The sequence below is a fragment of the Pseudomonas sp. St316 genome (genome assembly GCF_018325905.1).
GTDB lineage: Bacteria > Pseudomonadota > Gammaproteobacteria > Pseudomonadales > Pseudomonadaceae > Aquipseudomonas.
Window position 1 is genome coordinate 975,735 of the sequence record NZ_AP021901.1, and the last position, 56,479, is coordinate 1,032,213.

The 56,479-nt window shown below is 60.5% G+C and carries 50 protein-coding genes, 6 tRNA genes, 1 rRNA gene and 2 pseudogenes (1 of these 59 running past the window's edge); 30 read left to right on the top strand and 29 right to left on the bottom strand.

What is annotated here, in order from left to right:
* From clpB to KI237_RS30880, 7 genes and pseudogenes are all read left to right on the top strand, one after another.
* On the top strand, nt 1–846 hold the 3' end of the coding sequence (gene clpB / locus KI237_RS04250; protein ID WP_212798932.1) for an ATP-dependent chaperone ClpB. Its footprint begins 1,719 nt before the window's first position; only the last 846 of its 2,565 coding nucleotides appear in the window; the start codon falls outside the window, past its left edge; it ends in the stop codon at nt 844–846.
* A 299-nt stretch (nt 847–1,145) separates the two neighbouring features.
* Nucleotides 1,146–1,221 (top strand) — tRNA-Asn (locus KI237_RS04255).
* A 7-nt stretch (nt 1,222–1,228) separates the two neighbouring features.
* A tRNA-Pro gene (locus tag KI237_RS04260) sits at nt 1,229–1,305 on the top strand.
* Nucleotides 1,306–1,310: 5 nt separating this feature from the next.
* Nucleotides 1,311–1,386: transfer RNA gene (locus tag KI237_RS04265), tRNA-Lys, on the top strand.
* 93 nt (nt 1,387–1,479) lie between these two features.
* A tRNA-Pro gene (locus KI237_RS04270) sits at nt 1,480–1,556 on the top strand.
* A 145-nt stretch (nt 1,557–1,701) separates the two neighbouring features.
* Nucleotides 1,702–2,472 (top strand): annotated as a pseudogene (locus tag KI237_RS30875) (MCP four helix bundle domain-containing protein); the annotation flags it as partial.
* Nucleotides 2,464–3,327 (top strand): methyl-accepting chemotaxis protein, encoded by an 864-nt coding sequence (locus KI237_RS30880; protein ID WP_502937106.1) that lies wholly within the window; start codon nt 2,464–2,466, stop codon nt 3,325–3,327. The pseudogene KI237_RS30875 and the gene KI237_RS30880, both read left to right, overlap by 9 nt.
* 198 nt (nt 3,328–3,525) lie before the next feature.
* Here the strand turns inward: KI237_RS30880 and KI237_RS04280 are convergent, their stop codons facing one another.
* The 5 genes from KI237_RS04280 to KI237_RS04300 all read right to left on the bottom strand — a co-directional run bounded on the left by KI237_RS04280 (nt 3,526) and on the right by KI237_RS04300 (nt 7,220).
* Nucleotides 3,526–4,824 (bottom strand): NAD(P)/FAD-dependent oxidoreductase, encoded by a 1,299-nt coding sequence (locus KI237_RS04280; RefSeq protein WP_212798934.1) that lies wholly within the window; start codon nt 4,822–4,824, stop codon nt 3,526–3,528.
* 57 nt (nt 4,825–4,881) lie between these two features.
* Nucleotides 4,882–5,055, bottom strand: coding sequence for a DUF3094 domain-containing protein (locus KI237_RS04285; protein WP_003205686.1), 174 nt, complete (start codon nt 5,053–5,055; stop codon nt 4,882–4,884).
* A gap of 52 nt (nt 5,056–5,107) precedes the next feature.
* Nucleotides 5,108–5,635 carry an MOSC domain-containing protein gene (locus KI237_RS04290; RefSeq protein ID WP_212798935.1) on the bottom strand — a complete coding sequence of 176 codons (528 nt, stop codon included), beginning with the start codon at nt 5,633–5,635 and terminating at the stop codon, nt 5,108–5,110.
* A complete protein-coding gene (locus KI237_RS04295) occupies nt 5,632–6,258 on the bottom strand; it encodes a DUF1780 domain-containing protein (RefSeq protein ID WP_003205682.1) in 627 nt (208 codons plus the stop codon). Before KI237_RS04295 ends, KI237_RS04290 begins: the two co-directional genes overlap by 4 nt.
* 68 nt (nt 6,259–6,326) lie before the next feature.
* A complete protein-coding gene (locus tag KI237_RS04300; protein ID WP_212798936.1) occupies nt 6,327–7,220 on the bottom strand; it encodes a LysR substrate-binding domain-containing protein in 894 nt (297 codons plus the stop codon).
* Between the two features lie 152 nt (nt 7,221–7,372).
* Between KI237_RS04300 and KI237_RS04305 the strand changes: the two genes are divergently transcribed.
* The 3 genes from KI237_RS04305 to KI237_RS04315 all read left to right on the top strand — a co-directional run bounded on the left by KI237_RS04305 (nt 7,373) and on the right by KI237_RS04315 (nt 8,789).
* Nucleotides 7,373–7,786, top strand: a complete 414-nt coding sequence (locus tag KI237_RS04305; RefSeq protein WP_212798937.1) for a tautomerase family protein — start codon at nt 7,373–7,375, stop codon at nt 7,784–7,786.
* Between the two features lie 37 nt (nt 7,787–7,823).
* Nucleotides 7,824–8,510 (top strand): energy-coupling factor ABC transporter permease, encoded by a 687-nt coding sequence (locus KI237_RS04310; protein WP_212798938.1) that lies wholly within the window; start codon nt 7,824–7,826, stop codon nt 8,508–8,510.
* A 63-nt stretch (nt 8,511–8,573) separates the two neighbouring features.
* Nucleotides 8,574–8,789, top strand: coding sequence for a hypothetical protein (locus KI237_RS04315; RefSeq protein WP_013694234.1), 216 nt, complete (start codon nt 8,574–8,576; stop codon nt 8,787–8,789).
* Here the strand turns inward: KI237_RS04315 and yacG are convergent.
* From yacG to pilB, 5 genes and pseudogenes are all read right to left on the bottom strand, one after another.
* On the bottom strand, nt 8,786–8,992 hold the full coding sequence (gene yacG, locus KI237_RS04320; RefSeq protein ID WP_212798939.1) for a DNA gyrase inhibitor YacG: 207 nt from the start codon (nt 8,990–8,992) through the stop codon (nt 8,786–8,788). The two genes, KI237_RS04315 and yacG, sit on opposite strands and share 4 nt — an antisense overlap.
* Nucleotides 8,989–9,612 carry a dephospho-CoA kinase gene (gene coaE / locus KI237_RS04325; RefSeq protein ID WP_212798940.1) on the bottom strand — a complete coding sequence of 208 codons (624 nt, stop codon included), beginning with the start codon at nt 9,610–9,612 and terminating at the stop codon, nt 8,989–8,991. Before coaE ends, yacG begins: the two co-directional genes overlap by 4 nt.
* Nucleotides 9,612–10,481, bottom strand: coding sequence for a prepilin peptidase (locus tag KI237_RS04330; protein ID WP_212798941.1), 870 nt, complete (start codon nt 10,479–10,481; stop codon nt 9,612–9,614). Before KI237_RS04330 ends, coaE begins: the two co-directional genes overlap by 1 nt.
* Before the next feature lies 1 nt (nt 10,482).
* Nucleotides 10,483–11,699 (bottom strand): annotated as a pseudogene (locus KI237_RS04335) (type II secretion system F family protein).
* Between the two features lie 2 nt (nt 11,700–11,701).
* Nucleotides 11,702–13,402, bottom strand: coding sequence for a type IV-A pilus assembly ATPase PilB (gene pilB / locus KI237_RS04340; RefSeq protein ID WP_212798942.1), 1,701 nt, complete (start codon nt 13,400–13,402; stop codon nt 11,702–11,704).
* A 224-nt stretch (nt 13,403–13,626) separates the two neighbouring features.
* Between pilB and KI237_RS04345 the strand changes: the two genes are divergently transcribed.
* On the top strand, nt 13,627–14,034 hold the full coding sequence (locus KI237_RS04345) for a pilin (protein ID WP_212798943.1): 408 nt from the start codon (nt 13,627–13,629) through the stop codon (nt 14,032–14,034).
* A gap of 267 nt (nt 14,035–14,301) precedes the next feature.
* Nucleotides 14,302–14,655 carry a BON domain-containing protein gene (locus KI237_RS04350; RefSeq protein ID WP_212798944.1) on the top strand — a complete coding sequence of 118 codons (354 nt, stop codon included), beginning with the start codon at nt 14,302–14,304 and terminating at the stop codon, nt 14,653–14,655.
* A 285-nt stretch (nt 14,656–14,940) separates the two neighbouring features.
* Here the strand turns inward: KI237_RS04350 and KI237_RS04355 are convergent, their stop codons facing one another.
* The 14 genes from KI237_RS04355 to dksA all read right to left on the bottom strand — a co-directional run bounded on the left by KI237_RS04355 (nt 14,941) and on the right by dksA (nt 34,447).
* On the bottom strand, nt 14,941–15,237 hold the full coding sequence (locus KI237_RS04355; protein WP_212798945.1) for a DUF2845 domain-containing protein: 297 nt from the start codon (nt 15,235–15,237) through the stop codon (nt 14,941–14,943).
* Nucleotide 15,238: 1 nt separating this feature from the next.
* Entirely contained in the window at nt 15,239–18,172 is a 2,934-nt protein-coding gene (locus KI237_RS04360; RefSeq protein ID WP_212798946.1) for a DUF748 domain-containing protein, read from the bottom strand.
* A 121-nt stretch (nt 18,173–18,293) separates the two neighbouring features.
* Complete coding sequence (locus tag KI237_RS04365; RefSeq protein ID WP_212798947.1) at nt 18,294–19,310, bottom strand: class I SAM-dependent rRNA methyltransferase; 1,017 nt, start codon at nt 19,308–19,310, stop codon at nt 18,294–18,296.
* A gap of 140 nt (nt 19,311–19,450) precedes the next feature.
* Nucleotides 19,451–21,388: an acetate--CoA ligase gene (gene acs / locus KI237_RS04370; RefSeq protein ID WP_212798948.1), complete on the bottom strand. Its 1,938-nt coding sequence runs from the start codon at nt 21,386–21,388 to the stop codon at nt 19,451–19,453.
* Nucleotides 21,389–21,592: 204 nt separating this feature from the next.
* Complete coding sequence (pgi, locus tag KI237_RS04375) at nt 21,593–23,257, bottom strand: glucose-6-phosphate isomerase (protein ID WP_212798949.1); 1,665 nt, start codon at nt 23,255–23,257, stop codon at nt 21,593–21,595.
* A gap of 368 nt (nt 23,258–23,625) precedes the next feature.
* On the bottom strand, nt 23,626–24,486 hold the full coding sequence (gene panC / locus KI237_RS04380; protein ID WP_212798950.1) for a pantoate--beta-alanine ligase: 861 nt from the start codon (nt 24,484–24,486) through the stop codon (nt 23,626–23,628).
* Nucleotides 24,483–25,283 carry a 3-methyl-2-oxobutanoate hydroxymethyltransferase gene (panB, locus tag KI237_RS04385; protein WP_212798951.1) on the bottom strand — a complete coding sequence of 267 codons (801 nt, stop codon included), beginning with the start codon at nt 25,281–25,283 and terminating at the stop codon, nt 24,483–24,485. The genes panC and panB overlap by 4 nt, the downstream gene beginning before the upstream one ends.
* Before the next feature lie 364 nt (nt 25,284–25,647).
* Nucleotides 25,648–26,130, bottom strand: coding sequence for a 2-amino-4-hydroxy-6-hydroxymethyldihydropteridine diphosphokinase (gene folK, locus KI237_RS04390; protein ID WP_212798952.1), 483 nt, complete (start codon nt 26,128–26,130; stop codon nt 25,648–25,650).
* A 3-nt stretch (nt 26,131–26,133) separates the two neighbouring features.
* The gene (locus KI237_RS04395; protein ID WP_212798953.1) at nt 26,134–27,531 is read right to left on the bottom strand and encodes a polynucleotide adenylyltransferase PcnB; all 1,398 of its coding nucleotides are present in this window, start codon (nt 27,529–27,531) and stop codon (nt 26,134–26,136) included.
* A 714-nt stretch (nt 27,532–28,245) separates the two neighbouring features.
* Entirely contained in the window at nt 28,246–29,679 is a 1,434-nt protein-coding gene (locus KI237_RS04400; protein ID WP_212798954.1) for a sigma-54-dependent transcriptional regulator, read from the bottom strand.
* A gap of 22 nt (nt 29,680–29,701) precedes the next feature.
* Nucleotides 29,702–32,656 carry a sensor histidine kinase gene (locus tag KI237_RS04405; protein WP_212798955.1) on the bottom strand — a complete coding sequence of 985 codons (2,955 nt, stop codon included), beginning with the start codon at nt 32,654–32,656 and terminating at the stop codon, nt 29,702–29,704.
* Nucleotides 32,640–32,816, bottom strand: a complete 177-nt coding sequence (locus KI237_RS04410) for a hypothetical protein (RefSeq protein WP_003176118.1) — start codon at nt 32,814–32,816, stop codon at nt 32,640–32,642. Before KI237_RS04410 ends, KI237_RS04405 begins: the two co-directional genes overlap by 17 nt.
* Before the next feature lie 77 nt (nt 32,817–32,893).
* Entirely contained in the window at nt 32,894–33,784 is an 891-nt protein-coding gene (gene gluQRS, locus KI237_RS04415; protein WP_212798956.1) for a tRNA glutamyl-Q(34) synthetase GluQRS, read from the bottom strand.
* 219 nt (nt 33,785–34,003) lie between these two features.
* Nucleotides 34,004–34,447 carry an RNA polymerase-binding protein DksA gene (gene dksA, locus KI237_RS04420; protein WP_212798957.1) on the bottom strand — a complete coding sequence of 148 codons (444 nt, stop codon included), beginning with the start codon at nt 34,445–34,447 and terminating at the stop codon, nt 34,004–34,006.
* 339 nt (nt 34,448–34,786) lie between these two features.
* Between dksA and KI237_RS04425 the strand changes: the two genes are divergently transcribed.
* Complete coding sequence (locus KI237_RS04425) at nt 34,787–35,959, top strand: pyridoxal phosphate-dependent aminotransferase (RefSeq protein WP_212798958.1); 1,173 nt, start codon at nt 34,787–34,789, stop codon at nt 35,957–35,959.
* Nucleotides 35,959–36,705 carry a DNA/RNA nuclease SfsA gene (gene sfsA, locus KI237_RS04430; protein ID WP_212798959.1) on the top strand — a complete coding sequence of 249 codons (747 nt, stop codon included), beginning with the start codon at nt 35,959–35,961 and terminating at the stop codon, nt 36,703–36,705. The genes KI237_RS04425 and sfsA overlap by 1 nt, the downstream gene beginning before the upstream one ends.
* Here the strand turns inward: sfsA and KI237_RS04435 are convergent.
* Nucleotides 36,661–36,978 carry a Rieske (2Fe-2S) protein gene (locus KI237_RS04435; protein ID WP_212798960.1) on the bottom strand — a complete coding sequence of 106 codons (318 nt, stop codon included), beginning with the start codon at nt 36,976–36,978 and terminating at the stop codon, nt 36,661–36,663. The genes sfsA and KI237_RS04435 overlap by 45 nt on opposite strands.
* A 253-nt stretch (nt 36,979–37,231) precedes the next feature.
* Here KI237_RS04435 and KI237_RS04440 point away from each other — a divergent pair, with 253 nt between their 5' ends.
* From KI237_RS04440 to KI237_RS04455, 4 genes are read left to right on the top strand one after another with little or no spacing between them, the layout of a single operon-like run.
* Nucleotides 37,232–38,110 carry a heme/hemin ABC transporter substrate-binding protein gene (locus tag KI237_RS04440; RefSeq protein WP_212798961.1) on the top strand — a complete coding sequence of 293 codons (879 nt, stop codon included), beginning with the start codon at nt 37,232–37,234 and terminating at the stop codon, nt 38,108–38,110.
* The gene (locus tag KI237_RS04445) at nt 38,107–39,144 is read left to right on the top strand and encodes a FecCD family ABC transporter permease (RefSeq protein ID WP_212798962.1); all 1,038 of its coding nucleotides are present in this window, start codon (nt 38,107–38,109) and stop codon (nt 39,142–39,144) included. The genes KI237_RS04440 and KI237_RS04445 overlap by 4 nt, the downstream gene beginning before the upstream one ends.
* Nucleotides 39,144–39,911: a heme ABC transporter ATP-binding protein gene (locus tag KI237_RS04450; RefSeq protein WP_212798963.1), complete on the top strand. Its 768-nt coding sequence runs from the start codon at nt 39,144–39,146 to the stop codon at nt 39,909–39,911. The genes KI237_RS04445 and KI237_RS04450 overlap by 1 nt, the downstream gene beginning before the upstream one ends.
* Before the next feature lie 22 nt (nt 39,912–39,933).
* On the top strand, nt 39,934–40,785 hold the full coding sequence (locus tag KI237_RS04455; RefSeq protein WP_502937076.1) for a ChaN family lipoprotein: 852 nt from the start codon (nt 39,934–39,936) through the stop codon (nt 40,783–40,785).
* 347 nt (nt 40,786–41,132) lie between these two features.
* Here the strand turns inward: KI237_RS04455 and KI237_RS04460 are convergent, their stop codons facing one another.
* From KI237_RS04460 to KI237_RS04470, 3 genes are all read right to left on the bottom strand, one after another.
* Nucleotides 41,133–41,405 (bottom strand): TfoX/Sxy family protein, encoded by a 273-nt coding sequence (locus tag KI237_RS04460; protein ID WP_003205623.1) that lies wholly within the window; start codon nt 41,403–41,405, stop codon nt 41,133–41,135.
* Nucleotides 41,406–41,636: 231 nt separating this feature from the next.
* Complete coding sequence (locus KI237_RS04465) at nt 41,637–41,978, bottom strand: pentapeptide repeat-containing protein (protein WP_212798964.1); 342 nt, start codon at nt 41,976–41,978, stop codon at nt 41,637–41,639.
* Nucleotides 41,979–42,065: 87 nt separating this feature from the next.
* On the bottom strand, nt 42,066–43,622 hold the full coding sequence (locus KI237_RS04470; protein ID WP_212798965.1) for a bifunctional aminoglycoside phosphotransferase/ATP-binding protein: 1,557 nt from the start codon (nt 43,620–43,622) through the stop codon (nt 42,066–42,068).
* Between the two features lie 128 nt (nt 43,623–43,750).
* Between KI237_RS04470 and mrcB the strand changes: the two genes are divergently transcribed.
* Genes mrcB through KI237_RS04485 form a run of 3 tightly spaced genes read left to right on the top strand, consistent with a single transcriptional unit; the run spans nt 43,751 to nt 47,134 of the window.
* Complete coding sequence (gene mrcB, locus KI237_RS04475; protein WP_212798966.1) at nt 43,751–46,069, top strand: penicillin-binding protein 1B; 2,319 nt, start codon at nt 43,751–43,753, stop codon at nt 46,067–46,069.
* Nucleotides 46,070–46,085: 16 nt separating this feature from the next.
* Nucleotides 46,086–46,805, top strand: coding sequence for a tetratricopeptide repeat protein (locus KI237_RS04480; RefSeq protein ID WP_212798967.1), 720 nt, complete (start codon nt 46,086–46,088; stop codon nt 46,803–46,805).
* Complete coding sequence (locus KI237_RS04485) at nt 46,805–47,134, top strand: YqcC family protein (protein ID WP_003205615.1); 330 nt, start codon at nt 46,805–46,807, stop codon at nt 47,132–47,134. The genes KI237_RS04480 and KI237_RS04485 overlap by 1 nt, the downstream gene beginning before the upstream one ends.
* Before the next feature lie 6 nt (nt 47,135–47,140).
* On the opposite strand, the gene KI237_RS04490 is transcribed toward KI237_RS04485, so the two are convergent.
* The gene (locus KI237_RS04490) at nt 47,141–47,563 is read right to left on the bottom strand and encodes a DUF4124 domain-containing protein (protein WP_212798968.1); all 423 of its coding nucleotides are present in this window, start codon (nt 47,561–47,563) and stop codon (nt 47,141–47,143) included.
* A gap of 401 nt (nt 47,564–47,964) precedes the next feature.
* Here KI237_RS04490 and KI237_RS04495 point away from each other — a divergent pair, with 401 nt between their 5' ends.
* The 9 genes from KI237_RS04495 (at nt 47,965) to KI237_RS04535 (ending at nt 56,322) form a co-directional block, all read left to right on the top strand.
* Entirely contained in the window at nt 47,965–49,689 is a 1,725-nt protein-coding gene (locus KI237_RS04495; RefSeq protein WP_212798969.1) for an acetolactate synthase 3 large subunit, read from the top strand.
* Nucleotides 49,690–49,691: 2 nt separating this feature from the next.
* Nucleotides 49,692–50,183, top strand: coding sequence for an acetolactate synthase small subunit (ilvN, locus tag KI237_RS04500; RefSeq protein ID WP_003205610.1), 492 nt, complete (start codon nt 49,692–49,694; stop codon nt 50,181–50,183).
* Nucleotides 50,184–50,228: 45 nt separating this feature from the next.
* Nucleotides 50,229–51,245 carry a ketol-acid reductoisomerase gene (gene ilvC, locus KI237_RS04505; protein WP_003185459.1) on the top strand — a complete coding sequence of 339 codons (1,017 nt, stop codon included), beginning with the start codon at nt 50,229–50,231 and terminating at the stop codon, nt 51,243–51,245.
* A 146-nt stretch (nt 51,246–51,391) separates the two neighbouring features.
* The gene (gene pssA / locus KI237_RS04510; protein ID WP_212798970.1) at nt 51,392–52,237 is read left to right on the top strand and encodes a CDP-diacylglycerol--serine O-phosphatidyltransferase; all 846 of its coding nucleotides are present in this window, start codon (nt 51,392–51,394) and stop codon (nt 52,235–52,237) included.
* Nucleotides 52,238–52,312: 75 nt separating this feature from the next.
* Nucleotides 52,313–53,326: a protein-methionine-sulfoxide reductase catalytic subunit MsrP gene (gene msrP / locus KI237_RS04515; protein WP_212798971.1), complete on the top strand. Its 1,014-nt coding sequence runs from the start codon at nt 52,313–52,315 to the stop codon at nt 53,324–53,326.
* Nucleotides 53,326–53,946 (top strand): protein-methionine-sulfoxide reductase heme-binding subunit MsrQ, encoded by a 621-nt coding sequence (gene msrQ, locus KI237_RS04520; protein ID WP_212798972.1) that lies wholly within the window; start codon nt 53,326–53,328, stop codon nt 53,944–53,946. Before msrP ends, msrQ begins: the two co-directional genes overlap by 1 nt.
* Before the next feature lie 553 nt (nt 53,947–54,499).
* Nucleotides 54,500–56,036, top strand: a 16S ribosomal RNA gene (locus KI237_RS04525).
* A 123-nt stretch (nt 56,037–56,159) separates the two neighbouring features.
* Nucleotides 56,160–56,236 (top strand) — tRNA-Ile (locus tag KI237_RS04530).
* 10 nt (nt 56,237–56,246) lie between these two features.
* Nucleotides 56,247–56,322, top strand: a tRNA-Ala gene (locus KI237_RS04535).
* Nucleotides 56,323–56,479: the final 157 nt, after the last annotated feature.

A 56,479-nucleotide genomic window follows, 5' to 3' on the forward strand; every position in this document is an offset into this window, starting at 1 on the left:
GAAGAGGCGGTGGTGGCGGTGTCCAACGCCGTGCGCCGTTCCCGTGCCGGGCTGTCGGACCCGAATCGGCCGAGCGGCTCGTTCATGTTCCTTGGCCCTACCGGGGTCGGTAAAACCGAACTGTGCAAGGCGCTGGCCGAGTTCCTCTTCGACACCGAAGAGGCCATGGTGCGCATCGACATGTCCGAATTCATGGAGAAGCATTCCGTGGCACGGCTCATCGGTGCGCCACCAGGTTATGTCGGTTATGAAGAGGGCGGTTACCTGACGGAAGCTGTACGTCGCAAGCCGTACTCGGTGATCCTGCTCGACGAGGTCGAGAAGGCGCACCCGGATGTGTTCAATATCCTGCTGCAGGTGCTGGAGGATGGTCGCCTGACCGACAGCCACGGGCGCACGGTGGACTTTCGCAATACGGTGATCGTGATGACCTCCAACCTGGGCTCGACGCAGATCCAGGAACTGGTGGGCGATCGCGAGGCGCAGCGCGCGGCGGTCATGGACGCGATCTCTACTCACTTCCGGCCGGAGTTCATCAACCGGGTCGACGAAGTGGTGATCTTCGAGCCGTTGGCCCGTAATCAGATTGCCGGCATTACCGAGATCCAGTTGGGTCGCCTGCGCAGTCGCCTCACCGAACGTGAGCTGAAACTGCAGTTGAGCGACGAGGCGTTGGACAAGCTGATTGCGGTGGGTTACGACCCGGTTTATGGCGCACGGCCGCTGAAGCGGGCGATCCAGCGCTGGATCGAAAACCCGCTGGCGCAGTTGATCTTGTCCGGTCGCTTCATGCCGGGTGAAACCGTGACCGGTACGGTGGAGAACGACGAAATCGTCTTCAACTGAAAGCCGGCATCGCCTGCAATGGAAATGGCCTCGCTTTGCGAGGCCATTTTTTTCATCAGGCCGTTGAACTCAAAGGAAAAGGCTTGTAAAGTGCGCCCCGCAGTACGTCACCCCCGCGGCGACTTCCCACTGGGAAGCAAGCGAAAATAAGTTGCAAATCATTGTCTTGAAAGCAATTTAAGGGGTTGACAGAGGTTTTGAAGATTGTAGAATAGCGCGCCTCAGACACACGAACGCAGCGATGCGTAAGGGTAGAAGAGGTTGAAGCTAGCTTCAACGTTGTAACTTGAAATATCAGTTCCGTGATAGCTCAGTCGGTAGAGCAAATGACTGTTAATCATTGGGTCCCAGGTTCGAGTCCTGGTCACGGAGCCATTTCAATCGGGGTATAGCGCAGTCCGGTAGCGCGCCTGCTTTGGGAGCAGGATGTCAGGAGTTCGAATCCCCTTACCCCGACCATATTTGGGTCGTTAGCTCAGTTGGTAGAGCAGTTGGCTTTTAACCAATTGGTCGTAGGTTCGAATCCCACACGACCCACCATTTTTGAAACCAGTTCGCTGGAATCGAATCTTAAGATCAGAGGCCAAAAGCGCTGATCGAGAAGGCGACTTGCAAAGGTCGCCTTTTTTTTACCGGGGTATAGCGCAGTCCGGTAGCGCGCCTGCTTTGGGAGCAGGATGTCAGGAGTTCGAATCCCCTTACCCCGACCATATTGAAAATCCTCGTATCGAAAGATACGGGGATTTTTTTTGCCCGCGATAAAGCGGAATGTCTTAAGTCGTCGTACAACTTGCCGATAACCCACCTACAGGGGCATGGCCCCACTTCAGGCCAACAATAATAAAGGCGCTCCGTATGGTTCTTCGTCAACTGAATATCGCCCCCCGTGCCGCGTTGGGTTTTGCTTTGATTGCCGTGCTGGTGGCGTTGCTTGGGGTGTTCGCGCTGGGACAGATGTCGAGCATTCGTGACAGTGAAGTCGCGGTGGAAACCCAATGGCTGCCCAGCATTCGCGGCGGTGACGAGATTCGCGAATGGATGCTACGGATCCGCACCATTTCCCTGCGCATGGCCCTGGACCAGGACCCGAAGAACATTGCGGTGTATCGCGGGCAGATGGACACGCGCGACAAGGAACTGAGCGAAAAAATCGCGGCCTACGAAAAGCTCGTCGTGACGCCTGAAGGCAAAGCCCTCTACGACCAGTTCAAGCAGACCTTTGCCGCTTACCGTACAGGTATCGCGCAATCCTTCACCCTGGCGGAGCAGGGGCGTAGGGACGAACTGATCAAGCTGCTGCTGGTGGACATGAAGACCGTGGTGGACGGTTCCGGCAAGCAGCTTAACGACCTGGCGGAGCTGTTCTCCAAGCAGGTTTCCATCGAGAGCCAGAAGTCCCAGGAGCATTACGCCAATTCCCGCATGATCGTCAGCCTGTTCGTTGTGCTCGCCGCGCTGGCCACGGTGGCCCTGGCCATGCTGCTCACGCGCAGTATCGTCAAGCCCTTGAGTGAGGCGCTGAACGCTGCGGAGAGCGTCGCGAGGGGGGACCTGACCCGGTCAATCGAGACCCATGGCAACGACGAAGTGAGCCGATTGCTCAAGGCGTTGGCGGCCATGCAGCAAAATCTGCGTGAGACGTTGCAGGGCATCAGCGGTTCGGCCGCGCAACTGGCCACCGCAGCCGATGAGCTGAACGCTGTCACGCTCGACAGCACCCACAGCCTGCAACAACAGAACAATGAAATTGAACAGGCTGCCACCGCCGTCACCGAAATGACCACCGCCGTGGAAGAGGTCGCGCGCAATGCGGTTTCCACCTCCGATGCCACGCGGCAGTCCAGTGAGTCGGCGTCCCTTGGGCAGCAGCGGGTCAGCGATACGGTCGACGCCATCAGCGCCCTCGCCAGTGATGTGCAGGTGACCGGTGGCCTGGTGCAATCCCTGGCCAACCAATCGCAGGATATCGGCAAGGTGCTGGACGTGATCCGCGCCATCGCCGAGCAGACCAACCTGCTGGCCCTTAACGCGGCCATCGAAGCGGCCCGGGCGGGTGAGAGCGGACGTGGGTTTGCGGTGGTGGCCGATGAAGTGCGGGCGCTGGCTTATCGCACGCAGCAATCGACCCAGGAAATCGAGCAGATGGTCCAGGGCATGCGCAGTGGTGCCACCCAGGCCCTTGACTCCATGCAGGCCAGCTCCAGTCGCGCCGCCAGTACCCTGGCCATGGCGGAACGGGCAGGGGACGCGCTGCAGACCATCACGGCGTCGGTCAATGAAATCCACGAACGCAACCTGGTGATCGCCAGCGCCGCCGAAGAACAGGCACAAGTGGCCCGCGAGGTGGATCGCAACCTGGTGAACATTCGTGATTTGTCGGTGCGCTCGGCTTCCGGCGCGGACCAGACCAGCGCGTCCAGCCATGAGTTGTCGCAGCTGGCGAATTCGCTGCGCACGATGGTGCAGCGGTTTCAGGTTTGATTGATGGATAGCTCGGACAGGGCGCCTGCCCGAGCTTGAGTATTGACGGTGCCGCCCTCATCGTCGGAACGCCGCCCGGAGCAAGCTCGCTCCCACAGTTGATCGCGGTCATCCTGTGGGAGCGAGCTTGCTCGCGATTGCGGTGGATCATTCAGCATCATTGTTGCTGATCCAGCGCAATCGTCAGCGGTTCGCCCCTCAGTGCAACTTGAGCCGAGGCTCGGTCCCGCGCCCGATCTTGCTGCCCAGCATCAGCATGGCCGTGCGGAACATGCCGTACAGCGCCATCTGGTGCATGCGGTACAGCGACACGTAGAACATCCGCGCCAGCCAGCCTTCGAGCATCACGCTGCCGGTCAGGTTACCCATCAGGTTGCCCACCGCCGAGAATCGCGACAGCGAGATCAGCGAGCCGTAGTCGGTGTATTTGTATTCGGGCAGGGCCTTGCCCTCGATCCGCAGTTTCAAGGACTTGGCCAGCAGCGAGGCCTGCTGGTGCGCGGCCTGGGCGCGGGGCGGGACGTTGCGCTCGCTACCGGGTTGCGGGCAGGCGGCGCAGTCACCGAAGGCGAAGATGTTCTCGTCGCGGCTGGTCTGCAAAGTGGGCAGCACGTGCAGCTGGTTGATCCGGTTGGTCTCCAGCCCGTCGATGTCCTTGAGGAAATCCGGGGCGCGAATCCCGGCGGCCCAGACTTTCAGGCTCGCGTCGATCACTTTGCCGTCCGCGGTAACCAGGCTGTCGGCGGTCACCTGACTGACGGAGGCGTTGGTCATGACGTTGACGCCGAGTTTTTCCAGGGTCTTGTGCACCGGTGCGCCGATACGCTCCGGCAGGGCTGGCAGGACGCGTGGGCCCGCCTCGATCAGGGTGATGTGCATGTTCTCCGGTTTGATCCGGTCCAGGCCATAGGCGTGCAGTTCGTGGGCGGCATTGTGCAGCTCGGCCGCCAGTTCAACCCCGGTCGCACCGGCGCCGACGATGGCGACGCTGATGCGCTCGACGATATCGGTCTGCCCGGCGTGGGCGCGCAGATAGTGGTGCAGCAATTGCTGGTGGAAGCGCTCGGCCTGTTTGCGGGTGTCGAGGAACAGGCAATGCTGCGCTGCGCCTTCGGTGCCGAAGTCGTTGGTGGTGCTGCCAACGGCAATCACCAGCGTGTCGTAACCCAGTTCCCGGGCCGGCAATAGCTCGACGCCCCCCTCATCATAGGTGGCGGCCAGTTGGATTCTCTTGCGCTCGCGATCCAGGCCACTCATGCGCCCCAGCTGGAACTCGAAGTGGTTCCATTTTGCCTGGGCGACATAGTTGAGTTCGTCTTCGGAGGAGTTCAAGGAGCCGGCGGCCACTTCGTGCAGCAGCGGTTTCCAGATGTGGGTGAGGTTCGCGTCGACCAGCATCACACTGGCCGTGCCGCGCTTGCCCAGAGTCTTACCCAGACGGGTAGCCAACTCCAGGCCGCCGGCGCCGCCGCCAACGATGACAATACGATGAGTCATGGGGATATCTCGCAAGGCTAAAGGAAATCGGTGCCATTACCCGCGCGAGTCTAAGGCTCATAGCGTCAGGTAACTGATCAGTCGGCTCAACAGGCCCAGGCCAATGGTCACGGCCAGTACCACCACCAGGAGCATCCACGGCCGGAAAGGCCGGCGCTCGACTCGGTGCTGGGACAGTTGCAGGTACTCTTCGACATGCTTCTGGTCTTCTGGGTTCAGGCGGCTGGTCATAAAGGCCTCGTCAGGTAGACGTTGCGGAATGTGAAGACGCTACAGCGTCCGGCTAGCCGGCATTGAAAGTCGCGTAGCCGCTCGCCGGAACGGGTTCGACAGTCAGGCTGTCGTCCAGGCGAATGATTCCACTTTTTAACACCCGGGCAGTGATTCCGCCATGGCCGCGTACGGCCTGGAACGTACCTTCGCCGAGGTTTCGCTCCAGTCGTGCGCAAGGCTGGCACCAGCCGGTGGTTTCAAAAATGGCTTGGCCAATGCGAAAGCGCCGGCCCTTGAGGCTGAACAGGTTGATGCCGCTGACCACAATATTGCGTCGCAGCTCCTCTGGCAGCACGGGCCGGTTCTCGGGACGGCCCATCAGCGAGCCGATCACGGCCAGGTGTTCCCATTGGATCAACGTCACTTGCCGCGCATTGCGTACACCGGGGCGGGCATGATCGCCGGTCAGCCCGGCCTCCAGGCGGGCCTCCACGGCGTCCAGTTCGATCATGGGCGCATGGCCCTGGGGTCGTACGCCAATCCAGCGTACGCGGCCTTGCTGGGGCACGGCGGCAATCAGTTCCTGCAGCGGGCTCACAGGCTGATCCCGACATCGAACACAATGCTGCGGCCCAGGTTGCTGCGCAGGAAATCCGGCGCATCGGGGTGGGCGAACAGCACCCGGGCGAACGTCGGCCCCACCAGTGACAGCGAGCGCCAGCCCTGGCGCAGGTATTCGGTCGGCGGTGGGAAGTGACTGTTGAGGTCCAGCACTTCGCGCTTGAGACTGGCGAAGGCGATGATGTCCAGGTCGCCCAGGTCCATGCCGCGCTCGGTGTAGTTATGGGCTTTCTTGCGCAGGGTCGGGGCCAGCCTCATCAGGAACTCATTGGCCGGGATCCGCCGCGGCTTGGCCTCGCGCCGCACCAGCTGGCTCAGGGAGAAGGCACTGCGGCGGCGTTGCAGTTCATCGCGCCATTCGTCATTGAGGCGGCGACCTTCGTCGAGCACGAAAAACACCTCGAAATTGGCATCGCGAAACAACACGTCCGGCGGTTCGCCTGCCGGCGCGAACTCATCGGCGCGATAAGGCACGTTCAGCCCTTGCAGCAGGCGCTGGCAGACCCAACGCTCACGCTCCCATTTGCGGGCATTGGAGAGAAAGGCGTTGGCTTGCTCGGCCGCGATGGTCAGCAGGCGTAAGTAATCGGAGTCATCCATGAGCCCAAGCTTAGCGTTCAAATGTGATCAAAAAAAATAAAGCGTGCTGTGAAGGGGCAGATTTTCGCTCAGGCTGGGCCCGGCAGGCCATCCTGTTCAGCCTGACGGGTCAGCCAGGCGCAGAAAAGATCCAATTTCTTGCTGTGTTGTGCGCTTCGCTTCGCGATGTAGCTGTAGCGGCTCGGATGAAACCCAAACGGTGCCACCAGGCGGCCAAGGCGAATGTCGTCGGCCACCAGGTGCCACGGAGCAACACAAATCCCCAGGCCGGCAATCGCCGCCTCCAACGTAAAGTAATAGTGCTCGTATTCCAGTCCGGCTGGCGCAGTGGCCTGGTGTCCAATCGCATCCCCCCAGTTTGTCCAGGCATCCGGACGGGTTTTGGTATGCAGCAGGGGATGGCTGAAAATCGAACCCAAGTCGGTTAATTGAATACGCGCGGACAAGGTGGGCGACAACACGACACCCAATCGTTCAGGAAACAGCCGGACGGTGTTCTTTGGTTCACCCACGATGCCCTGTTCAGCCGTGATCATCACGTCATAGCGATCTCGGCCCGGATCGGTTCCGTGAACCGGTGAGCTCAGGCGAATCTTGATCTCTGGGTACGTCGTATTGAAGTCGAAAAGACGCGGTATCAGCCACTTGAGCGTAAATGTGCTGAAGCAGGACACGTCCAGGGTGCCTGTCGCCGTGTCTCGGACCCTGCTCACCGCGGCCTCGATCTGATCCAGTGCGGCCGTCAGTTCCGGCAGCAGTTCTCTTGCGGCAGCGGTGAGCTGCGGTTTGTTTTTTGGGCCTTCGAACAAGTCCACGCCAAGACTCAGTTCCAGCTGGCGTACCTGGCGGCTCACAGCGCCAGGCGTGACAGACAGTTCCTCGGCGGCCGTGATCATTTTGCCCAATCGGGCAGCGGCCTCGAAGGTGTGCAGTGCATTCAATGGGGGAAGGCGACGTTTCATGAAGTGACTTTAACTCAATTACATCGGGCGTATAAATCGATATCAGGCGCTGTGCGGATTTTGCAGAATCTCCAGGTTCTCCAAGTAACTGACGACCATCGCGAGTGGCCAGGATCGAGGGGGTATTGCAAATCAAATTGAGAGCAGATCACATGCCATTCGTTCGTACAGCCATCATCAAGGGCACCAGCCAGCAGCAGCGTCAGCGCATCGTCGATGGCATACACCAAGCGCTGGTCGAGAGCATTGGTATGCCCGAGGATGAACTGTTCAACCTGGTCACGGACTATGACCCTGAACAGTTTTTCTACAGCCGCACGTTTAACGGTGTGGCTCGTTCAGACCATTTGATCGTGATTGAGATTACGATGCGCAGGGGGCGCAGTGATGCGATGAAGCGCGAGCTCTACAAAAAAATCGCGGACAATCTCGGGGTTCAAGCCGAGGTTCGTCCGCAAGACGTTTTCATATTCATGCACGAGAATGACTATTCGGATTGGTCGGTAGGCTTTGGTAAGTTTGCAATGGCCCTGGTACAACAGCCAGGAAGTGTCGCTACTGAGTAGCGCACGGACGGCGTTCAAGTTCTCGCAGGAGTAGCCCATGATCGGTGCCGAACTGCTTTCACCGCAGACCCTGGTGGCCGGTTGGCTGATGTATGTGCCGGTGTTGGTCTGGGCCGTGGTGCGGGCGCCGTGGGTCGAGCTGTTCACCGACAGCCGTCGCCAGCATCTGTTGTTCGGCACGGTGCTGGCGTTGTTCATGTTGTGGCTGGTGCGCCGGGATTTCGATACGGGCGTTTCGTATCACTTCATCGGCATGACTGCCGTGACGCTGTTGCTGGACTGGCCGTTGGCGATCCTCGGTGGCCTGTGCGCGCAGCTCGCGCTGGTGCTGCTGGGCCGTCAGGACATGGCGGCGGTAGGGGTCAACGGTGCGCTGCTGATCCTGTTGCCGGTGCTGGTCACCGAGTGTTGCGCGATCCTGGTGGAGCGCGCCCAGCCGCGCAATCTGTTCGTGTATATCTTCTGTTCGGGGTTTCTCGCGGCCGCGCTTTCGGCGTTGGCGTGCCTGCTGCTGGGGCTTGGCCTGCTGTGGTACGACGGTATATTCGCCATGCCTTACTGGCTGGAAGATTTTGTCGGCTACCTCTGGCTGATCATCTTTCCCGAGGCCTTCATCAACGGCATGGTGATCAGTGCGTTGGTGGTGTTCAGTCCCGAATGGCTGGAGACCTTCAACCGCACGCGCTACCTGTCGGCGCCGTGGAACGATGATGACAAGCCTTGATTCACGTCAAGGCTGCACCGCCACACGCCCTTCATGCTTTGGAAAATTTCCAGGAGCACAACCATGAGTGTTTATGAGTGGGCCAGACAAGAGATCAGGCGTAGTCACGATGCCGCAATGGAGATCGGCTTCGACCCGGGCTTGAGCCTGCGCGCCTTGCTCAGTGCGATCGTGCAACAGAGCAAGACCGTGCGCAGCCCTGAAGACCTGGCCGATGAGTTGAGTTTCCTCGCGGAAAACCTCGACGATGAACAGGACTACGGTTTCATGCGGCCTTAATGGTGTGAGCGCGGTTCGAAATCTTCGCTGAAGAGTTCGTCCTCGGCGTCGGGGCTGAGCGGAATCTTGTGTTCTTCCGACGCCCAGGCGCCGAGGTCGATCAGTTTGCAGCGATCAGAACAGAACGGCCGGAATTTGCTCTCCGGGCTCCATTCCACAGGGGCGCCACAGGTTGGGCAATCAACGGTTGGGGTCTGGCTCATGCTTGGCCTCCACGCAAAGTAAGATAAAAGTGATGCAGGCGCTCGACCTCGCTGTGCAGCCAGGCGAGGTCGCGATCGTTGACCACTGCGTCGTCGGCATGGCTCAGGCGATCCTGGCGGCTGGACTGGGCCTTGAGAATTGCCTGGACCTGCTGCTCGTTGGTCTGGTCGCGCTGCAACGTACGTTCGATCTGCAGTTGTTCTGGTGCATCGATCACCAGGACCCGCTGGGTCATGGCGTACTGTCCTGACTCGATCAGCAGCGGCGATACGAGGATCGCATAGGGCGATTGTGCCTGGGCCAGGTGATGGGCGATTTCCTCGGCGATCAGCGGATGCAGCAACGCCTCGAGCCAGCGGCGTTCATCGGCATTCTCGAAGATCAGCTTGCGCAGCGCCGCCCGGTCCAGGGCGCCGTCGGCCTGCAATACGCCGGGGCCGAAGTGCTCGGCTATTTTCGCCAGCGCCGGGCGCCCGGGCTCGACCACCCAGCGCGCCGCATGATCGGCGTCGATGACGTGCACGCCCAGGTCGATGAAATGCTGGGCCGCCGCGCTCTTGCCGCTGCCGATGCCACCGGTCAGGCCGAGAATCCAGGGTTTTTTCACTGAGGTATTCATTAAAAACCGACAGACTGCCAATAGAAGTCGGTTATTTGACCACCCCAGAGCAAGGCAATCCAGCCGGCAATGGCCAGATAAGGTCCAAAGGGGATCTGTGTCGACCCGGGAGCATCACGCAAACGCAGCACAATCACCCCGACGACGGCACCCACCAGTGACGACAGCAGCAGCGTCAACGGCAGGATCTGCCAGCCACCCCAGGCGCCGAGCATCGCCAGCAGCTTGAAATCCCCGTAGCCCATGCCTTCCTTGCCGGTGATCAGCTTGAACACCCAGAACACCGACCACAGTGCCAGATAGCCGGCCACCGCGCCCCACATCGCTTGGTTCAAGGACACGAAGAGTCCGAAGCTGTTGATGATCAAGCCCAGCCACAACAACGGCAGCACCAGGGTATCGGGCAGCAATTGATGCTCGGCGTCGATCAGGCTCATGCCCAGCAGGCCCCAGGTCAATACCATCACCATCGCGGCGTGCCAGCCAAAGCCGAAATGCCAGGCGACGAACGCCGACAACGCACCGCAGGCCAGTTCGGTCAGGGGATAACGCCTGCCGATGGGCGCGGCGCAGCTCGAACAGCGGCCGCGCAGCATCAGGTAGCTGAGCAGCGGAATGTTTTCCCAGGCGCGGATGCGATGGCCGCAGTGCGGGCATTGGGAATGGGGCAGCATCAGGTTGTAGACCGGGCCCGGGGTTTCGGCCGGCAGGCCCAGCAGTTCATGGGCTTGCACGCGCCACTCGCGGTCGAGCATCTTCGGCAGACGCCACACCAGCACGTTGAGGAAACTGCCGATGATCAGGCCGAGCAACGCCGCAACGAGCACGAAAGCCAGGGGGTACAGCACGAAGAATTCGCTCAGGGGCATGTCAGATCGCAGAGCCGAGTTGAAAGATGGGCAAGTACATGGCAACCACCAGGCCGCCGACGACCACCCCAAGACCACCATGATGAAGGGTTCCATCAGGCTGGTGAGGTTGTCCACCAGATTGTCCACCTCGGCCTCATAAAAGCTCGCCACCTTGTCGAGCATGTCGTCCAGCGCACCGGACTCCTCGCCGATGGCCGTCATCTGGATCGCCAGGTTCGGGAAAATCCCTGAGGTGCGCATGGAAAAATTCAACTGCATGCCGGTCGAGACGTCCTGCTTGATGCGCTGCACGGCACGTTTGAACACCACGTTGCCGGTGGCGCCAGACACTGAATCCAGGGCCTCCACCAGCGGCACGCCAGCGGCGAAGGTGGTGGAAAGCGTCCGGGCGTAGCGGGCCACGGCGGATTTGTACATCAAGGTGCCTATCAGCGGCAGCTTGAGCAGCCATTTATCGCGCCAATCACGAAAGGGCTCCGAACGCCTGAGCGCGTACTTCACGCCAAAAAATGCCCCCACCACCCCGCCAAGCATCATCCACCACCATTGCTGCATGATTTCCGACAAGCCGATGACCATCACCGTGAAGGCCGGCAGTTGCGCGCCGAACCCGGAGAACACCGATTCGAACTGCGGCACGACCTTGACCAGCAGGATCCCCGTGACCACGGCGGCAACGAGCACCACGGCGATTGGATAGGTCATGGCTTTCTTGATCTTGGCCTTGAGCGCTTCGCTCTTTTCCTTGTAGGTCGCGACCCGGTCCAGCAGCGTGTCCAGGGCACCGGCCTGTTCGCCAGCGTCTACCAGGTTGCAGTACAGCTCGTCGAAATATTGCGGGCACTTGCGCAGCGCCGCGGCGAAGCTGTTGCCGGCGGCGACTTCCTGCTTCACCTGGTCCACCAGCTTGCGCATGTTGGGGTTGTCGAAGCCTTCGCCAATGATGTCGAACGCCTGCAACAGTGGCACGCCGGCCTTGAGCATCGTGGCCATCTGGCGGGTGAAGAGGGCGATATCCAGCGGCTTGATGCGCTTGCCCTTGCTGAATATCGAGGTGGATTTCTTGCGCACCTTCTGCGGGTTGATGCCTTGTTTGCGCAGTTGTGCCTTGACCAGTGCCGGGCTCTGGCCCGTCAGCTCGCCACTCATTTTTGTGCCTTTGCGGTCCTTGCCTTCCCAGGTGTAAACATCGGTTTTGACTGCCTTGACCGCCATGTTCAATCCTTGGTGACCCGGTTGATTTCTTCGAGGCTGGTGACGCCTTGCATCACTTTGATCAGCCCCGATGTGCGCAGGTCATTGAAGCCGTCCTTGCGCATTTGCAGATCGATTTCCAGCGAGTTGCCCTCGGCCATGATCAACCGTTGCAGCTCGGGCGTGTTCTTGACCACTTCGTAAACCCCCACGCGCCCTCTGTAACCGTTGTTGCATTGTTCGCAACCGACCGGCTCATAGATCGTGAATGTGCCGATGCGTTCCCGAGGAAAACCTTCCTTGAGCAACGTTTCCTCGGGAATCTCGATGGCCTTCTTGCAGTGACTGCACAGCTTGCGCGCCAGCCGCTGGGCGATGATCAGATGCACGGCGGTGGCGATGTTGAACCCCGGGATGCCCATGTTCTGCAAGCGGATCAGGGTTTCGGCGGCGCTGTTGGTGTGCAATGTGGAGAGCACCAGGTGACCGGTCTGGGCGGCCTTGATGGCGATCTCGGCGGTTTCCAGGTCGCGGATTTCGCCGACCATGATCACGTCCGGGTCCTGGCGCAGGAACGAGCGCAGGGCCTGGGCGAAATCCAGCCCCTGGCGCGGGTTCACGTTGACCTGGTTGATGCCTTCCATGTTGATCTCCACCGGGTCTTCGGCGGTGGAAATGTTGATGTCCACGGTATTGAGGATATTCAGCCCAGTGTAGAGCGACACGGTCTTGCCCGAGCCGGTCGGGCCGGTCACCAGGATCAGCCCTTGTGGTTGCTTGAGGGCGGCCATGTACAAGTCTTTCTGATCCGGTTCGTAGCCCAGGGCATCGATGCCCATTTGCGCGCTGGACGGGTCGAGGATCCGGATCACCACTTTTTCGCCCCAGAGCGTGGGCAGGGTGTTGACCCGGAAGTCGATGGACTTGGTTTTCGACAAGCGCATTTTCAAACGGCCGTCCTGGGGTTTGCGTCGCTCGGAAATATCCAGGCTGGCCATGACTTTCAGGCGGGCGGCGATACGGTTGGCCAACTGGGTCGGCGGCCTGGCCACTTCCCGCAATATGCCGTCGGTGCGCACTCGCACCCGGTAGATTTTTTCGTAGGGCTCAAAGTGCAGGTCGGAAGAGCCACCCTTGATCGCGTCCAGCAGCATCTTGTTGACGAAACGCACCACGGGCGCATCGTCGGTGTCCTGGCCTGCGATGGAATCCTGCTGGGTGTCGTCGATCGATTCGATGTCCAGGCCGTCGAGGTCGACATCGCCCATGCCTTCCAGGCCGGTGCTGCTGGACTCGAAAAATTTTTCGATGGCGTCGCTGAGCTTGTCGTCCTCCACCAGGATGGCTTCGGTGGTCAGGCCAGTGCTGAACTGGATGTCGTTGATGGCCTGGTGATTGGTGGGGTCGGAGATGCCTACATACAATTTGTTGCCACGCCGCCACAGCGGCAGGGCGTGGTGCTGGCGTACCAGTTTTTCGCTGACCAGGCCGGTGGGTTGGGTTTCTTTGTCCAGGCTGTTGAGGTCCAGCAGGGCGACGCCGAAATGCTCCGAGGCGATCTCCGCGACCTGGCGGCTCTGGACCAGTTTGTTTTGCACCAGGTAGCTGACCAAGGGGATGCGATTGCGTTGGGCCTGTTGATACGCCTGTTGCGCACTTTGCTCGGTGAGCAGTTCGGCCGACACCAATTGCTTGGTCAGGCCGCTGAGGGCGATGTCATTCATATGGGTACCGGACGCGGACAGTTCATGACTTATAGCCTAGTCAAGCATCCACGCCAAACCAGCGGGCCGGGGTGACAAAAAACGTCAGATAGTGCGGTTGTTGAGGTAGGACGTTGCCGTTGTGCGGGTTCAACCCCCTTTAATGATGGGGTTTGAGGATTGGCATGTGCCCTGCAATGGCGATTAAAGGTCATGAGATTTCGACTCATGCATGGGAGATGTCTATGAGCAAGCAAAAGGGCTTTACGCTGATCGAGCTGCTGATCGTCGTGGCGATCATCGGCATCCTGGCGACGTTTGCGTTGCCGCAATATTCCAGGTACCAAGCGCGGGCGAAGGCTACCGCCGGGCTGGGGGAAATCTCGGCGCTGAAGGTAGCGTACGAGGATCAGATGAATCAGGGCGTTACTCCGACGCTGGCCCTCATGAACGCCCCGACCACAACCAGCAACTGCACAATTTCGGTGTCAGGTACGGCTACGACGGCAGGCACCATCGTTTGTACCCTCCTGAACGCCCCTGCCTCCGTAGTAGGTAAGACGATCACCCTCAGCCGTGATGTCAACGGCCTCTGGACATGCGGATCCACCGCACCCAAGGAATACCTGCCGATCTCTTGCCCTGGCACCTGATACTCTCACGGCGAGGGGGGCCGCTCCCTCGCCATGCAAACCCTTCTTGATTTATCAGCTTAGCGGCAAGGCAGGATCGGCATGTTGCATGTTGAAAATGGGATGCTCATGCAATTTGCATGATTGTGAATTTCGCCGCTTCGCTTAACTTGTTGATTTATAAGTAATTAATTAATTTCTCAAAACTGGCACAACCTTCGCACTACTCCTGATAACCCTGCCGGGATGTACCTCCGGCAGTTTTTGAGAAAAACAGGAGTTACTCGTATGAAGAAGTTTGCTATCACTGCCGCCGCTGCAACCGCACTGACCTTGACCATGGCTAGCGCATTCGCCGAAACCACTCAAGCGAATCAGGCGCCGATGATGCTGGCTGCTGGCGAAGTGACCAAGGCCAAGGAAGAAACCAAGGACACCTGGATTACCACCAAGGTCAAAGCTGACTTGGTCACCGAGAAAGGCATTCCTGGCACCGACATCAAAGTGGAAACCAACAAAGGCGTTGTGTCCCTGTCGTCGACCGTTGCCGTGACCGAAGCGCAGAAGAAAACTGCCGTTGCGATCGCCAAGAAAATCAAAGGCGTCCAAGCCGTGTCGGCTGACGGCCTGAAAGCCGAATAAGGCTAAGACTTCTCGCCTGGACTGGGAGAAGGCGCGGCAAGCGGGCCAGGATATACGCTTGCCGTCGCTTTGGAGTTCATGCGAAAGGCCATAGGGATGTGGCCATTACAGGCCCCCGGCATTCGTGCCGGGGGCCTGTTCTATTGCGGGGTGGAAAAGTGCGGGTGAGGTTTGTGGGGCTGTCTGGGAAATCGAGTTGCCCTTATCGCGAGCAAGCTCGCTCCCGCAGGGGCCGTGATGCGATCAAATGTGGGAGCGAGCTTGCTCGCGATGGCGGCGGTACATTCACCGCCCCCGCTTGCTGGTGATCTGCACCAGCCGATTACCCTCGAAACGCAGGTACTGATACATGCCACTGTTGGGGCCGTAGGTCCATTCTTCCACCGGGTACTCCTCCCGGCGATTGACACTGCGCTTGTAGCCCAGGTCATCCCGCGCCGCAGGCTGACCGCACTTTTGCAGCACTTCGCTGGAGCGGTCGCCGACGCTGATCAACTGGCTGCCGCAACGTAGCGTGTCGGCAGCCGAGGCCTGGCTGGCGGCCAGCAATAGACCCAGGCTGAGCCCCAACCAGGGTTTCATCTTATTCGGCATCCAGATGCATCGGGGTAATCACCCGGCCATCGCTTTCGGCCTGGCCGAGGCTGGCGTCGATGAAGTACACGCGGTCGTCGGCCAACTGCCCTTTGTCCACCAGGAAGTCCTTGATACTGCTGGCCCGTTCCTGCCCCAGTTGGCGCAACAGCACGTCACTGCCACTCCAGAACTTGATCACACCTTCACGCAGTTTCTCGATGCGTGCCTTTTTATCCAGTTGCGTCCATTCGGCCGGTGGCTGGGTCTTGAGGCGCGTACGGTAGATGCCTTCGAGCAGCGGCGGCTTTTCATCCTCGGGCACCTGTATCAGCGAGGCCTGGGCCGGTACTTTGTCACCCCGACGCTGGAGCATCTTGTAGTAGTTGTACTGGTATTCGCGCTCCAGGCGCTGGGCGGCGAGCAACGGACCGTCGCTGCTTTCGGCGGCGGTACCTTCGATCTCCAGGCGCAGCTCCGGACGTTTGCCAAGGGCCTCGGACAGTTTGAGCAGCGTGCCTTCGTTGTCCTTACTCAGGTCGCTGGAACCCGGCGCAAACGCCACGCTGCCCAGGTCCTCCGAGCCGCCACCGGCCACCAGCCCACCGATAAGCTTGAACGGCGCCTGGGCCGCTCGGACCACCAGGTTGCGCAGGGTCTGCCAGACGATTGGCATGACACTGAATTGTGGGTCGTTGAGGTCGCCGGAAACCGGCAGCTCGATGGAAATCTTGCCCTCGGAGTCCTTGAGCAAGGCGACGGCCAGTTTCAGCGGCAGGCTCACGGCGTCCGGGCTGTCGACTTTCTCCCCGAGTTGCAGTTGCTCGACCACCACCTTGTTCTCCGCTTGGAGCTTGCCCTGGGTGATCCGGTAATGCAGGTCGAGATTGAGCCGGCCCTTGCGGATGCGATAGCCGGCAAACTTGCCGGAGTAGGGGGTCAGGGTGGTCAACTCGACCCGTTTGAAACTGGTGGCGATGTCGAGGCTGGCCATTGGGTCGAAGGGGTTGACCGCACCCTTGATGGTGACCGGTGCATAGCGATCGACCTTGCCCTTGACGTCCACGCTGGCCGGTTTGGCCTGGCGGCTGTCGATGGTGCCGATCTCGCCGTTGAGCTGTTGGATGGCCGTGGCGAAATTGGGCGTCAGGCTGAAGTCGGCGAAGTTGGCCGAGCCGTCGTTAATGGCAATGCCGCCGATGTGAATACCCAGGGGTTTTTCCTGGTTGGCGGGTTTTGCCGCGGTTTTCTTCGTGCCGCTGTCGGCCGGCTGCGGGATTAGCAGGTCGTCGACGCTGGTGGTGCGGTCGTCGTTGATCATGAAGCGCGCGTAGGGCTGGAACAGGTTGACCTTGTCGATGGACAGGCTGTCACCGTGCTGATAACTGAGGCCTTCGAGGACCACGCTCTGCCACTTGAGGAAGTCGCGGGTCTTGAGGGTGTCGAGGGTGTGCAACTGATCGACTTGGGCGCGGCCGGTGACGGCAAATGCCAGCGGTTCGGTGCTTTTGAGGTCGACTGCCAGATCGGTGCCGAGCATCCCGGAGCGCAGCTCCAGGCGAATGAACGGGTTGATGTACGACTGGGCGACGCGCAGGTCGACATCCTGGGTCTTGACCTTGAGCTTGGCGGTGATCGGGTTCAGGTTGACCTCGCCGTCGGCGAGGATCTTGCCCTGCTTGCCGATCCCGGTGTCCAGCTTGAGGGTAAAGGGCGAGCCGTTGAGGGTGTCGTAGTTCTGCAGGTCAAGGTTCAGCGGGCCGACCTCCAGTGCCACGGCGGGCTGGGCCTGGCGGTCGGCCAGGTGCACCTGATAACCGCGCAGTTGCACGTCCTTCAATATCACCTGCCACGGTTTGCTGGGCGGTGCCGGTTCGGTTTTTGGTGAGTCGGCCGCCGCCGGGGCGGACGCCGGCTCAGCCTTGACCTGCGGTTTGGCCGGCTGGCTGGCGAAGAGTTTCTGCCAGTCCAGTTGCCCGTCCGCCTCGCGAGCGGCCCAGGTTTCCAGCTTCTGGCTGCGGATCTTGCCCACGATAACTTGCTGCTTGGCCAGGTCCACCGAGGTTTCACTCACGTCCAGGCGTTCGAGCTTCACCAGCGGACGGCCATCGGGCGCCTTGATGGCGAAGGGCGCGACGCTGACCGCTACGTTCTTGAGCAGCAGCTCAGTGCCCTTGGCCAGGTTGAGTGAGTAGTCGGTGCTGAGGTTCAAGACACCGTTTTCCAACACCAGCGGTACGGCGTCGCGCACATAGGGCCACCAGGCTTTCATCTGGCCGCCAGTGACTTTGAGCGTGCCTTGGGAGGCGATCGGCGTGAGGCTGAAATTACCGGTCCAGTCGATCTGTCCGCCCTGAGGGCCAGCAGCCACCAGGGTCATGTCGGCATTGTCGTCGGGCAGGGTGCTGAGGTTCTTCAGCTCGAAATCGAGGGTGTCGTAGAGAAACTCAATAGGCTCGCTGGGGCGCAGGTCCTGGAAATGCACATAGCCGCCGGCCAACTTGATGCGATCGACCCGCAGGGGGAACGGCTTGGCCTCGGGATTGGCGGGCGTCGGTTCGCTGGCCGGCAGCTTGAACAGGCCCAGCAGGTTCAACTGACCGTCCTTGGCGAACATCACTTCGGTCTTGGGCTTGTCCAGTTCGATGTCGACCAGGTGCAGGGCGCCGGACCACACGCTGTCGAGTTGCAAATTGGCATACAGCCGTTCGAAGCCGACTTGCTCTTTGCCCGGTTCGCCGATATTCAGGCCCCAGAGGGTGACTTCAAGGCTGAAGGGATTGAGTTCTATACGTTGGATCTGGGCCGGCACCGTCGCAAGCGCGGCCAATTGCTGGTTGGCGATGCGCAAGGCGATGCCCGGCAAGATCAGGAACCCCAACAGGCTGTAGAGGGCCAGTGCGGTCAACAGAGCGCCGATAGCGCGAATCAATCCTTTGGGCATGTGCGGCTTCATCTTGATGTGAATTCGGAATGCCTTGGAGTATGGCATGCGTTTACGGTTCCGAAGTCACTGTGATTTATGAGAGTTGTCCGGTTTTCTCGGTGAGAATTCCGACGCGGGCCTAGAGCTGGAGAATCAACGTCTTGAGCGGCGGCTGCTGGTCCAGGGAGGGGAAGTCGCTGCCGGGCGTCAGCACGCTCCACTCGCGCACCGGGCGACCGGCTTTTTCCGCACAACGCAACACCTGCTCGCGCCAGTCGTCCATGGGTACTTTTGCCAGGTTGTTGCAGCAGATCAGCACGCCATTGTCGGCGGTGGTGAGCAGCGCCGGTTTCAGCAGGCTTTGGTAGTCACGCAACAGGTCGACGGTACCGAACGCACTTTTGGCCCAGGCCGGTGGATCGAGCAGCACCAGGTCGTACTGGCGTTGCTCCAGGCGCACGTAGCTGGGCAGTTTCTGCCCGCGACGCTGGCTGATGGGCAGGCCGGCCAGCTGGCGAATCGCCGGGAAGTAGTCTGACTGCACGAATTCCATCGGCGGCAAACCGGGGTTGAGCAGGCCGTTTTCGCGGCCCACCGCCAGGTTGCCCTCGGCGAAGTCCAGGTTGCACACCTCCCGTGCGCCACCGGCCGCAGCGCTCAGGCCGACGCCGCAGGTGTAGGCGAACAGGTTCAGCACGCTTTTGTTGCGGCTGTGTTCCTTGACCCAGCCCCGGGCGTTGCGCAGGTCGAGGAACAGCAGTGGATCCTGGCCGGCATGGCGACCGCGGACGCGATAATTCAAGCCCCATTCATGCCCGACCAGATCTTGCAGGGCGGCTTCGTCAGCCTGATAGACGATGTCTTGGCGGTCGATGCGCGAATTGCCCCGGGCGCGATCGTTGTAGACCAAGAGAGTCTCCAGGCCCAGCTGTTCGTTGACGATGCCATGCAGTTGCAGCAGGTCGTCGCGCTCCAGCGATTGATGGAAACTCTGTACCAGCAGTTGCGGGCCATAGCGGTCGATGGTCAGGCCGGGTGCGCCTTCCTGGCTGCCATGGAACAGGCGATAGCAGTCGGTGCCTTGCTGGTGCAGTTGGCCGAGCAGCTCCTGGCGCTGGTCGAGGGCGGCGCGCAGCGCCAGATTCAAGGAAGACATGCCGGGCGCGCCTTAGAGAAATGAGGCGCGGGAGTTTAGCAGTTATGGCTGACGTGGTCCCTGTGGGAGCGAGCTTGCTCGCGATGGCGGTCTAGACTGACGGGGCTCCGTCGCGAGCAAGCTCGCTCCCACAGGAATCCTCAGCGGTTCAGGCGCTTCTCTATCAACCCTTCCACCACGCTTGGATCGGCCAGGGTCGAGGTGTCGCCGAGGCTGTCGAGTTCGTTGCAGGCGATCTTGCGCAGAATACGCCGCATGATCTTGCCCGAGCGGGTCTTGGGCAACGCCGGCGCCCACTGGATCAGTTCCGGCTTGGCGAAGCTGCCGATTTCCTTGCTGACGTGGGCCAGCAGTTCCTTCTTCAGTTCGTCATTGGCCTCCACACCGTTCATCGGCGTGACAAAGGCGTAGATGCCCTGGCCCTTGAGGTCGTGGGGATAGCCGACGACGGCCGCTTCGGCAATGTTGTCGTGCAGCACCAGGGCGCTTTCCACTTCGGCGGTGCCGATGCGATGCCCGGAGACGTTGATCACATCGTCGATGCGCCCGGTGATCCAGTAATCGCCGTCTTCGTCGCGGCGCGCGCCGTCGCCGGTGAAGTAATAGCCGGGGTAGGGTTTGAAGTAAGTGTCGACCATGCGTTGATGATCGCCGTAGACGCTGCGAATCTGCCCTGGCCAACTGGATTTGATCGCCAGTACGCCGCTGCCGGCGCCGCTGATTTCCTTGCCCACTTCATCCAGCAACACCGGTTGCACGCCGAACATCGGCCGGGTGGCGCAGCCTGGCTTGAGCCGTGGTGCACTCACCAACGGGCTGAGCATGATGCCGCCGGTTTCGGTCTGCCACCAGGTATCGACAATCGGGCAGCGTTGTTCGCCTACCGTGTTGAAATACCATTCCCACGCTTCCGGGTTGATCGGCTCACCGACGCTGCCGAGCAATCGCAGGCTTTTGCGGGACGTTTCCTGCAACGGTCCGGCACCTTCGCGCATCAGTGCGCGCAGGGCGGTCGGTGCGGTGTAGAAGATGTTGACCTGATGCTTGTCGATCACCTGCCAGAAACGCGAACTGCTCGGGTAGCTCGGCACGCCCTCGAAGATCAGCGTGGTGGCGCCATTGGCCAGTGGGCCGTAGACGATGTAGCTATGGCCGGTGACCCAGCCGACATCGGCGGTGCACCAGAACACTTCGTTGTCGCGATAATCGAGCACGTACTTGAACGTCATCGCCGCTTGCAGCAGATAGCCGCCCGTGGTGTGCAGCACGCCCTTGGGTTTGCCAGTGCTGCCGGAGGTGTAGAGGATGAACAACGGGTCTTCGGCGTCCATCGGTTCGGGTGGGCAGTCGTCGCTCATCTCGTGCATGGCCTGGTGGTACCACAGGTCGCGACCTTCGACCCAGCTCACCTCGCCTTGGGTGCGTTCGACCACCAACACGGTGCTGACATTCGGGCAGCTTTCCAGGGCCTTGTCGACGTTGCGCTTGAGTGGGATGAAACGCCCGCCGCGCACGCCTTCGTCCGCGGTGATCACGGTGCGGCAATCGGCATCGAGAATCCGGTCGCGCAGCGAGTCCGGCGAGAAACCACCGAACACCACCGAGTGCACCGCGCCGATGCGGGTGCAGGCGAGCATGGCGTAGGCGGCCTCGGGGATCATCGGCATGTAGATGCAGACCCGGTCGCCTTTTTTCACGCCACGGCTTTTCAGTACGTTGGCCAGGCGGCACACATGGTTGTGAAGTTTTTTGTAAGTGATTTGCGCCGATTCGGCGGGGGCATCGCCTTCCCAGATGATCGCGATCTGGTCGCCACGGCTGTCCAGGTGGCGGTCGATGCAATTGGCGCTGACGTTCAGCTTGCCGCCGGCGAACCAGGTCGCGTCGCCGTTCTTGAGGTCATAGCGCTGGACAGTTTGCCAGGGCGTCATCCAGTCGAGAAAACGCGTGGCCTGCTCGGCCCAGAAGGTGCTGGGGTGTTCGATGGATTCTTTATAAAGCCGCTGGTACTCGTCCTGACTCAGTTGCGCAGCCCGGCGGACGGCATCGGCTTGGGGGTACTGGCTGATATCGAACATGACGGTTCCTTATTCTTGTTTTTGCGACAAGTCATAAAGATGCGCCCAGTGAATATCGAGTTCAAGTCGTTCATGGAGGCCGTATGGGAGCGAGCTTGCTCGCGATAGCGATCTGACATCCGACAAAGAAGTTGTCTGTCCGGCCGCTATCGCGAGCAAGCTCGCTCCCACAGGGTTCAGCGCTGAGCTGTGGGAGCGGTACGATCAGCCGCGATGACGCCCGCGGAAGTAGTTGATCAGGCCCTGGGTCGAAGCATCGTCGGCCGGGCTTTCTTCGCTGCCTACCAGGCGGTTGTAGACACCCTTGCCCAGTTCCTTGCCCAGCTCCACGCCCCATTGGTCGAAGGCGTTGATGCCCCAGACCACGCTCTGCACGAACACCTTGTGTTCATACAGCGCCACCAGCGCGCCGAGGCGACGCGGGCTGATGCGTTCGACCACCAGGGTGTTGCTCGGACGGTTGCCCGGGATCACTTTGTGGGAGGCCAGTTTCTGCACCTCTTCTTCGCTGGCACCCTTGTCCCGCAGCTCGGCTTCGGCTTCGGCGCGGGTCTTGCCGAGCATCAGCGCCTGGCTCTGGGACAGGCAGTTGGCGTACAGCCACTGGTGATGATCGGAAACCGGGTTGAAGCTGACGATCGGCACGATGAAGTCGGCCGGGATCAACTGGGTGCCCTGGTGCAGCAACTGGTGGTAGGCGTGCTGGCCGTTGCAGCCGACGCCGCCCCAGATGACCGGGCCCGTGTCGGTCGACACCGGTGTACCGTCCTGGCGCACGCTCTTGCCGTTGGATTCCATGTCCAATTGCTGCAAATGCTTGGTGATGTTGCGCAGGTAGTGGTCGTACGGCAGGATCGCATGGCTCTGCGCACCCCAGAAGTTGCCGTACCACACGCCCAGCAGTGCCAGCAGCACCGGCATGTTCTGCTCGAACGGAGCGCTCTGGAAATGCTGGTCCATGGAATAGGCACCGGAGAGCAATTCCTTGAAGTTCGACATGCCGATGGCCAGGGCGATCGGCAGGCCGATGGCCGACCACAGCGAGTAACGCCCGCCGACCCAGTCCCACATCGGGAAGATGTTTTCTTCGCGGATGCCGAAGGCCACGGCGGCGGCGTTGTTGCTCGACACGGCGATGAAGTGGCGATACAGCTCCGCTTCGGAGCCACCCTGGGCCAGGTACCAGGCGCGGGCGGCCTGGGCGTTCTTCAGGGTTTCGAGGGTGTTGAAGGATTTCGACGAGACGATGAACAGCGTGGTCTCGGCACGCAGCTTCATGGTCAGTTCATGGAACTCACTGCCGTCGATGTTCGCCAGGTAGTGGCAACGCACGCCCTTGTGGGTGTAGGACAGCAGTGCTTCGGACACCAGTTGCGGGCCGAGGAACGAGCCACCGATGCCGATGTTCACCACGTCCGTGATCGGCTTCTCGGTGTAGCCGCGCCACAGGCCGTCGTGAATGCGACCTACCAGGTCGGTGATCTGGTTCAGCACTTTGTGCACGTCGGGCATCACGTTGACGCCGTTGACCAGCAACTTGTCGCCCACTGGCCGACGCAGGGCGGTGTGCAGGGCAGGGCGGTTTTCCGAGGCGTTGACGATTTCGCCTTCGAACAGCGCCTTGATCGCACCCTTGAGGTCGACTTCGTTGGCCAGGCCAACCAGCAGGTCGCGGGTCTGGGCGTTGATCAGGTTTTTCGAGTAGTCGAGAAACAGGCCGCAGCTCGACAAGGTGAATTGGTTGAAACGCTGTGGATCGGCATTGAACGCTTCGCGCATGCTGAAATCCTGCATGGCTTTGCGGTGGTCATTCAGCGCTTGCCAGGCGGGCAGAGCGGTCACGTCATGAGGGGTTCGGTAATACGCCATCGCTGCGGGTTTCCTTTTTACTTGAACGACCTTTTGTACACTAAAAATTCCGGCGCGACATGGGACGGGCGTCCGGACCCTGCATCGACATGATCGCCGGACGCAGGGCGACTACAGTAAACCTCGCGTTGCGATCTGTCTCGGCTTTGTCAGACAGTTTCCCGGTACTTTTTTATACAACTGGGGCGGGAAAGGTCCGACAAACGGAAACGCAGTGGATGTCGATGATCAACTGTGAAAGCAAGCCTTGTGGGAGCAAAGCTTGCTCGCGACGACGCCGTCACATTCAACACTTGGATCGACTGCCAGATCGCTATCGCGAGCAAGCTTTGCTCTCACAGGTCTTCTCTTACTGGGTTTGCGCAGGTTCAGGCGGGCGTGTCGAGGTCCAGGTGCAGGTTGTCGATCAGGCGCGTGGTGCCCAAAAATGCAGCCACCAGAATCACCAGGTCGCGGTCCTCGCTCAGTGCCGGGCGCAGGGTCTTGGCGTGGCGGATTTCCAGGTAATCGGGGCGCAGGCCGGCAGCTTCAAGTTGCTTGAGCTGCTCATCGATCAGCGCCGGGAAATCTCGTCGACCCTGTGTGATCGCCTCGGCAATCTGGCTCAGGCCGCGATAGACCACCGGCGCGACGGCGCGCTGCTCAGGGCTGAGGAAGCCATTGCGTGACGACAGCGCCAGGCCGTCCTCGGCGCGAACGGTCGGTTCGCCGATGATCTGGATCGGCATGTTCAGGTCATGGACCAGTGCCCGAATCACTGCCAGTTGCTGGAAATCTTTCTGGCCAAACACCGCCAGGTCGGGCTGGACCATGTTGAACAGTTTGCTGACCACCGTCGCCACACCCTCGAAATGCCCTGGACGGCTGGCGCCGCACAAACCTTCGGACAATTGTGGGACGCTGACCCGGGTCTGTCCGGCCATGCCGTCGGGGTACATCTCTTCGACGCTGGGAGCGAACAACAGATGGCAGCCGGCCTGGAGCAGTTTCTCCTGGTCGGCTGCCAGCGTGCGGGGGTATTTGTCCAGGTCTTCGCCGGCACCGAATTGCAGTGGGTTGACGAAAATGCTCGCCACCACGAAGTCGGCCCGCTGCGTGGCTTTGTTGACCAGCGCCACGTGACCACTGTGCAGGTTGCCCATGGTCGGCACGAAGGCGATGCGTTTGCCTTCGCCGCGGGCCCGGGCCACGGCGGCCCGCAGTTCGCGTACGGTTTTGACGGTGTTCATGCAGAAAACCCGTGTTCGGCGCCCGGGAAGGTCGCGGCCTTGACCTCCGCGACATAGGCACTCAGGGCGCCCTGGATAGACGTTTGCCCTGCCATGAAGTTCTTCACGAACTTGGGCACGCGACCGGTGATCGACAGCCCTAGCATGTCGTGCAGCACCAGTACCTGGCCATCGGTGGCGTGGCCGGCGCCGATTCCGATCACCGGGATCTTCACCGCCTGGGTGATTTCTTCCGCCAGCTCGCTGGGCACGCATTCGAGCAGCAACATCGCCGCGCCTGCCTGCTCCAGTGCAATCGCATCGGCGCGCATCTGCCGCGCCTGGTTCTCATTGCGGCCCTGGACTTTATAGCCACCGAGGATGTTCACCGCTTGTGGGGTCAGGCCCAGGTGCGCGCACACCGGGATTCCCCGCTCGGCCAGCAGTCGAATCGAATCGGCCAGCCACAACGCGCCTTCAACCTTGACCATGTGGGCGCCGGCCTGCATCAGCATGGCGCTGTTAGTCATGGTTTGTTCGAGGGTGGCGTAGGCCATGAATGGCAGGTCGGCGAGAATCAGTGCGTCGGTGTTACCGCGTTTGACGGCGGCCACATGGTAGGCCATCTCGGCGGTGGTCACCGGCAGCGTGCTGTCGTGACCTTGCAGCACCATGCCGAGGGAATCGCCCACCAGCAACACTTCGACACCGGCTTCATTGCAGGCGTGGGCGAAAGTTGCGTCATAGCAGGTCAGCATGGCGATTTTCTCGCCTTTTTGCTTGAGGCCTTGCAGCGTGGTCAGGGTAATAGCTGGCATGAAAAAGTCCTCATTAGGCGCTCTTGAGCTACTGCGAGTAACGCGCATGAATCGTCATCTATACAGGCGCACCCTCTATGTGTGGTGCTTGTAAGGCCTGGATTGCGCCCTTTAAACGCCGCATTGGCGGCAACGGGACGCCTATAGTCGTGAGGAGCACTCGGGAAGTCAATTGGATGTGTTACCGCCGGGTGTTACCGGGGTTACTGATGCGTTTCAGCGTGAAGGCGTGTTTCGGATCTGACTGCCGGGTACCGGATCCTGTAGGAGCGAGCTTGCTCGCGATGGCGGTGTGTCAGTGCCGGGTGTATTGGCTGACAGATTGCTATCGCGAGCAAGCTCGCTCCCACAAGGGGATGATTTGTCAGTTGGGTAGGCGTTCGAGGCCGACAAACGGGCATGCCGCGAGCAAGTCCCGGAGCAAGCGTCCATCGGCCAGGCGCAGATCGGCGGGCGCCAACTCGGCCAGTGGGTAGAGCACGAAGGCCCGGGCCTGCATGTGGTAATGGGGGACCTTGAGGCGAGGTTCATCGATCAGGCGATCGCCGAACAGCAGGATATCCAGATCCAAGGTGCGCGGGCCCCAGCGTTCCAGGCGTTCGCGACCTTGTCCGGTTTCGATGGCTTGCAGCGCATCGAGCAGGTCCAGCGGTGCCAGGCGGCTGTCGAGCGCCGCCACTGCATTGGTGTAGGGCGGCTGGCCGGGCAGCAGGGAATCGCTTTGATAAAACGCCGAGACCCCCATCAGCTGAGTGTCGGGCAATTGCGCCAGCGCCTGGATGGCACTGCGCAATTGTTCGGCGGGTTCGGCCAGGTTGCTGCCCATACCGATGTAGATGCGTTCCATTGATTACTCGCCCGATGCGCTCGGTGCACCGGCACGCTTGCGCTTGGCACCGCTGCTGCGACGGCGCTTGCGCGGGCCGCTGGCGCCGTCATCCTTGCTGCTGAGCTCGCGAATCATGTCGCGCCGCTCGCTGTCATTGGCGTCCTGGTAGTCGGTCCACCATTCACCCAGGCCATCGGTCTGCTCGCCCGCGCTTTCACGCAGCAACAGGAAGTCGTAGCCGGCGCGGAAACGCGGGTTGTCCAGCAGCAGGTCGGCACGCTTGCCGCTGCGCCGTGGCAGGCGTTCCTGCATGTCCCAGATCTCGCGGATCGGCATCGTGAAGCGCTTTGGAATGGCGATGCGCTGGCACTGTTCGGCGATCAACTCATGGGCAGCTTCCTGCATCGCCGGGATCGGCGGCATGCCTCGGTCTTGCAGGCGCAACACCCGGGCCGGCAGGGCGGGCCAGAGCAACGCGGCGAACAGGAACGCAGGTGTCACCGGCTTGTTCTGCTTGATGCGCAGGTCGGTGTTGATCAGTGCTTCGCTGATCAAGGTGTGGGTGTAGGTCGGGTTGTGCTCCAGGGCTTCGGCGCTGGCGGGGAACAGCGGATCGAACAGCTGCAGGTCCACGAGCATCTCGAAGGTGTCTGCGGCGTGGCCCGACAGGAACAGCTTGAGCACTTCCTCGAACAGGCGCGCCGAGGGGATTTCCCGCAGCATCGGCGCCAGTTCGCGAATCGGCACAGCGCTGTGTTTTTCGATGCCGAAATCCAGCTTGGCGGCGAAGCGCACGGCCCGCAGCATTCGCACCGGGTCTTCCTGGTAGCGCTGCTTGGGGTCGCCAATCAGGCGGATCAGGCGATTGCGAATATCGTGTACGCCGTTGGCGTAATCAAGGATGCGTTCGCTGACCGGATCGTAATACAGGGCGTTGATGGTGAAGTCGCGGCGTTGCGCGTCTTCTTCCAGCGTGCCGTAGACGTTATCGCGCAGGATGCGCCCGCTCTCGTTGCGGGAAGACTGGTTGCTGTCTTCCTCTTCATCGTTTTGCGGGTGATTGGCGCGGAAGGTTGCCACTTCGATGATTTCGCGACCGAAGTGGATGTGGACCAGCTTGAAGCGCCGGCCAATGATCCGCGCATTGCGAAATTCGGCCCGTATCTGTTCCGGCGTGGCGCTGGTGGCGACGTCGAAATCCTTGGGGGTGATGTTGAGCAGCATGTCGCGCACGCAGCCACCGACCAGGTAAGCCTGGTAGCCGGCGTTCTGCAAACGTTCGACGATGTTCACCGCATAACGGCTGAACTGGGCCTTTTGCAGCGAATGCTGGCCGCTGTTGAGCACTTCAGGCGTGCTGCGAATGTGTTGCGTACGACGCAAGGGAGAACGGAATGACTGGAACAGCTTCTTCAGCATGGGATGCACTGTTTGAAGGAATATTCGGCCAAAAACGAAGAATGACCGCATGATGGGCCGAGATTCTAGCATTTAGTCGAGGGATGGTGTAGGACGGAGCAGTTTAGAGCTGCAAGCTTGCGCGACAAGCCTTGTAGGCTGCGGGGAGGCGGAACGACAGAAACCACAAGGGGAGCCGAAGCTCCCCCAGAATTAGTTACGTGCTCTTTTTTATTATTGGTTTCGGGCTTCTTGTTTTTGTTGAGTGCCCGCGTCACTAGGTTTTCCCTTCGTGACCCTCCCAATCGGGAGCCAAGAGCAAACGGATTGCTTTGGTCGCTGTGTTGCAATGATCAATCGATCCAACCAGTTCAGGCACCTGTCTTGAGACAGTTTTTATTGTTCTCGGCCTGGTTGTGGGGCAAGCCCCAAATACAACGCCTCTCCAAAAGAATCAGTTAGCTACGCCTCTCGCCGTCTTGTTTTTATTGTGCGTGAGTCGATTCGTCTTATTTTTATTGTCTTTTGCATTGCTTGTTATTGTTCTTGTACCAAAGCTATAGCAGGGTGCGTGCCAACTTTTGCGAGACCCAGCGAAACCGGGGGTTCTAGGGTTATAACCATTTTTTCGGGGCGAAAAAAAGCCGGGGTTTCGTTACCGTAAACCCCGGCTTCTGTTACGTGAAAAAGCTGAGGTAACAGTTTTTTCACATTCAGCGGTGTTACCCCCACACCTCAGCTTTCGCTGGTCGCCCCGGTCTTGCGCCGTGGAATTCCCAGGCGCTGGCGACGTTCCCACAGGCACTTGCGGCTTACGCCCAGTTTGCGTGCCAGTTCGGTCTCGGTCATGTGGTCCTGGTGCTCCAGGACGAAGTGCTGGAAGTAGTCTTCCAGGGACAGGTCTTCGGTGGGCTCGTGGCTGGTGGTGTTGGCAGGGCCGCCCTGTTGTGGGGCCAGGCCGATGAACTCTTCGTCGTCCAGGTCGCTCAGTTCGATGTCGATGCCCAGCAGGTCGGCCGAGATTTCCGGGCTCTCGCACAGGATCACCGCCCGCTCGACCGCGTTTTCCAGTTCGCGAACGTTACCCGGCCAGGCGTAATGACGAATGGCCTGTTCGGCGTCCGGGGCGAACTTGAGATCGGTGCGGTTGACCCGCGCGCTCTGGCGAGCCAGGAATGCCTGGGCGATTTCATTGACGTCCGCGCCACGCTCGCGCAGGGCGGGCAGCTTCAAGGCGATCACGTGCAAGCGGTAATACAAGTCTTCGCGGAACTGGCCGATCTTCGCCAGGCTCTTGAGGTCACGGTGGGTGGCCGCGATCAGGCGGACATCGACCTTTTGCGACTGCACCGAGCCGACCCGGCGGATTTCGCCTTCCTGAAGCACCCGCAGCAACCGCGCCTGGGCTTCCAACGGCAGCTCGCCGATTTCATCGAGGAACAACGTGCCGCCGTCCGCCGCTTCCACCAGCCCGGCGCGTCCTGCGCTGGCGCCGGTGAACGCACCCTTCTCGTGACCGAACAGTTCGGACTCGATCAGGCTCTCCGGAATCGCCGCGCAGTTCACCGAGATCATCGGCGCCTTGGCCCGGCGTGACAGGTTGTGCAGGGCACGGGCTACCAGCTCCTTGCCGGTGCCGGACTCGCCCTGGATCAGGACATTGGAGTCGGTTGGCGCCACTTTGCGGATCTTGCTGTACAGGTCCTGCATGGGCGGGCAGGAACCGATGATGCCGATCTCGCCATTATTGTTGCTGGCGCCGGCTTTCGCCGAGGCACTGGCCTTGCCAACGGGCTCCGCAGGGTTGCTGGTCGCCGCTTGTCGGTCACGCAGGATGCGGGCCACGGCCTGGAGCATCTCGTCGTGGTCGAACGGCTTGGCGATGTAGTCCACCGCGCCCATTTTCATGGAGTCGACCGCCGAGCGCAGGCTCGCGTAGCTGGTCATGATCAGCACCGGCGTGCCCTGGCCGAGCTTGATCAGCTCGGTACCCGGGGCGCCAGGCAGGCGCAGGTCGCTGACGATCAGGTCGAACGTGGGGATGCTGAAACGTTCTTGTGCTTCCTGCACTGAACCGGCTTCGCTGACCTGGTACTGGTTGCGTTCCAGCAGGCGGCGCAAGGCGGAGCGGATAATTGTTTCGTCTTCGACGATCAAAATGTGCGGCATTGATTCGATTCTCTCGACGGTCTCAGTTCACAGCGGACGTCGCTTCGACATGACGCGGCAAGGTCACCCGGATACGGGTGCCGCGTTGGCTTTGTACATCGGCCGGGCTGTCGATGGTGATTTGTCCATAATGCTCTTCAACGATGGAATAGACCAGTGCGAGGCCCAGACCGGTGCCTTCGCCAGGATCCTTGGTGGTGAAGAAGGGTTCGAACAATCGGTCCATGATGTTCTGTGGGATACCGCTGCCTTCGTCTTCGACGATCAGGTCGACCGTGTGTTCGAAGGCTTCACTCTTGACCCGCACCGCGCTGCCGGCCGGTGAGGCGTCCCGCGCGTTGGATAGCAGGTTGATCAGCACCTGGGCGAGCCGCTGGGGGTCGCCATCGACCCAGTGGTCCGGATCGCACAGGTTGAAGAATTGCACTTCGAAATTGCGCCGGTTGAGCGCCAGCAGACCAATGGCATCCTGGGCCACTTCGGCCAGACAGACGGGCTCGTCATTGTGCTGGTGACCGCCGGCATGGGCGAAGCTCATCAGCGACTGGACGATGCGTGACACGCGCTTGGTCTGTTCGAGGATCTGGCCGCTGATTTCCGTCAGCTCGCCGTCGTCCTCGCGCTCTTCGCGCAGGTTCTGCGCCAGGCAGGCGATGCCGGTAATCGGGTTGCCGATTTCGTGGGCCACCCCAGCGGCCAACCGGCCGATGCTGGCCAGTCGTTCGGAGTGGACCAGCTTGTCTTCGAGCATCTGGGTATCGGTGAGGTCTTCGACCAGCAGCACCAAGCCGCTGTTACCCGGAGCCAACGGCTCGTCGATCGCCGCCTTGTGCAGGTTCAGCCAACGGGTCTGGCCGTCGAGGGCCAGGTGCTGCTTGTGCAAGTGTTCGTCCGGCAGGTCGATGAAGCCTTGCAACAAGCCTTTCCATGGGTCGCCCAGGGTGCTCAGGCGGGAACCGACCACGCGCTGGGCAGCGATCCCGGTGAGCTCTTCCATGGCCTTGTTCCACATCAGGATTTCCTGGTCCTTGGCCAGGGAACACACGCCCATCGGCAGTTCCTGCAGGGTCTGGCGATGGTAACGGCGCAAGGCGTCCAGTTCGGCGGCCAGGCCCGTGAGGCGCGAATGGTAATCCTCGAGGCGGCTTTCGATGAAGTGGATGTCTTCGGTGACGTAGTTCTCGCCGCCGGCCTTGTAGGGCAGGAACGTCTCGACCATGTCCTGGGCCACGCTGGGGCCCATCAGGCCGGAGAGGTTGGCCTCGATCCGGTCCCGCAGGCGACGCAAGGCATACGGGCGACGTTCATCGAAGGGCAGGTAAAGGTCGCGCAGGGCCTGTTCGACTTCCTTTTGCGCGGCCTTGGCGCCCAAGGGCTTGGCCAGTTGCGTGGCGAACTCCTGGGGCGAGGCGGCGTGCAGTTCGCGCCGCTGCGGGCGGCGGACATTGTCCACCGCGCAAGCTTCGGCGGCGCTGGCTTCTTCGCTGCTGGCGTTGGTGAACAGCGAGATCAGGGTGAACATCAGCACGTTCGCCGCCAGGGAGGCGATGGCCGCCATATGCCAACTGGTGTCGTCGAGCACGTAGATCATGTTCAGCAGCGGAATATAGAAACCCTGCAGGTTGCCCATCAGCGGCAACAGCATCGCCACCAGCCAGACCAGGATCCCCGCCAGCAGGCCGGCGATGAAGCCGCGACGGTTGGCGGTTGGCCAATACAGCACCGACAACACGCCGGGCAGGAATTGCAACGTGGCGACAAAGGCGACAATGCCCAGGTTGGCCAGGTCCTGTCCCTCACCCAGCATCAGGTAAAAACCGTAGCCGGCCATGATGATCGCGACGATCAGCGCCCGCCGTGTCCATTTCAGCCAGCGGTAGATATTGCCTTCGGCCGGTGGCTGGTAGAGCGGCAGCACCAGGTGGTTGAGAGCCATGCCCGACAATGCCAGCGTGGTGACGATGATCAGGCCGCTGGCCGCCGACAGGCCGCCGACATACGCCAGCAACGCCAGGGCCTTGCTGTTGGCGGCGATGCCGATGCCCAGGGTGAAATATTCCGGATTGGTACTGGCGCCCAGCTTCAAGCCGGCCCAGAGGATCAGCGGTACCGCCAGGCTCATCAGCAGCAGGAACAGCGGCAGGCCCCAACTGGCGCTGACCAGCGAGCGCGGGTTGAGGTTTTCGGTAAAGGTCATGTGGTACATGTGCGGCATGACGATGGCCGATGCGAAGAACACCAGCAACAGCGTGCGCCATGGGCCTTCCTGCAAGGGTGTGTGCAGGGCGGCGAGGGCGGTCTGGTTCTGCAACAACCAGAGCTCAAGTTGTTGCGGGCCATCGAATACGCCGTACAAGGCATAGAGACCGACGCCGCCTATGGCGATCAGCTTGATCACCGATTCGAAAGCGATGGCGAACACCAGGCCTTCGTGCTTTTCCCGCGTGGCAATGTGCCGGGAACCGAAGAAAATCGTGAACAGGATGATCAGTACGCAGAAGCTCAGCGCCACCCGGTGCTGCACCGGCTCGCGGGTCAGGATGCTGATGGAGTCGGCCACGGCCTGGATCTGCAGGGCCAGCAGCGGCAGGACCCCGACCAGCATGAAGATCGTGGTCAGCGCGCCGGCCCAGGTGCTGCGAAAACGAAAGGCGAACAGGTCGGCCAGCGACGACAGTTGGTAGGTGCGGGTGATTTTCAGGATCGGGTAGAGCAACACCGGCGCCAGCAGGAATGCGCCCGATACCCCGAGGTAACTGGAGAGAAAACCATAGCCGTACTGGTAGGCCAGCCCGACCGTGCCATAGAACGCCCATGCGCTGGCATAGACCCCCAGCGACAGCGTATAGGTCAGCGGGTGGCGGATGATCGCCCGGGGGATCATGCCTCGTTCGCTGATCCAGGCCACGCTGAACAGCACTGCCAGGTAGGCGGCGCTGATCAGGATCATCTGGGTCAGGCTAAAGCTCATCGGCATCTTTTTGGCTCTGCAGGATGAAGGTCACGACAATCAGGATCAGCCAGAGCAGATACGGCCGATACCAGGCACCCGTGGCATCGATCCACCAATCCATGATGGCCGGGGAGAACAGATAAATCCCCACTACCAGGAGCAGGACCAAGCGATAGATATACATCCCGGCCTCTCTAATTTATGCGCGTGCCCGAAAACGTGCGGCGATGGTAACGGATGGGCGCCAAGCTGCAAGGGCCGTCAACGTATTTGCGCTTCGGGCAGGTTCAGTGTGCGCGGGATCTTGCCTGCATCCCAGTGGCGAATGCCCCACGCCAGCAGTTCCCGTGGGCTGGCATCGACCATTTCGCGGCCCGGCTGCTGGCCCAGCGCGCGCAACGCCCGTAACAGCAATGGCGTGGCCTGATCGGCTGCCAGGGGCGGTGAGCGGTAGGATTTACCGAGCTTGTGCCCGTCGGGCTGGGTGATCAGCGGCACGTGCAGGTAACGCGGTTGCGGCAACCCCAGCAGTTCTTGCAGGTAGAGCTGGCGCGGCGTGGAGTCCAGCAGGTCGGCGCCGCGTACGATATCGGTCACCCCTTGCCAGGCATCGTCCAGGACCACGGCCAATTGATAGGCGTAGAGCCCGTCGCGGCGGCGGATCACGAAGTCGCCGACCTCACGGCCCAGGTGCTGGCGGAACTCGCCCTGGACCCGGTCGGTGAAGTGGTACTCAAGCTCGGGGACGCGCAGGCGGATGGCGGCGTCCTCGGTACCGTGCCCGGCATTGCGGCACAGGCCCGGATAAATGCCCTGGTACGCTTCCAGTTGCTTGCGCGAACAGGTGCAGGCGTAGGCCAGGCCTTGGCTGAACAGCCGATGGATGACCTGGTCGTAGGCGTCATGGCGCTCGCTCTGGCAGACCATTTCGCCATCCCATTCGAACCCGTATCTTTCCAGTGCCCTGAGAATCGCCGCTTGCGCCCCCGGTTCCTCCCGGGGCGGGTCGAGGTCTTCCATGCGCAGCAACCAGCGCCCGCCCGCGGCCCGGGCGTCCAGGTATGACGCCAGGGCGGCGACCAGCGAGCCGAAATGCAAGTGGCCGCTGGGAGTGGGGGCGAAGCGGCCGATGTAGGGGGTGGTGGCGGTCATAGGGCGAGTTTTGCTGAGTCTGAGCGGTAGGAATACAAATCTTGATGCCGAAGCATATCCCTTGTGGGAGCGAGCTTGCTCGCGATAGCGGTGTCGGTCACATCAATGCGGGCTGATCCACCGCTATCGCGAGCAAGCTCGCTCCCACAGGGATATTGAAAGTATCGGAAACAAAAAACGGAGCGTATGAACGCTCCGTTTTCTTGACAGCCCGGGCGATTACTTGCCGACCTGTTTTTCCTTGATTTCCGCCAGGGTCTTGCAGTCGACACACATGTCGGCAGTCGGACGGGCTTCGAGCCGCTTGACGCCGATCTCGACGCCACAGGACTCGCACCAACCGTATTCTTCGTCTTCGATCAGTTGCAGGGTCTTGTCGATTTTCTTGATGAGCTTGCGCTCGCGATCACGGGCGCGCAGCTCAAGGCTGAACTCTTCTTCCTGACTGGCACGGTCGGCCGGGTCGGGGAAGTTGGCCGCTTCGTCTTTCATGTGATCCACGGTGCGGTCGACTTCCTGCATCAAGTCCTGTTTCCACTTGTTCAGGATCTTGGTGAAGTGCGCGCGCATGGGGGCGCCCATGTACTCTTCGCCCGCTTTCGGGACGTAAGGCTCAAACCCGCTGAGCGACTGATTTTGATTTTGCTTTGCTTGGGTGGGCATGAATGGACCGCCTCTACTCTTGTAATCCACTACGCAGGATTGCTCCATCACCGACACCTGCCGGCCCTGCGGCTGCAAGCGGGCGAACTTACCAGATCAAATCGGGCCGCGCTACTCCCGGTTGTCGAGCCTGCGGCGGCCGGGGCCTGTAAAAGGTGGCGGGGTTCGCTTCGGTGAGGATGTAAACCTGCTCAATGCTTGATTCTAGTCAAGCCTGGGCCAATCGCGGGAGTCATTTCCTGCAATCCGAGGGCTCAGACCGCTTTGGGTTCGCGCTCGTTCCCGCAGTTGTTCCTGAGTTGGGTAGAATCGGTTCTTTTTCCCCCTGAAGGAAGGCCAATGGCTCAGCCCTACAGTGCGCGCAGCCGCGCCATCGAACCTTTCCATGTGATGGCGCTGTTGGCTCGCGCCAACGAGCTGCAAGCCGCCGGGCATGACGTCATCCACCTGGAGATCGGTGAGCCGGACTTCACCACTGCCGAGCCGATCATCCAGGCCGGCCAGGCCGCGCTGGCGGCGGGCAAGACCCGTTACACCGCGGCTCGCGGCATTCCAGAACTGCGCGAGGCCATCGCCGGTTTCTACGGCCAGCGTTATGGGGTGGAGATTGACCCCCGGCGCATCCTCGTGACTCCAGGTGGGTCCGGCGCGTTGCTGCTGGCCAGCGCCTTGCTGGTGGACCCAGGCAAGCATTGGCTGCTGGCCGACCCCGGTTATCCGTGCAACCGCCATTTCTTGCGCCTGGTCGAAGGTGCGGCGCAATTGGTGCCAGTGGGGCCCGAGGTGCGTTACCAGTTGACGCCAGACTTGGTGAACCGTCATTGGGACCAGGACAGCGTCGGTGCGTTGGTGGCCTCACCGGCCAACCCGACCGGGACGATTCTCACCCGGGACGAGCTGGCGGGGCTGTCCAAGGCCATCAAGGGCCACAATGGCCATCTGGTGGTGGACGAGATCTATCACGGCCTGACCTACGGCACCGACGCCGCCAGCGTGCTGGAAGTCGATGACGATGCCTTTGTCCTTAACAGTTTCTCCAAGTATTTCGGCATGACGGGCTGGCGACTTGGCTGGCTGGTGGCCCCTTCGGCGGCTGTCGGCGAGCTGGAAAAGCTGGCGCAGAACCTCTACATCAGTGCGCCGAGCATGGCCCAGTACGCCGCCCTGGCCTGTTTCGAGCCGGCGACCATCGAGATCTTCGAGCAACGGCGGGCCGAGTTCGCGCGGCGCCGTGACTTTCTGCTGCCGGCCTTGCGTGAATTGGGCTTCGGTATTGCGGTGGAGCCGGAAGGGGCGTTTTACCTCTATGCCGACATCAGCGCGTTCGGCGGCGATGCCTTTGCGTTCTGCCAGCATTTCCTGGAAACCGAACATGTGGCGTTCACCCCGGGGTTGGATTTCGGTCGCCATCAGGCCGGTCATCACGTGCGCTTCGCCTACACCCAGAGCCTGCCGCGGTTACAGGAAGCGGTGGCGCGAATCGAACGTGGACTGCGGAGCTGGCAAAGCTGATGCATTTTTCTCCTGCACTGGAAGAAGGTCGCCTGATTCGACGTTACAAGCGTTTTCTCGCTGATATTGAGACCGTTGACGGCGAACTGCTCACTATTCACTGCCCCAATACCGGCTCGATGCTCAATTGCATGGCTGAAGGCGCGCGCGTCTGGTTCAGCCGCTCCAGCGATCCCAAGCGCAAGTTGCCCGGCACCTGGGAAATCGGCGAGACCCCTCAGGGGCGGCTCGCCTGCATCAATACCGCGCGGGCCAACGCCTTGGTCGAAGAAGCCTTGCGCGCCGGGGTCATCAGCGAACTGAACGGGTTCATCGGGCTCAAGCGTGAAGTGGCTTATGGGGTGGAAAACAGCCGTATCGATTTTCGCCTGGATTACGACCAAGGCTCGGCCTGGGTCGAAGTCAAAAGTGTCACGCTGGGGTTCGATGGCACGAATGTGGCGGCGTTTCCCGATGCGGTAACCCTGCGCGGGGCCAAGCACCTGAGGGAGCTCGCCTGCCTGGCCCGGGAAGGTGTACGGGCGGTGCAGTTGTATTGCGTGAATCTGAGCGGCATTGAGGCGGTGCGCCCGGCACAGGAAATCGACCCGGTGTACGCCGCTGCCCTGCGTGATGCGGTGGCGGCGGGTGTGGAGGTGCTGGCCTACGGGGTTACGTTGACGCCCGAGCAGATGTGGGTGGAGCGAGCGTTGCCGGTGTTGCTAGAGCTTGACCCAGATGCCTTGCTCGTCCTCCCGGCTCTCTAGCGCAGCCAGGAACTGACCGGCGCAGGGGCCGGCCACGCATTCGCCGCTTTCGATCAGGAACAGCGCGCCGTGAGTGGCACACTGGATCAGGCTGGCGCTGGGGTCGAGGAACTGGTCGGGTTGCCATTCCAGCGGCACGCCACGGTGCGGGCAGCGGTTGAGATAGGCATACACCTGGCCGGCACGCCGCACGGCCAGTACCTTGCGCCCATTGAGGTCGAAACCGCGACTGCCGTTGTCGGGCACTTCGGCGGCGATACAAAGAAACTTCATGTGTGTCTCAATATTTGTCGGAGTGAATCCACTGTGGGCGAGCTTGCTCGCGAGAGCGGTGCGTCAGTCACAGCGATGTCGAATGTGCTGCCGCTATCGCGAGCAAGCTCGCTCCTGCACGGTTTCGTGTGGCAAAAGGTTCATGCTTGACGGTTAAATGAAAACAATTATCAAATGGCGCCTTCTTCACAGGTGGCTGAGGATACTTGGCCATGCCCGGTCCTGTGAAAAACTTCTTTGAGGAAGCTGCCCGATGCGCCTGAACATCCGCGTTGTTGCGCTCTGTGTCGCACTGTTGCTCAACCAGGGGGCCAGCGCGGCCGACTTGCCGCAACGTTGGGTCAGCGCCGGCGGCGCCGTATCGGAGTGGGTCTGTGCGCTAGGGGGCGTGTCGAAATTGGTGGGTGTGGACACCACCAGCCAACATCCTGAATCCTTGCGGGCCTTGCCCAGTGTTGGCTACCAGCGACAGCTGTCGGCGGAGGGTGTACTGAGCCTGCGTCCGCAGATCCTAGTGGGCACCGAGGAAATGGGGCCACCGCCCGTGCTGGCGCAAATTCGCAGCGCCGGTGTGCAGGTCGAACTGTTCTCGGCCACACCAGACCTGCCGACCCTGCAGGGCAATTTGCAGCACCTGGGGCAATTGCTGGGGGCCGAGGCCGAGGCGGCACGGCTGTTCGATCGTTATCAGGCACAGCTCATCCAGCAACATGCCAGGGTGACTGAGGCCCAGCGCAAACAACAGGCTCCCGGTGTGTTGCTGTTGGTGGGCAGTTCCGGCGGCAAACCTCTGGTCGCTGGCAAGGGCACGGCCGCTGACTGGTTGTTGCAGCAGGCCGGCGGTCACAACCTGGCGACCCACAGTGGCTACAAGTCTTTTTCCGTGGAAACCCTGGCCAGCCTGAATCCTGAGGTGCTGGTCTTCGCCGACCGTGCCCTGAGCGGTGAAGAAGCGCGTGCGGCGCTGTTCAGGGAGAATCCGATCCTTTCCTCGACCCGGGCCGCCCGGGACGGGCGCGTCATGGAACTCGATCCGACGCTGTTGGTAGGTGGGTTGGGGCCGCGGTTGCCACAAAGCCTGGTGCAACTGACAGCAGGCTTCTATCCGGCTGCGTCGGCCACGGCGCCATGACCTCGTTGGTCAAGCCACGCACCTTGTTCATCGGCCTGGGCCTGCTGTGTCTACTGGCGACCTGGCTATCCCTTGCCCTGGGGCCGGTGAGCTTGCCGCTGCTGGACACCTTGCGCGCGGCCTTGCGCCTGTTGGGCTTGCCGGTGGCAAGCGAGGGGTTGGAGCAGGCCGAACTGATCCTCGGCCAGATCCGTTTGCCGCGCACCTTGCTGGGGTTGGCGGTAGGCGGGGTGTTGGCGTTGTCCGGTGTGGCGATGCAGGGGCTGTTCCGTAACCCGCTGGCAGACCCGGGGTTGGTGGGCGTGTCCAGTGGCGCGGCACTGGGCGCCGCGTTCGCCATTGTCGGTGGCTCGGCGCTGGGCGGGTTGCCCGAAGCCTTTGGCCCCTATGTGTTGTCGTTGTGTGCGTTCCTTGGCGGGCTCGGCGTTACGGCGTTGGTCTATCGTCTCGGCCGACGTAACGGCCAGACCCATGTCGCGACCATGCTCCTGGCCGGTATTGCCCTGACCGCACTGTCCGGTTCGGCCGTCGGCCTGTTCACCTACCTGGCGGATGACGCGACCCTGCGTACCCTGACGTTCTGGAACCTGGGCAGTCTCAACGGCGCCAGCTATGCGCGGTTGTGGCCGCTGTTGCTGGTCAGCGCCGGCGTGGCGTTCTGGTTGCCGCGCCGGGCCCGGGCGCTCAATGCGCTGTTGCTGGGGGAATCCGAGGCTGCCCACCTGGGCGTTAACGTCGAAAGCCTCAAGCGTGAGTTGGTGTTTTGTACGGCCTTGGGGGTTGGCGCGGCGGTGGCGGCTGCAGGCATGATCGGCTTCGTCGGGCTGGTGGTGCCGCATCTGGTGCGGCTGGTGGCGGGCCCCGATCACAAGGTGTTGTTGCCTGCTTCGGTATTGGCGGGTGCAAGCCTGCTGTTGTTCGCCGACCTGGTGGCGCGCCTGGCACTGGCCCCTGCGGAATTGCCGATCGGCATTGTCACGGCTTTCATCGGCGCGCCGTTCTTCCTTTATCTATTGGTGCGAGGGCGCACCTGATGTTGCGAGCGCAGAATCTGCACATTCAGCGTGGCCGGAAAACCGTGCTGGCGGACATCGATCTGGTACTCAATCCCGGCGAAGTGCTCGGCGTGCTTGGGCCCAACGGCGCGGGCAAAAGTACTCTTTTGGCCGGCCTGTGCGGCGAATTGCGCCCGGCCCAGGGGCAGGTCTGGCTCGATGACCGACCGCTGGCCCAGTGGCAGGGTGCCGAGCGCGCCCGGCGCCTGGCGGTCTTGCCGCAGTCCTCGACCCTGGATTTTGCCTTCCGTGTCGAGGAAGTCGTCGGCATGGGGCGCCTGCCGCACCAGAGTGGTCGGCTGCGCGACGAGCAAGTCGTCACCGCGGCGCTGCAAGCGGCAGATGCCGCGCATCTGCATGGTCGCAGTTACCTGGCGTTGTCCGGCGGCGAACGTCAGCGGGTGCATCTGGCGCGGGTGTTGGCGCAATTGTGGCCGGGTGAAACGGGGCAAACCCTGTTGCTGGATGAGCCGACCTCGATGCTCGATCCGCTGCATCAACACACCATCCTCCTGGCGGTGCGTGAGTTTGCCAGTCGCGGGGCTGCCGTGCTGGTGATCCTGCATGACCTGAACCTGGCGGCGCGTTACTGTGATCGCCTGTTGCTGCTCGCATCCGGTCAGCCGGTGGCCCTGGACACGCCCCGGCACGTGCTGCGCCCGGAACCGCTCAAGGCGGTGTTTGGCCTGGACGTGCTGGTGCAAGACCATCCGGAGCGCGGGCATCCATTGATCATTGCCCGCTGAGGGCAGCCTTGAGGATATCGACGTGCGCCTGCTCCTGATTCTGGCATTGAGTGTACTGACGGCGTGTCAGAGCATCGCACCGCCCCCGCTCGACGGACGAATCCGTGATTTGCACAATAGCCAGGCCATGACGCCCCAGGCGCTGGCCGAACGCCTGGCAAAAGCGCCGCGGGTGGTGGTGGGTGAGCGGCACGATAATCCCGATCATCACGCGCTGCAGCTCTGGCTGCTCCAGGCCCTGGCCGGGCAGCGGGCCCAGGGCAGCCTGTTGCTGGAAATGCTCACCCCCACCCAGCAGCCACGCGTTGATTCGGTCCGCCAGTTACCTGCCTTGCCGAAGGACCTGCCCGGCGCACTGGATTGGTCGCCCGGTTGGGATTGGAGCCTGTATGGCCCTGTCGTCGAGTTTGCCCTGGCGCAACGCTCTCCGTTATTGGCCGCCAATCTGGACGCCGCTGAGATCCAGCGTTTCTATCGACAAGCTCCCGGCTTGATGGGGACTCGCTCCAATGCAGCCACTGTGAAGGACGAGTTGTTGGAGCAAATCCGTGAATCCCATTGCGGTTTGTTGCCAGAGTCGCAAATGCCGGCAATGCTGGCCGTGCAGCAACAGCGTGACCGGCGCATGGCCGAACGCTTGCTGCAAGCGCCGACACCGGCACTGTTGTTCGCCGGTGCCTGGCATGCGCGAAAGGATGTTGGTGTGCCGCTGCATGCGTTGGATCTTGGCGCCAGCGAGGCCCCCATCGTCCTGATGCTGGCCGAGGAGGGCAGTGAGGTGACGTCGTCCATGGCGGATTACGTGTGGTACACGCCGGCCATGCCGCCACAGGATTACTGTGCGCAGATGCGCGAATCCAACCCCGCCCGGTAGGCGCTGCCGAAGGCTGAGATCTTTTGATTGTTCGCTTGGGATTCAAGTGTAAGGGGAAAGATCGCAGCCTCGTTGCACTCGACAGCTCCTACACGGCTCCTACGGAGCGATGTGTGAGAAGGAGCGCTTCTTCCAGGCAAAAAAAGACCCGGCAAAAGCCGGGTCAAATAACCGTGATTAGCCTGATGAGGAGATATCTGAGAGTCCGAACCAAGGGCTGTTCAAATATCGACCAGTCTCGCGACCGGATGTGGTAATCATAGCGATTCTCATTACCATGTCAAACATTGTTTTGCGATTCGCTGAAATAACCTCGCGGCCAGGTTCGTGCTGGAAACGAAAGGGCGTCAGGCCTTGTGGCGCGTCGAAATGGCGTCCAACTGTTTATTCAGCGCTTCTTTGCGCTCGGCGGGAATGTCATTCCAATGCACGTCCATCAACGCGCCCTCAATGGCGTACAACAACACCTTGGAAGCCCGGAAGCCGCGCGTGCGCACGGCGCGATAGGCGTCCACCGCGCCGAGCCGGCGTAGATCGGAAGCGCTGTGGATGCCCACAGCGTGCAGCCACTGGGCTGATGTCTTGCCCAGATTTTTCAGGTGTTGCAGCTCATCATTCATCGAGCCTCCTTGCGACGGCCGACTGGTGCAGTGGGCAAGCTTCTGAGCAGTGTAGCGGTCAGTAGGAAAAGCGTGATTCTTTGGGCGGATTCCACGCAAAAGCTTCTAATGCATTACGCACGATGGGGTGGGAAAAGGCTGCAAGCTATATCCTCCAGCGCAAGCGGGGGCGCTGGAGAACCGTTCAGTCTGTGGCAGGTCCGCTCGTTGGCCGACCCGCTTCAAACAGGTTCAGCGAGTGCGGTAGCGCAACCGGGTGCCGAAGTTCATCGACATCAGGATCTCGTCGGCAGACAGTTCCGACGGGAAGTAGGCACCGGAGATTTGCGCGTGGGCCAGGCTTGCGCCTTCCAGTGACGACTTGCGAAAGTCGATGCCACGCAGATCGGCGGAGCGGAAGTAGGCGTCGCTGAAGTCAACGTCGTCCGCATTCAGTTCCCGCAGATCAAGGCCTCGAAAGTCGCCGCCACGCATGTCGACTGGACCTTGTGGGCGTTCGTTGTTGAACCCGGCGATATCGTCTTTGCGTAGCAAGGCATACAGCGGGGTGTTGAGAAGCTTGGGAAGGCTCATTTCATATCACCTGTTGGTTTTATGACGCCAGTATAGTGCCACTATTTGGCGGCCGTGAAGCCAGGCGTCGCTTCACGGCCGAAATAGTTACAGGCCTGGCAGGCGCTGGCGGATCTGCGCGACCACGATGTCGAGTGTGCCGCTTTCGTTGGTTTGGACCCGTTTGCTGCAGAGAATTTCCGCCGGAGTCAGGGCTTCGCGGCTGGATTGTTGTGCGGCAATGACCGCCAGATTCGCATCGGAGGGGTCTTTCTGGTCGGCCTGGCGTTGTGCCAGGCGGCTTTCGATGACCGCTTGTGGCGCATCGCAGTCGAGGATCAGGAACGGGGCGCCAGTGGCCTCGGCGATTTTCGCCGCTGCGTCGCGTTGATCGCGCTTGAGGTAAGTGGCATCGATCACCACCGGGAAACCGGCGCGCAGGATCACCGCGGCGATTTCATGCAGGCGGGCGTAGGTAGCGCCGCTGGCGTCGCTGCTATAAATGCCGGCCTGTGGATCATTGGGTACTTGTTGCTGGCCGAACAGGCGCTTGCGCTCCACGTCCGAACGCAGGCGAATGGCACCCAGTGCCTCTACCAGGCGCATCGCGACATGGCTTTTGCCGACGGCCGAAACGCCGTGGGTGATGGCCAGGAAGTGCGAAGGAATGGTGCTGTAGCTTTCGGCCAGGTTGGCGTAGTTGCGGTACTGGCGCAGGGTGGTGGCGCGCTGCACCGGATCGGCTTCGGCCGGCATGCTGAACAGCGCGACTTTTGCCCGGACAAGGGCGCGATAGGCTTTATAGAAGTTCAGCAGTTCCAGGCCCTGGTAGTCACCGGTCAGTTCCAGGTACTGGCTGACGAAGCGCCGTGCCAGCGACTTCAGACCACGGTCCTCCAGGTCCATCGCCAGGAACGCGGTGTCGGCGTAGACGTCGGTGAAACGGAACGGTTCGTTGAATTCGATGCAGTCGAAAATCACCACCTTGCCGTCGATCACGGTGGCGTTGCCCAAATGGATATCACCGTGGCATTCGCGGATGAAACCTTCGGCCTTGCGTTGGGTGAACAGCGGCTTGAGGCGTTCGAAGCTGCTTTCGGCCCAGGCTTGCAGGGCTTCGAGTTGCAGCAGGTCGGCCTTGTCGTTGAGGAACGGCCGGATCTGTTCGAAGTTCTGCAGCACCGGTGCCATTACGCTTTGTGGGGTGCCGGCGTCGTTTTCGGCGGGCACCTTGGGCGTGGAGAGGTGGAACTGGGCGATCTGCGCGGCCATCTCGTCGATGTGCGCGGTGGTCAGTTCGCCGTTGGCTTGCAGCGTGCTGAGCAGTTCGCTCTGCGGGAACTGACGCATCTTCAGGGCGTATTCGATGGCCGGGCCGTCGCCACCCAGCTGCGGCGCTTCGACGCTGCCGGTAATCGGCAGGACGTCCAGGTACAGGTCCTGGGTCAGGCGCTGGTTGAGGCGCAACTCCTCACCACAGAAGTGCTTGCGCGCCTCGAGGCTGGTGAAGTCGAGGAAGCCGAAGTTGACCGGCTTTTTGAATTTGTAGGCGTATGGCCCGGTGAGCAATACCCAGGAAATGTGGGTTTCGATGACCTGGAACCCTTCGACGGGATGGGGGTAGAGGGCCGGGTTTTGCAGGGCAGCGATCAGGGATTGGCTCACGGGCGGTCCTTCATAGACTGGAAAAATTCAAGGCCGTCATTATGGCGGCAAGCGACGCGAACGCAAACCGGATGGCCTGTGTGCTCGGCTCATGTTGAACCGCGACAAAGTGCGTATAATCCGCCGCCATGACTCGTACCCGATCCCCCCGTACCCCCAAGAAACCACCCGCCAGCCGCCTTCGGCCCTGGCTGGGCTGGGCCCTTAAACTCAGCCTGGTGGGCCTCGTCGTGCTCGCCGGTTTTGCGGTCTATCTCGATGCAATCGTCCAGGAGAAGTTCTCCGGCAAGCGCTGGACCATCCCGGCCAAGGTCTATGCCCGGCCGCTGGAGCTGTTCGTCGGACAAAAGCTGAGCAAGGATGACTTCCTGACCGAACTCGATGCCTTGGGTTATCGCCGTGAAAGCGCGGCCAATGGTCCGGGTGCGGCCTCGGTCAATGGCAATACCATCGACCTCAATACCCGTGGTTTCCAGTTCTATGAGGGCATGGAGCAGGCACAACCGGTGCGGGTGCGTTTTTCCGGCGATTATGTCGCTGCGCTGACCGGCGCCAACAACGCCAGCCTTTCGGTGGTACGCCTTGAGCCGCTGCTCATTGGTGGCCTGTACCCCAAGAACCTCGAAGACCGGATCCTGATCAAGATCGACCAGGTGCCGCCGTTCCTGCTCGATACGCTGATCGCCGTCGAAGACCGCGACTTCTACCATCACTTCGGCGTTTCGCCCAAGTCGATTGCCCGGGCCATCTGGGTCAATACCTCCTCGGGCCATATGCGCCAGGGCGGCAGTACGCTGACCCAACAGTTGGTCAAGAACTTCTACCTGACCAACGAACGCAGCCTGACCCGCAAGCTCACCGAAGCGATGATGGCGTTGTTGCTGGAGCTGCACTACGACAAGCAGGAGATCCTGGAGGCCTACCTCAACGAGGTCTTTATCGGTCAGGACGGTCAACGGGCGGTGCACGGTTTCGGCCTCGCCAGCCAGTTCTTCTTCAGCCAACCGCTGTCCGAGCTCAAGCTGCATCAGGTGGCGTTGCTGGTGGGCATGGTCAAGGGGCCTTCTTCCTACAACCCGCGTCGTAATCCGGAACGAGCCCTCGAACGGCGCAACCTGGTGCTCGACCTGCTGCAACAACAGGGTGTGGCGACGGCCGAGCAAGTCGAGGCAGCGAAAAAAATGCCGTTGGGCGTGACCAAGCGCGGCAGCCTGGCGGACAGCTCCTTCCCCGGCTTCATGGACCTGGTCAAGCGTCAACTGCGGGAAGACTACCGCGACGAAGACTTGACCGAAGAAGGCCTGCGCATCTTCACCAGTTTCGACCCGATCCTGCAGATGAAGGCCGAAGCCTCGGTCGAGGACACCTTCAAACGGCTGGGTGGGCGCAAGGGCGCTGACGAAGTCGAAGCGGCCATGGTGGTGACCAACCCGGAAACCGGCGAAGTCCAGGCCATGATCGGCAGTCGCCAGGCCAGTTTTGCCGGTTTCAACCGGGCCCTGGATGCCGTCCGGCCGATTGGCTCGCTGATCAAGCCGGCGGTATACCTGACGGCCCTGGAAAAACCGAGCCAGTACACGTTGACCAGTTGGTTGTCGGATGAGACGTTCTCGGTCAAGGGGGCGGACGGCCAGGTATGGACGCCGCAGAACTATGACCGCCGCTCCCACGGCACGGTATTCCTGTACCAGGGGCTGGCGCATTCCTACAACCTTTCGACGGCCCGCCTCGGGCTGGAAGTCGGCGTGCCGAACGTGCTCAAGACTGTGGCGCGGCTTGGGGTGAGTCGCGAGCTTCCGGCCTTCCCGTCGATGTTGCTGGGGGCCGGTGGTCTTGCACCGATTGAAGTGGCCGCCATGTACCAGACGTTGGCCAACGGTGGTTTCAATACACCGATGCGGGGGATCCGCAGTGTGCTGACCGCCGATGGCGAGCCGCTCAAGCGTTATCCGTTCCAGATCCAGCAGCGTTTCGATCCGGCTTCCATCTACCTGATCCAGAGCGCGATGCAGCGAGTCATGCGTGAGGGCACCGGCAGTTCGGTCTATAACGTGCTGCCCCGGACCCTGACCCTGGCGGGCAAGACCGGTACCAGTAACGACTCGCGCGACAGCTGGTTCGCCGGGTTCAGCCAGGACCTGCTGGCGGTGGTCTGGCTCGGACGTGATGACAACGGCAAGACCCCGTTCACCGGTGCCACCGGTGCGCTGCAGGTCTGGACCAGTTTCATGCGCAAGGCCGACCCGTTGCCGCTGGACATGCCGCAACCGGACAACATCGTCCAGGCGTGGGTTGATTCGCGCACGGGGCAAGGCTCCGATGCCAATTGCCCGGGCGCTGTGCAGATGCCGTATATTCGCGGCAGCGAACCGCCACCCGGTGCTGCCTGTGGCGGCACCAATCCCGCCGAATCGGTGATGGATTGGGTCAAGGACTGGATGAATTAAGCAAAGAGGGTTTCAAGTGAACAAGTGGTTGATTCCAGCGGTAACGGCCGTGGCTTTGCTCAGTGGTTGCTCTACCGTACAGCGTGGCTCGATTCCGGTTGTTGACTCCGGCACCGCTGTTTCCAACAGCGAGCGTGTCTCGGCCAACGGCGGTTTCCGTCAGACGACGGTGAAGCGGCCGGCGCAGGGCCAGGTCCAGGCAATCCCGCAGGGCGACACCGGTGTCGTCGTGATGGTGCCGGGTGGCGGCGCGACGACCTCGGCGCCGATCAGCAGCACGCCGATCACGCCGGGCCCGATCACCCCCGGACCTATCGAAACCTCGCCGATCGATCAGGGCAGCTACAGCATGCCTTCGACGCCGAGCAGGATCCCGTCGGCAGGCGCCGGTGGTTTGTCCGCCGATGAACAGCTCGACGGCCCGGTGCTGGCCCTGCTGACCACGGCGCAACAGCAACAGGCCGGCGGTGACCTCAATGGTGCGTCTTCCAGCCTGGAGCGTGCCCAGCGTGTCGCACCGCGCGAACCTCAGGTGCTTTATCGCCTGGCCCAGGTGCGCATGGCCCAAGGCGATGCACCGCAAGCCGAACAACTGGCCCGTCGTGGCCTGACATTCTCCAGTGGTCGCCCGGCGCTTCAGGCCAGCCTGTGGGAATTGATCGCCCAGGCCCGTGAGAAGCAGGGCGATTCCGCTGGCGCGGCATTGGCCCGTCAGAAGGCCAAGGTTTCGCTCTGATGGATACGCGTTTTCCTCAGATCGCCGATCAGTTGCTGTTGATCGAGCGGGAGCTGCGGGTCCAGGGCTGGTGGAGCGATGTGTCGCCCTCGGCGCAGGCGCTGGCCAGTGTCGAGCCGTTCGCGGTCGACACCCTGGACTTCGAGCAATGGCTGCAATGGATCTTCTTGCCCAGGATGAAAGCCATCCTGGAAAATGACCTGCCGCTGCCCAACGCCTCGGGCATCCTTGCCATGGCCGAGATGGTCTATGCCCAACGGCCAGGGCAGGGCATCGAGTTGCAGCGGCTGTTGGCGCAGTTCGATCAGTTGATCAGCAACGCCGGCTGACCGGCGTTACTGACAGTTCTCCTCGATTTGCTTGCGGGTCTCGTCGATCCGCTGGCGCCGCTCTTCTTCGGTGAGGCGGCGTATTTCCCCCTCCACGTCTTCGCGCACCCTGGGGTTGTTCTGCAATTGCGCCAGGTTGGTCCGGGCCTGTTCGCAGAACGCCTTGAGTTGGGCTTCCTGTTCGGCAACCTGTTTCTTGACCTGTTGGTCGATGGCCTTTTGGTCGCCAATGACTCCGCCAGACGGCGGTGCCGTCGGTTTGGCGGGAGACGGGGCGGACTTGATCACGGTCGTGGCCTGCGTGCCTTCGGGCGGCTGGGCGCCGAAGTGGGTAACGCCCTGGGCGTCTACCCATTTGTAGACCTGGCCGGCCATGCTCATCGGGCTCAGGCCAACCAGCAGGCTGGCCGCCAAGAAGATCATTCGCATGCTGTTTCCTTGTCATGGGTTGCGCAATTGAAGCTAACACAGTTGCCGTTTAAAGGTTTTTTCTTGCGTTCTCATGCGCTTACTTCGAATAAAACACATAGACGACTTGACTTGAAGGAGGCGAAACAGAAGAATCCAAAGTCCGCTGTAGAGGGACTGCCAGAAGCAGGCCCACTCAGCAGATCATGAGGCGCACATCCGCGCCGACCTGTTACACCCGCAACGCGTTACCTCGCGCTGGGTGGGAAAGGCCCGCAACACTTGGGACGATCCCAATACTTGCTCAGTCAGTGCTGACGTAGTCGGCGACCACCGTCGCTCATGCTCTGCCGAGAAGTAAACCTATTAAGACCCGTCCCTTTCTTGTGGGTCGGTATTCTGGCGTTTTAGAGGTGAACAACGTGGAGCTTTTATCTGGCGGTGAGATGCTCGTCCGCTTTTTGCGTGACGAAGGCGTCAAATATATCTACGGGTACCCCGGTGGTGCTCTTCTTCATGTCTATGATGCCCTGTTCAAAGAACCGGAAGTGACCCACATCCTGGTTCGTCACGAGCAGGCGGCCACCCATATGGCTGATGGTTATGCCCGTGCTACCGGCAAGGCCGGCGTGGTATTGGTGACTTCCGGTCCTGGCGCCACGAACGCCATCACCGGTATCGCCACCGCGTACATGGACTCCATCCCGATGGTGATCATCTCCGGCCAGGTGCCCAGCACCATGGTCGGCACCGATGCGTTCCAGGAAACCGACATGATCGGTATCTCCCGGCCGATCGTGAAGCACAGTTTCATGATCAAGCATGCGTCGGAAATCCCGGAAGTCATGAAGAAAGCCTTCTACCTGGCTGAATCCGGTCGTCCGGGTCCGGTCGTGGTCGATGTTCCGAAAGACATGACCAACCCGGCCGAGAAGTTCGAATACATCTTCCCGAAAAAAGCCAAGCTGCGTTCCTACAGCCCCGCGGTCCGTGGTCACTCCGGGCAAATCCGCAAGGCAGCTGAAATGCTGCTGGCGGCCAAGCGCCCTGTGCTGTACTCCGGCGGTGGCGTGATCCTCGGCGGTGGCTCCGCGCCGCTGACCGAACTGGCGAAAATGCTCAACCTGCCGGTCACCAATACGCTGATGGGCCTGGGCGCGTTCCCGGGCAGCGACCGTCAGTTCATCGGTATGCTCGGCATGCACGGCAGCTACACCGCCAACCTGGCGATGCACCACGCCGATGTCATCCTGGCGGTCGGCGCACGTTTCGACGACCGCGTCATCAATGGTCCGGCGAAATTCTGCCCGAATGCCAAGATCATCCACATCGACATCGACCCGGCGTCTATCTCCAAGACCATCAAGGCAGACGTGCCGATTGTCGGTCCTGTAGAGAGCGTGCTGACCGAAATGGTCGCCATTCTCAAGGAAATCGGCGAGGTTCCAAACAAGGAGTCCGTGGCCAGTTGGTGGAAGCAGGTCGATGAATGGCGCGGCGATCGTGGCCTGTTCCCTTATGACAAGGGTGACGGCAGCGTGATCAAGCCGCAGACCGTGATCGAAACCCTGTGCGAAGTGACCAAGGGCGATGCCTTTGTGACCTCCGACGTGGGCCAGCACCAGATGTTCGCTGCGCAGTACTACAAGTTCGACAAGCCCAATCGCTGGATCAACTCCGGCGGCCTGGGCACCATGGGCTTCGGCTTCCCGGCGGCCATGGGCATCAAGTTGAGCTTTCCTGAGGCTGATGTCGCCTGCGTCACGGGCGAAGGCAGCATCCAGATGAACATCCAGGAACTGTCCACCTGCCTGCAATACGGTTTGCCGGTGAAGATCGTGATCCTGAACAACGGTGTGTTGGGGATGGTTCGCCAGTGGCAGGACATGAGCTACGGCAGCCGTCACTCGCACTCGTACATGGAATCGTTGCCTGATTTCGTCAAGCTGGCAGAGGCCTACGGTCACGTTGGCGTGCGCATCACCGAATCGAAGGATTTGAAGTCGAAGATGGAGGAAGCGTTCGCCATGAAGGATCGCCTGGTGGTGATCGATATTGCGGTCGACACCAGCGAGCACGTCTACCCGATGCAGATCAAAGACGGCTCCATGCGCGATATGTGGCTGAGCAAGACGGAGCGTACCTAATCATGCGACACATTATTTCCCTGCTTCTGGAAAACGAACCGGGTGCGCTGTCTCGTGTTGTAGGCCTGTTCTCGCAGCGCAACTACAACATCGAAAGCCTGACCGTGGCGCCAACCGAAGACCCGACCCTGTCGCGTCTGACGCTGACCACCGTAGGGCACGATGAAATCATCGAGCAGATCACCAAGAACCTGAACAAGCTGATCGAGGTGGTCAAGCTGGTGGACCTGTCGGAAAGCGCTCACATCGAGCGTGAACTGATGCTGGTCAAGGTCAAGGCCACCGGCGCCCAGCGCGCCGAGATCAAACGCACTACCGATATTTATCGTGGGCAGATCGTCGATGTCAGCGCCAGCGTCTATACCGTTCAGTTGACCGGTACCAGCGACAAGCTCGACAGCTTCATTCAATCGATCGGCACTGCCTCGATTCTGGAAACCGTACGCAGTGGCGTCACCGGGATTGCCCGTGGCGACAAAGTACTGAGCATCTAAACCAAATTAGCGAATGGCCTGAACGGCCGGATAGAGGGGAAATTCATGAAAGTTTTCTACGATAAAGACTGCGACCTGTCGATCATCCAGGGCAAGAAAGTCGCCATCATCGGCTACGGTTCCCAAGGTCACGCCCAAGCGTGCAACCTGAAAGATTCCGGCGTTGACGTGACTGTCGGCCTGCGTAAAGGCTCGGCCACCGTTGCCAAGGCCGAGGCCCATGGCCTGAAAGTCACCGATGTGGCTTCCGCCGTTGCTGCCGCCGACCTGGTCATGATCCTGACCCCGGATGAGTTCCAGTCGGCGCTGTACAAGAACGAAATCGAACCGAACATCAAGAAAGGCGCCACCCTGGCCTTCTCCCACGGCTTCGCGATCCACTACAACCAGGTTGTGCCACGTGCCGACCTCGACGTGATCATGATCGCGCCGAAGGCCCCGGGTCACACCGTGCGTTCCGAGTTCGTGAAAGGCGGCGGTATCCCTGACCTGATCGCGATCTACCAGGATGCGTCCGGCAACGCCAAGAACGTGGCCCTGTCCTACGCCGCTGGCGTGGGTGGCGGTCGTACCGGCATCATCGAAACCACCTTCAAGGACGAGACCGAAACCGACCTGTTCGGCGAGCAAGCCGTTCTGTGCGGCGGTACCGTTGAGCTGGTCAAGGCTGGTTTCGAAACCCTGGTTGAAGCGGGCTACGCGCCAGAAATGGCTTACTTCGAGTGCCTGCACGAACTGAAGCTGATCGTTGACCTCATGTATGAAGGCGGTATCGCCAACATGAACTACTCGATCTCCAACAACGCCGAATACGGCGAGTACGTGACCGGTCCGGAAGTCATCAACGCCGAATCCCGTCAGGCTATGCGCAACGCCCTGAAACGTATTCAGGACGGCGAATACGCCAAGATGTTCATCAGCGAAGGCGCTACCGGCTATCCTTCGATGACCGCCAAGCGTCGCAACAACGCCGCTCACGGTATCGAAATCATCGGCGAGCAACTGCGCTCGATGATGCCGTGGATCGGTGCCAACAAGATCGTCGACAAAGCCAAGAACTAAGTCGCGAACTTTGATCGAAAAAACGCGGCCTCGGCCGCGTTTTTTCGTTTGGGCGGTGGCTTCTGGTATAAAGCTGCATCGTTTGCGGCCGAACCGTCGTCCCAGACATCTGTCGAATTTTTTCACACCGTTGCAAGGTATTGTCCATGAGCGAACGTCCCGACGAGCCAAACCAGGCTCCTGACGCCGAAAGCCTGTTGCCCATCGATGAGCACGTCGAAGAAGGCCATGACGCTGAAGGCCGTAAGGTCCGGCATCGTGGCATCTATCTGTTGCCGAACCTGTTCACCACCGCGAACCTGTTCGCCGGTTTCTATTCCATCATCAACTCCATGAGTGCCCAGGCTGCCTTGAGCGCTGGCGATAGCGCAGGGGCGAGCCGTTACTTCGCGTTCGCCGCCATTGCGATCTTCGTCGCCATGGTGCTCGATGGTCTTGATGGGCGCGTGGCTCGCATGACCAATACCCAGAGTGCGTTTGGCGCCGAGTATGATTCACTGTCCGACATGGTCGCCTTTGGTGTGGCTCCCGCCTTGCTGGCGTTCGGCTGGGCGCTGGGGGATATGGGCAAGGTCGGCTGGATGGTTGCCTTTATCTATGTGGCGGGGGCGGCGTTGCGCCTGGCTCGTTTCAACACCCAGGTGGGCAAGGCCGACAAACGTTACTTCATCGGCCTGGCCAGTCCGGCCGCGGCGGGTGTCGTGGCAGGTGTTGTCTGGGCATTCAGCGACTATGGCATCCAGGGGTCGAAAATGTCGTTCCTGGTGGCATTGCTGGTTGCGGCGGCCGGGATGTTGATGGTCAGCAACATCAAGTACAACAGCTTCAAGGAGCTCGACCTGAAGGGCCGTGTGCCGTTCGTGGCGATTCTGGCGGTGGTGCTGGTGTTCGCAGTGGTGTTCAGTGATCCACCACGTATCCTGTTGTTGGTGTTCCTGGGCTATGCCGCTTCCGGGCCGGTGCAATACTTGTTGCGTCTTCGCCGACGCTAAACGTTGCCTTAATGTAATTTCCCCCATACTCCGCAGTCTATTGGTGCATCTGCCCTCCAATACTGCGGAGTTATCATGCTAATCAAGATCCCCAAGTCGTCCGACTGCCGTGAATCGGACGTCACGCCCGAATCCCTCTATCTATCCCGTCGGCAAATGCTCGGCGCAACCCTGGCTGGCCTCGCCGTCAGCAGCTTGCCTCAATGGGCCAGTGCTGCCGATGCGGCGCGTTATGCCGATGTCGAGCCCGGTAAGGCGCCGTCCTGGTTTGCCGAGAAGCTGCCTTCAGTCCAATGGGGCGCGGTCACGGTCAAGAATGAGCTCATCACACCGTTCAAGGACGCAACCCATTACAACAACTTCTATGAGTTCGGAACCGACAAGGGAGACCCGGCAGCCAATGCCGGGTCCTTGAAGACCGAGCCCTGGAGTGTGGTAGTGGACGGGGAGGTGGGCAAGCCGGGACGCTACGGCTTGGAAGACTTCATGAAGCCTTATCAACTGGAAGAGCGTATTTATCGATTGCGCTGTGTCGAGGCCTGGTCGATGGTCATTCCGTGGATCGGCTTCCCCATTTCCGCGCTGCTCAAGCAGGTCGAGCCGACCTCCAAGGCCAAGTACATCCGCTTCGAAACCCTGCAGGATCCCAAGGTCATGCCGGGGCAACGTTCCGGTTTCGCCTTGATCGACTGGCCATATGTCGAAGGCTTGCGATTGGATGAGGCCATGAACCCGTTGGCCATCCTGGCGGTGGGAATGTATGGACGGGAGTTGCCGAACCAGAACGGCGCGCCGCTGCGGTTGGTGGTCCCATGGAAGTATGGTTTCAAAAGTGTGAAGTCCATCGTGCGTATCAGTCTGGTGAGTGAGCAGCCGAAGACGACTTGGCAAAGCATTGCGTCTGACGAGTACGGTTTTTATGCCAACGTCAATCCGACGGTCGATCATCCGCGCTGGACCCAGGCGCATGAGCGTCGTTTACCCAGCGGGCTGTTCAGTCCCAATGTTCGCGATACGTTGATGTTCAACGGCTATCAGGATGAAGTCGCTTCTTTATATGCAGGGATGGACCTGAGGAAGGACTACTGATGCGTTTTCCAGTCTGGCGAGTCGGCGTCTTCATCGCAACGGCGGTCTGGCCCTTGTTATGGCTTTACCAGGCCCTGATGAACTCGCTGGGTCCTGACCCGGGCAAGGTGCTGGTGGATCGGCTCGGGTTGGGCACGTTGATCCTGTTGTTGATCACCTTGAGCATGACGCCGCTGCAAAAGCTGACGGGATGGGCGGGGTGGATTGCGGTCAGACGGCAGTTGGGGCTGGGGTGCTTTACTTATGTGGTGCTGCATTTGAGTGGGTATGCGGCGTTCATATTAGGGTTCGACTGGTCGCAGTTGGGCGTCGAGTTGAGCAAGCGGCCTTATATTATTGTCGGGGTGCTTGGGTTTCTCGGCCTGCTGGCGCTGGCGGTCACATCCAATCGCTACAGTCAGCGGCGGCTTGGCGTGCGTTGGAAGAAATTGCATCGCCTGGTTTATCTGATCCTGGGGCTTGGGTTGTTGCATATGCTGTGGATCGTGCGGGCAGATCTGAAGGAGTGGGCGATATACGCCTTTATAGGCGCTGTACTGTTGATGCTGAGAGTCCCGCCGATTACGCGCCGGATCCCGCGTTTGCTGGGAAGGAAAGTCCCTTCTGCAACAAAAGCGTAATTAGGGGTTGACGGCAGATTCTGGAAGTCTATAATTCGCCCCACTTCCGGCGCAGTCGAAACGGAAAACTCCTTGAGATTCAATGAGTTAAGTAGGTTTCGAGGGTGTTGGGCTTCAGATCATCGAAGCCCGGAAGGAGCAGGTAGAGCAGCGTAGTTTGGCTCTATCGGCGGTTCGATCTTCTCGGTCGAAAGCGGTGAAAAAGAGGTGTTGACAGCAGCGAGTAACGCTGTAGAATTCGCCTCCCGCTAACGAGAGATCGAAAGCGCAAGTGGTTGAAGTTGTTAAGGATTTCCAAGCGAAACTTTGAAAACTTCTGAAAATAACCGCTTGACAGATACACGGGGCGCTGTAGAATGCGCGCCTCGGTTGAGACGAAAGACTCAACCAACCGCTCTTTAACAACTGAATCAAGCAATTCGTGTGGGTGCTTGTGGAGTCAGACTGCTAGTCAACAGATTATCAGCATCACAAGTTACTCCGCGAGAAATCAAAGATGTAACCAACGATTGCTGAGCCAAGTTTAGGGTTTTCTCAAAACCCAAAGATGTTTGAACTGAAGAGTTTGATCATGGCTCAGATTGAACGCTGGCGGCAGGCCTAACACATGCAAGTCGAGCGGTAGAGAGGTGCTTGCACCTCTTGAGAGCGGCGGACGGGTGAGTAATGCCTAGGAATCTGCCTGGTAGTGGGGGATAACGCTCGGAAACGGACGCTAATACCGCATACGTCCTACGGGAGAAAGCAGGGGACCTTCGGGCCTTGCGCTATCAGATGAGCCTAGGTCGGATTAGCTAGTTGGTGGGGTAATGGCTCACCAAGGCGACGATCCGTAACTGGTCTGAGAGGATGATCAGTCACACTGGAACTGAGACACGGTCCAGACTCCTACGGGAGGCAGCAGTGGGGAATATTGGACAATGGGCGAAAGCCTGATCCAGCCATGCCGCGTGTGTGAAGAAGGTCTTCGGATTGTAAAGCACTTTAAGTTGGGAGGAAGGGCATTAACCTAATACGTTAGTGTTTTGACGTTACCGACAGAATAAGCACCGGCTAACTCTGTGCCAGCAGCCGCGGTAATACAGAGGGTGCAAGCGTTAATCGGAATTACTGGGCGTAAAGCGCGCGTAGGTGGTTCGTTAAGTTGGATGTGAAATCCCCGGGCTCAACCTGGGAACTGCATTCAAAACTGTCGAGCTAGAGTATGGTAGAGGGTGGTGGAATTTCCTGTGTAGCGGTGAAATGCGTAGATATAGGAAGGAACACCAGTGGCGAAGGCGACCACCTGGACTGATACTGACACTGAGGTGCGAAAGCGTGGGGAGCAAACAGGATTAGATACCCTGGTAGTCCACGCCGTAAACGATGTCAACTAGCCGTTGGGAGCCTTGAGCTCTTAGTGGCGCAGCTAACGCATTAAGTTGACCGCCTGGGGAGTACGGCCGCAAGGTTAAAACTCAAATGAATTGACGGGGGCCCGCACAAGCGGTGGAGCATGTGGTTTAATTCGAAGCAACGCGAAGAACCTTACCAGGCCTTGACATCCAATGAACTTTCCAGAGATGGATTGGTGCCTTCGGGAACATTGAGACAGGTGCTGCATGGCTGTCGTCAGCTCGTGTCGTGAGATGTTGGGTTAAGTCCCGTAACGAGCGCAACCCTTGTCCTTAGTTACCAGCACGTTATGGTGGGCACTCTAAGGAGACTGCCGGTGACAAACCGGAGGAAGGTGGGGATGACGTCAAGTCATCATGGCCCTTACGGCCTGGGCTACACACGTGCTACAATGGTCGGTACAGAGGGTTGCCAAGCCGCGAGGTGGAGCTAATCCCACAAAACCGATCGTAGTCCGGATCGCAGTCTGCAACTCGACTGCGTGAAGTCGGAATCGCTAGTAATCGCGAATCAGAATGTCGCGGTGAATACGTTCCCGGGCCTTGTACACACCGCCCGTCACACCATGGGAGTGGGTTGCACCAGAAGTAGCTAGTCTAACCTTCGGGGGGACGGTTACCACGGTGTGATTCATGACTGGGGTGAAGTCGTAACAAGGTAGCCGTAGGGGAACCTGCGGCTGGATCACCTCCTTAATCGACGACCGCAGCTGCTTCATGAGCTCCCACACGAATTGCTTGATTCATTGAAGAAGACGATAGAAGCAGCTTTAAGCTCCAAGCTGATAGCTCCAAGCTAACAGTTGCGCGCTCGAAATTGGGTCTGTAGCTCAGTTGGTTAGAGCGCACCCCTGATAAGGGTGAGGTCGGCAGTTCGAATCTGCCCAGACCCACCAATTTTGTTATGGGGCCATAGCTCAGCTGGGAGAGCGCCTGCCTTGCACGCAGGAGGTCAACGGTTCGATCCCGTTTGGCTCCACCATATAACTGCTTCTGAAAGTTTAGAAATGAGTATTCCGCTGTGAATATTGATTTCTAGTCTTTTGATTAGATCGTTCTTTAAAAATTTGGGTATGTGATAGAAAGATAGACTGGACGTTACTTTCACTGGTAACGGATCAGGCTAAGGTAAAATTTGT

Coding starts and splice junctions, on each gene's coding strand:
- KI237_RS30880 (WP_502937106.1), top strand. CDS start 2,464: ATGCAGCAAAATCTGCGTGAGACGTTGCAGGGCATCAGCGGTTCGGCC.
- KI237_RS04280 (WP_212798934.1), bottom strand. CDS start 4,824: ATGACTCATCGTATTGTCATCGTTGGCGGCGGCGCCGGCGGCCTGGAG.
- KI237_RS04285 (WP_003205686.1), bottom strand. CDS start 5,055: ATGACCAGCCGCCTGAACCCAGAAGACCAGAAGCATGTCGAAGAGTAC.
- KI237_RS04295 (WP_003205682.1), bottom strand. CDS start 6,258: ATGGATGACTCCGATTACTTACGCCTGCTGACCATCGCGGCCGAGCAA.
- KI237_RS04300 (WP_212798936.1), bottom strand. CDS start 7,220: ATGAAACGTCGCCTTCCCCCATTGAATGCACTGCACACCTTCGAGGCC.
- KI237_RS04305 (WP_212798937.1), top strand. CDS start 7,373: ATGCCATTCGTTCGTACAGCCATCATCAAGGGCACCAGCCAGCAGCAG.
- KI237_RS04310 (WP_212798938.1), top strand. CDS start 7,824: ATGATCGGTGCCGAACTGCTTTCACCGCAGACCCTGGTGGCCGGTTGG.
- KI237_RS04315 (WP_013694234.1), top strand. CDS start 8,574: ATGAGTGTTTATGAGTGGGCCAGACAAGAGATCAGGCGTAGTCACGAT.
- yacG (WP_212798939.1), bottom strand. CDS start 8,992: ATGAGCCAGACCCCAACCGTTGATTGCCCAACCTGTGGCGCCCCTGTG.
- coaE (WP_212798940.1), bottom strand. CDS start 9,612: ATGAATACCTCAGTGAAAAAACCCTGGATTCTCGGCCTGACCGGTGGC.
- KI237_RS04330 (WP_212798941.1), bottom strand. CDS start 10,481: ATGCCCCTGAGCGAATTCTTCGTGCTGTACCCCCTGGCTTTCGTGCTC.
- pilB (WP_212798942.1), bottom strand. CDS start 13,402: ATGAATGACATCGCCCTCAGCGGCCTGACCAAGCAATTGGTGTCGGCC.
- KI237_RS04345 (WP_212798943.1), top strand. CDS start 13,627: ATGAGCAAGCAAAAGGGCTTTACGCTGATCGAGCTGCTGATCGTCGTG.
- KI237_RS04350 (WP_212798944.1), top strand. CDS start 14,302: ATGAAGAAGTTTGCTATCACTGCCGCCGCTGCAACCGCACTGACCTTG.
- KI237_RS04355 (WP_212798945.1), bottom strand. CDS start 15,237: ATGAAACCCTGGTTGGGGCTCAGCCTGGGTCTATTGCTGGCCGCCAGC.
- KI237_RS04360 (WP_212798946.1), bottom strand. CDS start 18,172: ATGCCCAAAGGATTGATTCGCGCTATCGGCGCTCTGTTGACCGCACTG.
- KI237_RS04365 (WP_212798947.1), bottom strand. CDS start 19,310: ATGTCTTCCTTGAATCTGGCGCTGCGCGCCGCCCTCGACCAGCGCCAG.
- acs (WP_212798948.1), bottom strand. CDS start 21,388: ATGTTCGATATCAGCCAGTACCCCCAAGCCGATGCCGTCCGCCGGGCT.
- pgi (WP_212798949.1), bottom strand. CDS start 23,257: ATGGCGTATTACCGAACCCCTCATGACGTGACCGCTCTGCCCGCCTGG.
- panC (WP_212798950.1), bottom strand. CDS start 24,486: ATGAACACCGTCAAAACCGTACGCGAACTGCGGGCCGCCGTGGCCCGG.
- panB (WP_212798951.1), bottom strand. CDS start 25,283: ATGCCAGCTATTACCCTGACCACGCTGCAAGGCCTCAAGCAAAAAGGC.
- folK (WP_212798952.1), bottom strand. CDS start 26,130: ATGGAACGCATCTACATCGGTATGGGCAGCAACCTGGCCGAACCCGCC.
- KI237_RS04395 (WP_212798953.1), bottom strand. CDS start 27,531: ATGCTGAAGAAGCTGTTCCAGTCATTCCGTTCTCCCTTGCGTCGTACG.
- KI237_RS04400 (WP_212798954.1), bottom strand. CDS start 29,679: ATGCCGCACATTTTGATCGTCGAAGACGAAACAATTATCCGCTCCGCC.
- KI237_RS04405 (WP_212798955.1), bottom strand. CDS start 32,656: ATGCCGATGAGCTTTAGCCTGACCCAGATGATCCTGATCAGCGCCGCC.
- KI237_RS04410 (WP_003176118.1), bottom strand. CDS start 32,816: ATGTATATCTATCGCTTGGTCCTGCTCCTGGTAGTGGGGATTTATCTG.
- gluQRS (WP_212798956.1), bottom strand. CDS start 33,784: ATGACCGCCACCACCCCCTACATCGGCCGCTTCGCCCCCACTCCCAGC.
- dksA (WP_212798957.1), bottom strand. CDS start 34,447: ATGCCCACCCAAGCAAAGCAAAATCAAAATCAGTCGCTCAGCGGGTTT.
- KI237_RS04425 (WP_212798958.1), top strand. CDS start 34,787: ATGGCTCAGCCCTACAGTGCGCGCAGCCGCGCCATCGAACCTTTCCAT.
- sfsA (WP_212798959.1), top strand. CDS start 35,959: ATGCATTTTTCTCCTGCACTGGAAGAAGGTCGCCTGATTCGACGTTAC.
- KI237_RS04435 (WP_212798960.1), bottom strand. CDS start 36,978: ATGAAGTTTCTTTGTATCGCCGCCGAAGTGCCCGACAACGGCAGTCGC.
- KI237_RS04440 (WP_212798961.1), top strand. CDS start 37,232: ATGCGCCTGAACATCCGCGTTGTTGCGCTCTGTGTCGCACTGTTGCTC.
- KI237_RS04445 (WP_212798962.1), top strand. CDS start 38,107: ATGACCTCGTTGGTCAAGCCACGCACCTTGTTCATCGGCCTGGGCCTG.
- KI237_RS04450 (WP_212798963.1), top strand. CDS start 39,144: ATGTTGCGAGCGCAGAATCTGCACATTCAGCGTGGCCGGAAAACCGTG.
- KI237_RS04460 (WP_003205623.1), bottom strand. CDS start 41,405: ATGAATGATGAGCTGCAACACCTGAAAAATCTGGGCAAGACATCAGCC.
- KI237_RS04465 (WP_212798964.1), bottom strand. CDS start 41,978: ATGAGCCTTCCCAAGCTTCTCAACACCCCGCTGTATGCCTTGCTACGC.
- mrcB (WP_212798966.1), top strand. CDS start 43,751: ATGACTCGTACCCGATCCCCCCGTACCCCCAAGAAACCACCCGCCAGC.
- KI237_RS04485 (WP_003205615.1), top strand. CDS start 46,805: ATGGATACGCGTTTTCCTCAGATCGCCGATCAGTTGCTGTTGATCGAG.
- KI237_RS04490 (WP_212798968.1), bottom strand. CDS start 47,563: ATGCGAATGATCTTCTTGGCGGCCAGCCTGCTGGTTGGCCTGAGCCCG.
- ilvN (WP_003205610.1), top strand. CDS start 49,692: ATGCGACACATTATTTCCCTGCTTCTGGAAAACGAACCGGGTGCGCTG.
- ilvC (WP_003185459.1), top strand. CDS start 50,229: ATGAAAGTTTTCTACGATAAAGACTGCGACCTGTCGATCATCCAGGGC.
- pssA (WP_212798970.1), top strand. CDS start 51,392: ATGAGCGAACGTCCCGACGAGCCAAACCAGGCTCCTGACGCCGAAAGC.
- msrP (WP_212798971.1), top strand. CDS start 52,313: ATGCTAATCAAGATCCCCAAGTCGTCCGACTGCCGTGAATCGGACGTC.
- msrQ (WP_212798972.1), top strand. CDS start 53,326: ATGCGTTTTCCAGTCTGGCGAGTCGGCGTCTTCATCGCAACGGCGGTC.